Below are 57,671 nucleotides of genomic sequence, written 5' to 3'. Positions count from 1 at the left end.
GCTGCAGGGCGGCCACTGGTTCGGCACCGACGAGGTGGGCCGCGACCTGCTCGCACGCACGCTGGTGGGCGGGCGCGTCTCGCTCGAAGTCGGGCTGCTCGGCACGCTCGTGTCCACGCTCATGGGCGTGGTCTACGGCGCGAGCGCCGGCTATCTGGGCGGCCGCGTGGACGCCATCCTCATGCGCATCGTCGACATGATGTATGCGATTCCCTACATGCTGATCGCGATTCTCATGGTCACGCTGTTCGGCCGCGCATTTTCGCTCGTTGTCCTGACCATCAGCGCGTTTTCGTGGCTCGACATGGCGCGCGTCGTGCGCGGTCAAACGCTCTCGCTGCGCACGCGCGAGTTCGTCGATGCCGCGCGCGCCATCGGCGTGCGTCCCGCCGCGATCATCGCGCGCCATATCGTGCCGAACCTCGCGGGCATCGTCGCCATCTACGCGACCGTCACCGTGCCGACGATCGTGCTCACCGAGTCGGTGCTCTCGTTCCTCGGCCTCGGCGTGCAGGAGCCCATGACGAGCTGGGGCGTGCTGATCCAGGACGGCGCGCAGAAGCTCGACACCATGCCGTGGCTGCTGCTCGGCCCGGCTTCGATGCTGTGCGTGACGCTCTATTGCGTGAACTTCGTCGGCGACGGTCTGCGCGACGCGCTCGACCCCAAGGAGCGTTGACATGGCCCTGCTCGAAGTGGAAAACCTTGGCGTGCGTTTCACGCGCCGCGACGCGCCGCCCGTCACCGTGGTGCACGACGTGTCGTTCGCGCTCGATGCGGGCGGCACGCTCGGCATCGTCGGCGAATCGGGCTCTGGCAAGAGTCAAACGGTGATGGCCTTGCTCGGCCTGCTGGCGTCGAACGGCCAGGCGTTCGGCCACGCGCGCCTGCGCGGCGAAGATTTGCTCGCGATGAAGCCCGGCGCGCTCAACCGCATTCGTGGCGACCGCATCGCCATGATCTTCCAGGACCCGATGACCTCGCTCAACCCGTTCCTCACGATCGAGCGGCAAATGACCGAGGCATTGCAACAGCATCGCAACACCACGCGCCGCGAGGCGCGCCATCGCGCGATCGAAGCGCTGGAGCGTGTGCGCATTCCCGACGCCGCCCGGCGCATCGGCATGTATCCGCACGAGTTCTCGGGCGGCATGCGTCAGCGCGTGCTGATCGCCACGGCGCTGATGATGGAGCCCGACGTGCTGATCGCCGACGAGCCCACCACCGCGCTCGACGTAACCGTGCAGGCGCAGATCATGGCGCTGCTGCGCGAGATGAACCGCGAGCGTGGCACCGCGATCCTGCTGATCACGCACGACATGGGCGTGGTGGCCGAACTGTGCGACGACGTCATGGTCATGTACGCGGGGCGCGCCGTCGAAAAGGCGAGCGCCGCCGCATTGTTCGCGCAGCCTCAGCATCCCTATACCGCAGGCTTGCTGGGCGCTTTGCCGCGCCTCGACGCCCCCGTCGGCGCGCCGCTGCGCACGATCGCCGGCAATCCGCCCATGCCGGGCAGCACGGGCGCGGGTTGCGCCTTCGCGCCGCGTTGCGCGCACGCTTTCGAGCGTTGCCACGCGGAAGTCCCTGCCCTGCACACCGACGGCGCACGTTCGCGCGCCTGCCATCTGCCGGCCGACATCGCACGACAAACCGCACCCGGAGTCTTCGCATGAGCGATCTCACGATGCACACCGCACGCGATACCGCCCAGGCGCCGCAGGCCGACACGCTGCTGTCCGTGCGCAATCTCACCGTGAATTTCAGCGTTGCACGCGGCGGCTGGCCGTGGCAGAAGGCCACGCTGCACGCGGTCAACGGCATCTCGTTCGACGTGCGGCGCGGTGAAACGCTCGGGCTGGTGGGCGAATCGGGCTGCGGAAAGTCCACGCTTGCACGCGCCGTGATCGGCCTCGCGCCCGTCGCTACAGGCAGCGTAGTGTGGCGCGGTGAGGAAACCGTGGTCGGCGCGCGCCGCGAACTCGACACGCTGCGCCGCGACGTGCAGATGATCTTCCAGGACCCGCTTGCGTCGCTAGATCCCCGCATGTCGATCGGCGAGATCGTCGCGGAACCGTTGCGCACACACGCATCGCAACTGGGCCGCAAGGAAATCGAATGCCGCGTGCTCACGATGCTCGAACGCGTCGGCCTGAACGCACAGCATGCAGCGCGGCGCGCGCATGAATTCTCGGGCGGGCAATGCCAGCGCATCGGCATTGCGCGCGCGCTGATCGGCGAGCCGGGCTTCGTGATCTGCGACGAGCCGGTATCGGCGCTCGACGTCTCGATCCAGGCGCAGATCGTCAATCTGCTGCGCGATCTGCAACGCGAGCTGTCGCTCTCGCTGCTGTTCGTGGCGCACGACCTCGCCGTCGTGAAGACCATCAGCCATCGCGTGATGGTGATGTATCTGGGCCGCGTGATGGAGATCGGCGATTGCGAGGCGGTCTACGGCGGTGCGCGTCACCCCTACACGCGCGCACTGCTCGACGCGGTACCCGTGCCCGATCCATCACTCGCGCGCACGCGCCGGGATGCGCCGTTGAGCGGCGAAATCCCCTCGCCGCTCAAGCCGCCTTCGGGTTGCGCCTTCCGCACACGCTGCCCAACTGCCACGGACACCTGCGCCACGCGTACACCGCCTTTGCTGCGCGCCAGTCCCGGCCAGCCGCTGGCCGCCTGCTGGCATCCGTTCGACAACAGCGCGCCACCAACTGCCTGAAGCGTGCGCGCGCCGACTCGCGCGCACGCACAGGCAAATTTGTAATCCTAAACGATTGCCAAATTTTAACGACAACATAAACAGAGACCGATGATGAAGAAAACACCGACCACCCGGAGACACGCCGTCGCGTTCGCGGCACTTGCGCTTGCCGCCTCGCTGGGCGCAGCGTCCGCGTACGCCGACGACACGAACCCTGGACCTGCCGCGGCAACGGCTGCCAGCACTGCAACCAGTGCCACGTCGCAGCCCCAAAAACAAACCCGCAAGAAGAAGCGCAAGGCATCGAGCAAACAGCAGGCGCAAGCGTCGTCCGCACAGACGACGTCGCCTGCCGTGAGCCACGTGCAAACGCGCCCGGCGGCTTCGAGCGTCGATCCGCTGGTCGAACCCAATGCGGCCGAAACGCTCGCCTCGGGCATGCCGCAGGAAAGCGCCAACGAAACCGTACGCGCCGACAATCCGAAACGCGCGGAATCGAGCCAGGCCGCTAGCAAAGGCTTCATCGGCGACAGCCATCTCGTGCTCAATCTGCGCAATTACTCCGATGTGCAGGACGTTCAAGGTGGACCGCACCGCCACGCGTGGGTGCAGGGCGCGATGCTCGACTACACCTCGGGCTTCACGCAAGGACCGGTCGGCTTTGGCGTGGATGCGTCGCTCTACGGCGCATTCAAGCTCGATGGCGGCGAAGGCGCGGGCAATATGGTGCATGTCGCGAAGGGCGGCGGCGGGTCGAACCAGTTTGCGTGGGGCTATCCGGGCATCTGGGACATCAAGGCGCGCGTGGCCGATACGGTGGTGAAGTACGGACTCCAGATGACCGATAACAACCCGTTCTTCGAGCCGCACGACAATCGCGCGCTACCGCCGACTTTTCTCGGCGTCTCGCTGGTGAGCAAGGACTTGAACAATACGGTTTTGCAGGCGGGCAGTTTCACGAAGGTGGACCCGCGCGGGCATACCAACCTCGTCGATCTCTCGACCTCGTACGGCGGCGTGAACTTCAAGCGCTTCAGCTATGTGGGCGGCAGTTGGGACTACAGCCCGAACGGCAGTCTTTCGTTGTATGCGAACCAGGCGGATAGCGTGTGGCGCCAGTACTATGGCTCGGTGCAGCAGAGCTTTGGCGACCCTTCGACGATCAAGTGGACCGGCTTCGCCAATATCTATTCGACGCACAGCGTGGGCGGCGGACTCGAAGGGCCGATCAACAACAACGCGTATAGCGTCTCGCTCGCCGCGCAGCATGGCGCGCATTCGCTGTTCATCGGCTATCAGCAGATTCTGGGCGACCAGTTCTTCGACTATGTGAACGAGACGAATGGTATCTATCTCGTGAACTCGATGGACGTGGACTACAACGCGCCGCACGAGAAGTCGTTCCAGGTGCGCTACGGCTTCGACGGCAAGTACGCGGGCCTGCCCGGCGCCAAGGCGATGCTCTGGTACGCGCTGGGCTGGGGTGCGGATGCCTCGGTTAGCGCGGCGGCGAATGCGTCGCCCGCCAGCCCGCTCAATGGGCTGTACTGGAAGGACGGCCAGCCCGTGCACGGCTCGCACCACGAGTTCGGTTTTATCCCGTCGTACACGATCCAGAGCGGGCGCTTCAAGGATACGAAGATCTCGCTTTCGGCCATGTGGCACCACGGGTCGAAGTATTACTCGGACCCGAGCAATTCGGAATATCGGCTGGTGGTGGGGATGCCGTTGAATCTGTTTTGAGGGTGGGCGGGGTGGACGCGTGCATCGCGCTCACCCCAGCCACGCGCTCGCCCGCTCCTCCAGAAACCCCACGAAACTGCGTATCTTCGGCAGCGGTTGCCGGTCCTGCCGATACAGCGCGTGCACTGCTCGCCCGGCCGGCGTCGCGTCCTCCAGCACGCTCACGAGCCGCCCTGCCGCCAGATCGTCCGCGACGAGAATCGACGGTTGCAGCAGCAACCCCGCCCCATGCAGCGCCGCCTGACGCAGCGCGAGACCGTCGTTGCAGCGGAAAGTCGCATCCTCGGGCCAGCGCTGCTCGCCTGCAAGCCGCCAGCCGTTGCGCCGGTCCCAGACCGAATGCCCAAGACAGCGGTGCTCCGCCAGATCGTCGAGCGTGTGCGGCGTGCCGTAACGCGCGAGATAGCCGGGCGAGGCGCAGATTGCCATGCGGTACTGACCGATGGGCCGCGCCACGAGATTCAGATCCGCGTCGAGATCGCCGATACGCACCGCCACGTCGAAACCCTCGTCGACGAGATCGACCACACTATTGCTCAAATCGAGGTCGATCAGCACCTGCGGATGGGCGCTCTGGTACTCCGCCGCCAGCGGTGCGATCACACACGCGCCCAGTGTGGTCGCCGCCGTGATGCGCAACCGTCCGCGCGGCTCGGCGCGCAGGCTCTCCACCGACGCCTCGGCGAGCGCCAGTTGCTCCAGCACCTTGCGGCTTTCCTCGTAGAAGCGCCGGCCCGCGTCCGTGAGGCTTTGCGCGCGCGTATTGCGCTGGAGCAGTTGCGCGCCCAGATGCGTCTCCAGTTGCCGCACGTACTTGCCGACCATCACCGGACTGAGATCGAGTTCGCGCGCGGCGGCGCTAAAACCGCCGCGCTCCACCGCCGCGACGAACACTTCCATGCTACGCAACCGATCCATGATTGCTAACCCAAAGTTTCAAGTGAACGAAATTATCGGTCATTTATTCTTTTTGGTGTCAGGTGGATAGTGAGTGCTTTCCCAATCCATTCATGGAGAAACGCAGATGAAGATCATCGTGGTGGGCGCCAGCGGCGCCGTCGGGCGCGCGGTCGTGCAGACGCTCCGCGAGGGCCATACGATCGTGACCGTGGGCCGTCATAGCGGCGATTTCCACGCAGATATCACGCGTGACGACAGCATCGAGGCGCTCTTTCGCGAAGTCGGGCCAGTGGATGCGATCGTCTCGGCCGCGGGGCAACTGCACTTCGGCCCGCTTTCGGCGATGAGCACGGCGCAATTCAATCTCGGCTTGCAGGACAAGCTGCTAGGTCAGGTGCGGCTCGCGCTGATCGGCCAGCACTATCTGAACGATGGCGGTTCGATCACGCTGACGAGCGGCATCGTCGGCGAGGAGCCCATCGCGCAGGGCGTCAACGCCACGACCGTCAACGCGGCGCTGGAAGGTTTCGTGCGCGCGGCCGCCACGGAGCTACGGCGCGATCGCCGCATCAACGTGGTGAGCCCGACCGTGCTGACCGAATCTTTGGAGTCCTACGGTCCGTTCTTCCCTGGCTTCGAGAGCGTGAGCGCGAAACGCGCCGCGCTTGCGTACAAGCGCAGCGTCGAGGGCGTGCAGACCGGGCGCGTTTATCGGGTTTATTGAAACAACGCGTATTGAGGCGAGGACAGGCGAAGCCTCAAGCCGACACGCGCAGCTCAGCCTCGGCGCGGGCGAGCAGGCCGCTACAGCGTTCGGAAAGATGCGCGAAGGCGAGATGCTTGCCCGCGCGCTCGTAACGCGCCTGCACCGCTTCGAGGGCGGCGATGGCCGAGTGATCGGCCACGTGCAGATGCGCGCAATCGAGGCGCACGCGCTCCGGGTCGCGCGCCGGATCGAACAAGGTCTGGAACTGCGCCGCCGAGGCGAAGAACAGTGTCCCGCGCAGCGCATAGACGCGCTCGCCCGAAGGTTCGTCGCGCGTCTCGCAGCGCAACTCGCGCGCGTGCTGCCACGCGAAATTCAGCGAGGCGATCACGATGCCGCACAGCACGGCCGTCGCCAGATCGGTGCAGACGGTGATGACCGTCACCGCGACGATCACGAGCGCGTCGTTGCGCGGCACCTTGTGCAGCACGCGCAGCGAACCCCACGCGAAGGTCTGCCCCGCCACCACGAACATCACGCCTACCAGCGCCGCGAGCGGAATGCGCTCGATCAGCGGCGAGAGGCACAGGATGAACAGCAGGATCATCACGCCGCTCGTCACGCCCGAGAGTCGTCCACGCCCACCCGAGCCCAGGTTGATGACGGTCTGGCCGATCATCGCGCAGCCGCCCATCGCGCCGAACAGACCCGCGGCGATATTGGCCGCGCCCAGCGCCACGCACTCGCGATTGGGCTGGCCGCGCGAGTTGGTGACGTCGTCGGTGAGGTTGAGCGTGAGCAGCGTCTCCAGCAGGCCGACGAGCGACATCAGCACCGCATAGGGCAGCACGATGCGCAGCGTCTCCAGGTTCATCGGCACGGCCGGCAGGCTGAACGCGGGCAGGCCGCCCGCGATGTGCGCCATGTCGCCGAGCGTGCGCGCGGGCAGATGCAGCAGCGTCGCCGCCACGCCCACGCCGACGATCGCCACGAGCGCGGGCGGCACGGCCTTCGTCACGCGCGGCATCACGAACACGATCGCCATCGTGAGCGCCACGAGACCCGCCATCAGCGCGAGTGCCGGGCCGTGCATCCACTCCATGCCATTCGGGCCGGGCGTCTTGAAGTGCTCGAACTGCGCGCGCGCAATGATGATCGCGAGGCCATTGACGAAACCCAGCATCACCGGATGCGGCACCATGCGGATCAGCTTGCCCAGACGCAGCGCGCCGAACAGCATCATCAGCAGGCCGCCCAGCACGACGGTGGCAAACAGGTATTGCGCGCCATGCTGCACCACGAGCGCGACGATCACCACCGCCATCGAGCCCGCCGCGCCGGAAATCATGCCGGGCCGGCCGCCGAACAGCGCGGTGATCGTGCAGATGAAGAACGCGCCATAGAGCCCCATCAGCGGATTCAGATGCGCGACGAGCGCGAAGGCGATGCATTCGGGCACGAGCGCGAACGACGACGTGATACCGGCGAGCAGTTCGCTGCGCAGCGTAGAAAGGCGGCTCAGGCCGGAAGGGGTGGAATGGGCGGATTCCATGATGCGAGTCGGTAGGCTGGAGAGGAACGATTGCGCGGCGCCTGGCGTGGGCGTTGGCCTGGCCAGAGGGCGCGAACCGGAAACAACGAGGGAAAAATCGACGGGGGCGGCGCGGGCGGCATCGGCGATGCGGGCGCAGCCTCGTCAGACGAAAGGGCGCATGCTACCAGATTCGCCGTTTACACGCCTCGCGCCACGCGTGGCCATCCGCCAAAGTGGCTACCTGAAATACGTGTAAATTGGTCATTTGGCATAGCCGCTTTGACGCCTACCATGACTTCCATCGCGCCACCCGGCGCACTCACCGTGAAGGGGAACATCATGCAACAACGTCTCGACTTCTACCGCGCCAACCCGCCCGCCATCAAGGCCTTGCTCGCGCTCGAAGAACGCATCGAAAAGAGCAGCATCGAAAAGCCGCTGGCCGAACTCGTGCGTCTGCGCGCCTCGCAGATCAACGGCTGCGCCTACTGCGTCGACATGCACACCACCGACGCACGCAAGGGCGGCGAAACCGAGCGCCGTCTCGCAACCGTGGTGGTCTGGCGCGAAACGCCCTTCTTCACGGAACGCGAACGCGCCGCGCTCGCCTGGACCGAAGCGCTCACGCTGGTCTCGCACGACCACGTGCCCGACGCGGTCTGGGAAACCGTGCAACCGCATTTCAGCGAAGCGGAAATCGTCGATCTCACGCTGCTCATCAGCGCGATCAATAGCTGGAATCGCTTTGCGATCGCGTTCCGCAAGCTGCCCGCGTAAGGAGCCCAACGTGACCCTACGCTCGACACTTGTGCGCGCAGCGGCGGCTTTCGGCATGGCCGCCCTGTGCGGCGGCATCATGTCGCAAGCCCACGCGCACGACATGAACGACGCCCAGGCCGCCAGCGAGAAAATCGCGCCCGTGCTCAAGCAGGCGATTCCGGAGGCACCCGGCAAGAACGTGCTGATCGCCACCGTGACCTTCGCGCCGGGGCAAACCTCCGAGCCGCACATGCATCCCGGTTCGATCTTCGCGTACGTGACGCAAGGCCACATCGAATCGCAGCTCGAAGGTTCGCCCGCGCGCGTCTATGGTCCTGGCGAGGGGTGGTACGAGCCGCCTGGCGCGCACCATATCGTCGCGCGCAACGCCAGCGCGACGGAGCCGGCGCAGATCGTCGTGTTTGCCATCGCGGGCGAGCACGACCCCATCAAGAAGCCGATTGAGCACTGAGCGTGGCGATGTCGCGGGTGCGCGCCTCCTGCGCGCGCGCCGCTGCGAACAGACGCTCGCACATGAAGTCGACGAAGGCCCGCAGACGCGGCGACGGATGACGGCTCGATGGCCACACGATCGAGAACTGGCCGACAGTGGTTGTGTACGCATCGAGTACGCTCGCAAGCTTCCCTTCGGCCAGCGCGTCGCGTACGAGAAAGTCGGGCATATAGCCGATGCCGAAGCCCGCCAGCACCGATTGCATCAGCGCTTCCATGTTGTTGCAGACGAACGCGCTGCGCAGCGCGGGCAATGTCTCGCCGTGCGTCGCCAGTTCCCATAGCTGCAGCTTGCCCGAATCGGGGAAGCGATAACGCACGCTGGCGTGCGCGGCAAGATCGGCCAGCGTGCGCGGCGTGCCCGCACGCGCCAGATAGCCGGGCGACGCGCACAGCACGTGACGGAACGGCCCGAGACGCCGCGCCACGAGGCTCGAATCGCCGAGCGTGCCGCTGCGAATCACCGCATCGAAGCCGCCTTCGATCACGTCCACCATGCGGTCGTTGAAGTCGAGATCCAGTTCGATCTCTGGAAAGCGCGCGGCGAAATCCGGCAGCGCGGGCAGCAGGAAGCGATAGCCGATAGCAGGCAGGCTCACGCGCAGGCGGCCACGCGGCGTCTGCGCGGCCGCCGTGAGCACGGCTTGCGCATCGCTCAACTCCGCGAGAATGTGGCTGCAACGCTCGAAGAACAGCCGCCCTTCTTCGGTAAGCGAGATCTTGCGCGTGGTGCGGTGAAAAAGCCGCACGCCGAGCGATGCTTCGAGCTTCGCGATGGCCTTGCCGACGGCCGACGCCGAAATGCCCATCTGCCGCCCCGCCGCCACGAAACTCAGCGCCTGCGCGACACGCACGAAGGCAACGATTGCGTTGAGATTGTCCATAGGCGTCATTGTCGCTGTCGATCGAGGAATTCCGTTCCGTAATGAACGGAACGCCGCCCTGTTTTTCGGGCGGCGCATCGGCATTATCGTTCGTCGCTCCAGGCGCGCGCACGCTGCGCGCCGTGTTCATCGGCGCGGCCCCTTGTTGTTGAGGCTTTGCGCCCTTCAGGAGCCGCGATGGATCGTCCCATCACCGAAGCAATCGACCTTGGCGCACGGCGCCGTCTCGCCATGCTGGCCGCAGTCTGCGTGGCGGCGCTCGCCATGCCACTCGCGTTTTCGGGCGGCGCGGTGGCCACGCCCGCCATCGGCCGCGCGCTGGGCAGCGCCGACAAACTCGCCGATCCCACCGCGCTCAACTGGATCACCAATGCCTTCATGCTGAGCTTCGGCAGCTTGCTGATGGCGGCGGGCACGCTCGCGGACCGCTACGGCCGCAAGCGCGTGTTCACGCTCGGTCTCGCGGGCTTCGTGCTGTGCTCGCTCGCACTGGCCTGCGCGCCCAACCTGCTCGTCGTCGATCTGCTGCGTGCGGCGCAAGGCGCGGCCGCCGCCGCGGCGCTCGCGGGCGGCACGGCCGCGCTCGCGCAGGAATTCGAGGGCCACGCGCGCACGCGGGCTTTCGGCGCGCTCGGCGCGACCTTCGGGCTCGGGCTCGCATTCGGCCCGCTGATCGCAGGCGTGCTGATCCAGTATGCGAGCTGGCGCGCGATCTTTCTGAGCGGCGGCCTCGCCTGCACGGTTTCGCTCGTGTTCGGCACGCGTTATCTGCGCGAATCGCGCGACCCGCACGCGCGCGGCATCGACTGGCCCGGCACGCTCACCTTTACGCTTGCGTTATCGAGTTTCACCTTCGGCGTGATCGAGGCCCCTGTGCGAGGCTGGAGCAGCGCGCTCGTGCTTGCCTTGCTCGCGGCAAGCGCCGTGCTGGCGTGTGCCTTCGTGGCGGTGGAAACGCGCAGCGCGCGACCCATGCTCGATCTCTCTCTGTTCCGTTATCCACGCTTCGTAGGCGTACAGGTGCTGCCGATCGCCACCTGCTATTGCTACATTGTGCTGCTGGTCGTGTTGCCGCTGCGCATGATCGGCGTGGACGGGCTGCGCGAGATCGATGCGGGCTGCCTGATGGTCGCCCTCTCCGCGCCGATGCTGGTGGTGCCCTTCATCGCCGCTGCGCTGACGCGCTGGTTGTCGATGGGTGTCATCTGCGCGGCGGGGCTCGTGCTGGCCGCGATCGGACTGGTGTGGCTCGCCGAGGCGCTACGCGCCGGGCCGTATGCCGCGATTGCGCCGTTGTGCCTGATCGGCATCGGCGCGGCGTTGCCCTGGGGATTGATGGACGGGCTTTCGGTGAGCGTGGTGCCCAAAGAGCGTGCGGGCATGGCCACGGGCATCTTCAGCACGACGCGCGTGGCTGGTGAAGGCGTGGCGCTCGCGACCGTGAACGCCGTGCTGGCCGCCCTGACCGGCGCGCATCTGGCGCAACGCGTGCCCACCGATCCCGCGCCACTGGCCGAAGCCGCCGCACGGCTCGCGAGTGGCGACCTGGCGCAGGCTGCGGCGTGGCTGCCTGTTGCGAGCGCAACGACCTTGCAGCATGCCTATGCGGATGCGTTCGGTAGCGTCCTCAAGGGACTCGCGGCCATTACGCTGCTTTGCGCGGTTGTCGTGCTGGTGTTTCTCGGTGCGCGCCCGCGTGCCGAAAAAGACACCGCGCGCGACGACTCGCTGGCGCAGGAGCACCAACGGGCCTGACTACCGCGCGGCTTGAGCGGGCGGCGTCTCGCCCTCTCTCGTTTCAGGCGGCAAGCGTTGCGCGCTGCGCCGCGGCATGGGGATCGCGCGGAGCGAGTTGCGGCGCAATGCGCGCGATAGTGCGCGAGATTCGCTCGCGCAAGGCCGGATTGACGATGGCGTAGTCGCGAAAATCCGCTTCGCTCGCGTAGACGGTCGGCGCGAGCGTGCGCGCCTGGAAGAAACTGAACAGCGGGCGCAGTTGATGATCGATCATGAGCGCATGGCGCTCGCTGCCGCCCGTGGCGGCGAGCAGCACGGGGACGTCCGTTAGCGATTCATGGTGAACGAGATCGAACAGATGTTTGAACAGCCCCGTATACGAGGCACGAAATACAGGACTGCCGACGATCAATACGTCGGCAGTTTCAATAGCTCGCACATGTTCTTCGAGGTCGTCAGGCAGCGCGGCACGCTGTAATACCGCGCCAAGACGCGCACCAATGCTTGAAAGCTCAATCACACGCGTCTGAACCGGCCTTGCCGACGCCAGCGCATCGGCCAGCGCACGCACCAGCACCAGCGTGCGCGACGGCTTCGCGAGCCCGCCCGACACCACCACTACTTTCAACACCTCGCTCATCGCTATGATCCAGAAATCGTGACTATCGCGTCATCTTTCTGGATTTGCGCGCCGGGCTGAACGATTTTGTTTTGCTATGGAAAGTCGCATCGCTGCTATTGGCGGTCCCACTGACCGCCGCAGCGCTTATTCGCAACCTTCGGGCTTGGCGTTCCAGCGACGGATCGCGCGGCTTTCGCGGTCGAAACCAAGGATGCTGATCGACGCCGTGTCGAGATAGAGATGCGCGCCGAGCGCCGCCGAATCGCCGATCCAGCAGCCCGCCAGCACACGCAGAAAATGCGCATGCGAGAACACGGCGATGCGCCCGCCCTCGCCCAGCATCGTCAGCAGGCTCTCGACCACGCCGCGTGCGCGCGCCTCGATTTGAGCGAGGTTCTCGCCCTCCGGAATCGCCGAATGCCACACGCTCCAGTCGGGTTCGCTCTGGCGGATATCCGGCGTCTTGCGCCCTTCGTAGATACCGTAGTCCCACTCGTGCAGATCGGCGGAGACGTTCACACGCTCGCCCAGACCGGCCAGCTTGCAGGTTTCGATGGCGCGCGACATGGGGCTCGCGAACACCGCATCGAAATGCTGCGCGGCGAGCGGCTTCGCGAGCGCGCGCGCCTGTTCACGACCGCGCTCCGTGAGACCGATATCCGTGCGGCCCGTATGCTGGCCGCTGCGGCTCCATTCGGTTTCGCCGTGGCGGATCAGCCAGATTTCGCGGGACGCGGGATGAAGATTCGGTGCTGCGGACATGAGTTCACTCCGTGATGGGCGCCGCCGTCGTCATACGAAAGGACGGCGTAAGGCCCGAATGCATCAGGGACATCAAGCGGGGAACTCATTTTAAGGCAGCCGGGCTTACGCTGCGGCCTGATCGGTCACTTTCATCCGACGAAAAAAAAGACCGGCCAGAAGGCCGGTACGGAGCGGTTCCGAGGCTTTGTCGCCCGCACACGGAACCAGAGAGAACCGTCGTTGTAGCGTGTAGTTATGAGAGCACGGTGCGAGCGATTGAAATCATCAGGCGTTGGTCACTGCAGCCATCACGCAGTGATCACGCTGCCAGCGCCTTGCGGATCGCGGCCGACAACTCCGCGGGCGCGAACTTCGTCACGTAGCCGTTCGCGCCGGCATTGCGTGCATGAGTCTCGTTCGCCGCGCCGGTAAGCGACGAGTGGATGATCACGGGAATATGCTTGAGGCGCGCGTCGGCCTTGATCTTGCGGGTGAGCATGAAGCCGTCCATCTCCGGCATTTCGAGGTCGGTGATGACGAGCGAGATTTTCTCGCGCACCGGCACGTTCTCATGCGCGGCTTCATCAGCGATCTTCAGCAGGATCTGCCACGCCATTTCGCCGTTCGACGCGATCACGTGCGGCGCTTCCAGCGCCGTGAGCGCCTGCCCCAGCAGCGCGCGGGCGAAGCCAGAATCGTCGGCGGCCAGAATGCGCCCGCCCGCCGTGCGCAGCGCATCGCCCACGGCCTCGGGCTTGACGTCCTCGTGCTGCTCGGGGAACACATCGCGCATGACCTGCTCGACGTCGAGCACCTGGGCGAGACGCGTCTGACCGTCGCCCGCGTCGATGCGCGCGATGCCCGTCACATAACCCGAGGTGCCGCTCGATTCCGCGCTCAGCACTTCCTTCCATTCGAGGCGAATGATGTCTTCGACCTCGTCCACGGCAAACGCCTGGGTGCCGCGCGAAAACTCCGTGATCAGCAGGATGGCAGGCGGCTTGTCCGAAGGGGAACCGATCAGCGACGCAATGTCGATCACAGGAATGATCTGCCCGCGAATATCGACCGCACCCACCAGATGCGCGGGCGAACCCGCGATCGGCGTGACTTCGGGCATCGTCACGATTTCGCGGATCTTGAACACGTTGATGCCGTACAAACCACGCCCGGCACCGGGGCGCGCCTCGCCAAGACGAAACAAAAGGAGTTCTAAACGGTTATTGCTGGTGAGCGTGGTGCGCTCGTCAACACCGGGTTGCATCGTCTTCATGGATTTAGTCTGATGAATTGCGTCGTCTTGCGCCGTGGGTTGAGCCTGAAAGCGGACACATGCGCGCGGCATGACTCAATCTGCCATCCGCACTGCGCGCGTTCCGTCCCCGTTCGCCAGGCTCCTGTATTGCCCGCTTTCATGCCGCCTCAATCCTGATATCGGCACGGCGCGGCGAAGCTTGAACGGGGCCAACCCTGGTGGCACACCGCCCAGGTTCAGCCGTAGCTCGGCTGGGTCGATTGAGCCGTGCGAGCCGGTTGTCCATGCGCCGTGCCCGCGAACGCCTGCCGCGCCGCCTGCGCGAAGCGGAACACCCCCACCGCGCGCTTGAGCGTGTCCGCCTGCTGCTCGAGCGACTGCGCGGCGGCGGCCGCTTCTTCGACCAGCGCGGCATTCTGCTGGGTCACCTCGTCCATCTGCGTGACGGCCTGGCTGACCTGCTCGATCCCTTTGCTCTGCTCCTCCGAGGCCGCCGAAATTTCAGCGACGATGTCCGACACGCGCCGGATCGCCTCACGCACCTGGCCCATCGCCTCGCTCACGCGCCCGGCTTGTTGCGCGCCGCCCTCGATCATCGTCACCGACGACGTGATCAGCTCCTTGATCTCGCGCGCGGCCGTGGCCGAGCGCTGCGCGAGGCTGCGCACCTCGCTTGCCACCACCGCGAAGCCGCGACCCTGCTCGCCCGCGCGCGCCGCTTCCACGGCCGCGTTCAGCGCGAGGATATTGGTCTGGAACGCGATGCCTTCGATCACGCCCGTGATCTCCGAAATCTTGTGCGAGCTGCCACTGATCTGCTGGATCGTGCCGACCATTTCGCTCACCGCCACATCGCCGCCGTTCGCGAGCGAATTCGCGTCGCCAGCCAGACCGTTGGCCGCCCGTGCGTTGTCGGCGTTCTGCTTCACGGTCTCGGTGATTTCGGTCATGCTCGCCGCCGTTTGCTCCAGCGAAGCCGCCTGCTCTTCGGTGCGCGCCGAAAGATCCAGGTTGCCAGCGGCGATTTCGCGCGCGGCCAGCGCCACCGATTCCGTCGAATGCTGGATGCCGCGCACGATGCCCGCGAGTTGCGAGTCCATCCGCTTGAGCGCACGCAGCAGTTCGCCGAACTCGCCGCCCGCGCTCGCGTCGATCTCGCTTTCAAGCGTGCCTTGCGCAATCGTGTTGGCGACCGTGATCGCGCCATTGAGCGGACGCATGATGACGCGCAGCAGGAACACCGACGCCGTGAAAGCCACCGCCAGCCCCGCGATCACGAGGGCCACGGCCACCGCCAGCGCCGTGTGCGCGTGACGCTCGGCATCGGCAGCGAATTCGCGGGCTTCGTCGTCGTTGACGGCGATGTCCTGATTCAGCTGGTCAAGCAGGCTCTGCACAAGCGCTGCATGCTCGCTTTCCATCTGCTGGCCGCCGTCGTAGTCGCCCGCGTTGAAACGTTGCAGGCTCTGGCTCGCGGAGTCGCGGAACGGCGTCACCACGGCGTCGATCTTGTCGGCGATCGCGCGTTCGGCGTCGCTGCTCACGCGGCCCGGATAGTAGTCCGACCACGCCTTGCCCAGTTGCGCGAGATCGTGATCCACGGCCTGTGCCGCCGCCTGGGTTTTCTGTGCGTCGCGGCTCGCGGCGATGCGGCCCAGTTGCAGGCGCGCGTCGATGGCCGAAGCACGCACTTCGCCCAGATCGCGAATCGGCACGACCGTGCCGGAATATTCGTCGGTCACTGTCTGGCTTAGACGCGAAATCGTCGAGGCGCTATAAGCGCCGATGAGCGCAATGATGATCACGCAGGCCGCCATCGCCGCGATGATCTTGAAACGTACCGTTTGCAGCAAAGCGTTCATATCCCTCGCCCTCAGTCTAGGCAACGATGCGCCGGTTGTCGACGCATTCCAGCGCTTTATCGACATTTCGAGCGGAACTATTAGGGTTGTTTATATTTTTTTATTGCGGCTTTCGGCTGATGATTACATCGCTTTCAAAAATATAACGCGGGATTTTGAAAGGATTGGCTGGGCTGCGGCGGGGTATGAGGCTTTGACTCATCCTGAAGGCACGGCGCCCTTTGACGAAGTCACTGACCTGATCGAAGCACTTTGCAATGGGTGCAACCAGGATGCGCACGCAATTATCTAAACATGATTTTTAATTTATTAGGATCACGTAATTAATGATAGCACGGTAATTTACTGCACTCCCTCGAACATATTGACTGGCAGCAGGCTCAACCGCCCGGTGCCGCCCCCCCAAGACGGCGATGTTTATTCGCTCACGGACCGCTTCGTGCGGGGCGCTCACGCGATTCACATATTTTCACCTGCCCTGACGATAAGACAAGTCCGATTTTCTTTCCTCTGTTGTTTCTGACGCTGTGCTGGGTTGGCTCATGAAAATACGGCGCTAGATTACGGGCCATCAGAAATTATTAAAACAAATAACAAGATGAACAGGACACGCTATCGACTGGTATTCAGTCGCACACGGGGAATGCTTGTTGCTGTCGAGGAAACGGCCGCGGCAGCGGGCAAGCAAGCCGGACAGACGCACGAGCACATGGGACACTCGACAGTGCGCGCCGCATCGTTCACGCTGCGTCAGATCGCTTTTGCCGCACTCGCGCTGCTCGGCGCGCTACCGGCCTTGTCCATCGCGCAGATCGTCGCGGGCGGCGCGCACGCACCGAACGTCATCCAGACGCCGAATGGTCTCGACCAGGTCAACATCAACCGGCCTTCCGGCGCGGGCGTTTCGGTCAACACCTACAACCGCTTCGACGTGCAGTCGAAAGGCGCGCTACTCAACAACTCACCGACCATCGTCCAGACGCAGCAAGGCGGCGTGATTAACGGCAATCCGAACTTCGCGTCGGGTCAGTCGGCGAAGATCATTGTCAACCAGGTCAACAACGCGAGCGCTTCCCAACTGAACGGCTATCTCGAAGTCGCGGGCAGTCGAGCGGAAGTTATTCTTGCGAACCCGTTGGGAATTTCCGTCAACGGCGGCGGCTTTATCAATACGAGCCGCGCCATTCTGACCGCCGGCACACCGAACTACGCGCCCGATGGCTCTATTTCGGGCTTCAACGTCACGGGCGGCAACATCACGGTCAGCGGCGCGGGCCTGAATGCGTCAAACGTCGATCAGGTTGATCTGCTTGCCCGCGCAGTACAGGCGAATGCGGCTATCTACGCCGGCAAGAACCTGAACGTCGTCACGGGCGCGAACAGCATCGACCATGACACGCTGAGTGCGACACCCATTGCAGGCGACGGCCCCGCGCCTGGCGTCTCCATCGACGTGAGCAATCTCGGCGGTATGTACGCCAACCGTATCCAGCTTATCGGGACAGAGGCCGGAATCGGTGTTTCCCTCAAGGGCGTCGTGGCAGCGAATGCCGGCGACCTCGTCCTTCAGTCCAACGGCCAGCTCGTGCTTGCGGGCACGCAGAACGCGAGCGGCAATATCAGCGCGAGCGCGCGCGATGGCATCAGCAACAGCGGCACGACCTACGCGCAGCAGAACGTCAGCATCACCACGTCTGGCGAACTGACCAACAGTGGCCTGGTTGCCGCGCAGCAGAGTACTGGCGTCAGCGCGGGCACGGTGAATTCGACCGGTACGCTCGCGTCGGGCGTGAACGGCGACGGCTCACTGGCACATTCCGGCGACCTGAACGTGAACGCGTCGGGCACGGTCACGGCGAACGGCCGCAATGTGGCGGGCGGCAATGCGACCATCGGCGGCGCAACGGTCAACCTCGCGAGGAGCATCACGTCAGCCAACGGCGCTATCGCGCTCGCGGCGAACAACGGCGACCTGAACCTGTCCGGCGCGACGACGACCGCAGGCAGCACGCTTGATGCGCGCGCGAGCGGCACGCTCACCAACGACGACGGCACGATGTCCTCGGGAGGCGCGCAGACCGTCACGGCGGGCGCACTCTCGAACCGCAGCGGGCAGATGGTTTCGGGTAGTTCGCTTGACGAGAACGTCGCGGGTGCCGTCAACAACTCGGGCGGCACGATGCAGGCGAACGGCGCGCTGTCGGCCGCGTCTGGCTCGCTCGACAATACGGGCGGTCATGTCGTATCGCTGAACGCTGACGGGCTCACGGTTTCGACAGGCGGCCTGCTCAACAACGGCACGGGCGGCAGCATCGGCGGCAATGGCAACGTCACCTTGCAGGCCGGACAGATCGCGAATGCAGGTTCCATAACGGCAGTCCAGAGCCTGATTGCGACGGCGGTACAGACCCTGTTCAACAGCGGCACGTTCGCGACCAACGCGAACATGACGCTCGCGGCCGGCTCGACGCTCACGAACGCGGGTCAGGTCACAGCGGCCGGCGCACTCGCACTCTCGTCGGCGACGTTCGACAACAGCCGCGGTACGGCCAGCGCCAACCAGTTCACGCTGCACGCGGCGAACCTCGTCAACCACGCCGGCAACATCACGCAGACCGGAACCGGCGCGACGACGCTCGGCGTGACAGGCACGCTCGACAATTCGTCCGGCGGCACACTGCAAACCAACAGCACCGACCTGACACTTGCGCCGGCCACGCTGGACAACGACGGCGGCACGATTACACACACCGGTAAAGGCACGCTCACGATCAGCGCGGGCAACGGCGCGGGTGCGGTGTCCAACGTCGGCGGCAAGATTGCCACCAATGGAACAGCGACGATCCAGACCGGCACGCTCAACAACACGGCGGGCTCGGTCGTCGGCCAGACCGGAATCGCGGCAACGGTCGGCGGCGCACTGAACAACACGAATGGCAAGCTGCTTTCGAATACGGACCTTGGCATCACGAGCGGCACGCTGAACAACAACGGCGGCCAGATCGGCGCAGCCTCGAACGCGACGATGCAGGCGTCATCACTGACGAACAACGGCGGTTCGATGGTCGCGCCTAACCTCTCGGTGACGACCGGTGGCACGCTCGATAACAGCAGCGGCGACATTGAGGCGAACCAGCTTGCCCTGAAAGCGACCGACATGTTGAATCACGGCGGCACGATCACGCAGTACGGTACGCCGACGATGGGCTTCAACGTCAGCGGCACGTTCGACAATTCGGCGGGCGGCACACTCCAGACCAACAGCACCGATTTCACACTCGCGCCGGGTGCGCTCGACAACGACGACGGCAAGATTCTCCACGGCGGGACAGGCACGCTGACCCTTGCACCGGGCAATGGCGCGGGTGCGATCTCGAACGCGGGCGGTCAGGTCATCACGGCTGGCAAGCTCGTCGCGCAGACCGCCAGCCTGAACAATGCGAATGGTGTGCTTGCCGCACAGCGCGATATCACAGCAAACGTCGCGGGCGACACCAACAACACACAGGGCGCTATCCGCTCACTCTCGTCGGAATCCCTCACGACGGGCGGCACGCTCACGAACACGAACGGACAGATACAGTCCGGCACGGGGGCCGCGGGCGGCACGAGCACGCTCAATATTCAGGCCGGGGCAATCGACAACACGAACGGTCTCGTCGGCAACCTCGGTATGGGCGACACGACCGTACACGGTGGCAGCCAGACGACCAACAGCGGCGGCGCGATGACGGGCAACGGCAACGTCGTCGTCGATACCTCGGTGCTCGCGAACACGCAGAATGGTCAGCGCGGTGGTCAGATAAGCGGCGCGAACGTCTCGGTGCAGGCCGATACCGTCGACAACAGCGGCGGCCAGATTGGCAGCCTGACCGGCTCGAACGGCGATGTCGCGATCACGACGATCGGCACGCTCACGAACACGAACGGGCAGATCGGCGCGACACATAACCTGTCCGTCAACGCGGCGGCACTCACGGGCGGCGGCGCATACAGCGCGGCGAATGATGTCGCGGTCAGCGTTCAGGGCGATTTCTCACCGACGCCGGATTTGCAGTTCGCCGCGGGTCATGACCTCACCTTTACCCTGCCGGGTACATTCAGCAACGGCGCGACGCTGGAGGCCGTGAACAACCTCGGCATCAACGCGGGCGACATCGCCAACAGCGGCGTGATGATGGCGGGCGGCACGCTCACGACGCACTCGAACACGCTGGAGAACACGGGTGCGATGGTCGGCGGCAGCGTCTCGCTCAACGCCACACAGTCGATCACCAACGTCGGCCCGACCGCGCTGATCGGCGCGACTGACAGCAACGGCACACTCGAACTGCTCGCGCCCGATATCGAGAATCGCGACGACACCACGGCCACGGACACACAGGCGACGACCGCTATTTACGGTCTCGGCAAGGTCGTGCTCGCGGGCGGCAAGGATGCCAACGGCAACACCACCAGCGCGAACCTGATCCGCAACCAGTCGGGCCTGATCGAATCGGCGGGCAACATGACGCTCGACGCGGCGCAGGTCACGAACACGCGCACGACGATGACGACGACCGGCCTGAACCAAACGGTCGATCCGGCGCTGCTCGCGCAGCTTGGCATCAGTCTCAAAGGCTGCACGGCCATTGTTACGGCGGCGTGCGATCCGGGCCATCCGTATGTTGGCTGGGTGCTCTCGGGCGACCCGACCGCCATTGGCGGCGCGTTCCCGACGCCGCCGCACGGCGGGCAATGGAATAGCGGCTATCAGTACACGACCTACACGGGTGTCGCGCTCGCGAACCTGATTGCCGGTATCAGTCCGCAGGCGCAGATCATCGCGGGCGGCAACCTCGACGCGTCGAAGGTCGCCGTGCTCCAGAACTACTGGAGTGCGGTCGCCGCGGTCGGCAACATCGCCGCGCCCGTCTCGCTCGACCAGAACAGCTGGCAGGGACAAACCGCGCCCGAAGTTCAGGTCACGTACTCAGGCTACTACCACTACACCAACTACGATCACAGCATCGCGGACTGGACGCTGCCGTTTGGCAATGTACCGTTTATCGGCTCCAATCCAGGCGGCTACCAGATCGCGTCCGCCGACGTCAAATATTTCGGACTCCCGGAATATGAGTCGAGCTTCGCCGCGGGCGGCACGCTCTCTGGCACGGGCATTAGCATCAACAACACGGCGGGTAACGCAGGCATTCCATCGCTCGGTCTCGCCCCTGGTCAGGCGCTAACCGGCGTGACCATCGGCGGGATTAGCGGCAGCGCGGACGCGAATGCCGGGGCCGCCTCGTCGGTCAGCGGCAACGCGTCCGGCACAAAGGCCGGCGCAACTTCGGTCAGTGGCGGCGCGGGCATGGTCAATCCGGTCATCGCGAACGCGACGGCGCAGACCGTTATGCAAAACCTGACGGTTCCCCAAGGTGGCCTGTTCAGTCCGGCGACCGCACCGGGCGCAACGTACCTGATCGAAACGAACCCGGCCTTCACGAACCAGAAGACCTTCATTTCGAGCGACTACTACCTGCAACAGCTCGGCTTGAATCCGCAGACCACCGAAAAGCGTCTCGGCGACGGCTTCTACGAGCAGCAACTGGTACGCAACCAGATTACGTCGCTGACCGGCAAGGCGGTACTGGGTCCGTACACCGACCTTCAGGCGATGTACCGTTCCCTGCTTGCGGCCGGCGCTTCGCTCTCGCAGTCGCTGAACCTGCCGCTCGGCATGAGCCTGTCGCCTGAACAGGTGGCGCAACTCACGAGCAACGTCATCATCATGCAGACCGAAGTGGTCAATGGTCAGTCCGTGCTCGTGCCGGTCGTCTATCTCGCGAAGGCGAGCCAGCAGAACATGAACGGTCCGCTGATCGCCGCAGCCGATATCGACATCCAGAATGCGCAGACCTTCACCAACAGCGGCACGGTGCAGGCGGCCAATACGATGTCGATCCAGGGGCAGCAGATCAACAACGCGTTCGGTGCGCTGCAAAGCGGCGGCCTGATGTCGCTGAACACCACTGGCAATATCGACCTCACTTCGGCGAAGGTGAACGCGGGCAGTCTCGCCCTGAACGCGGGGGGCGACCTGCTGCTGAACACGGCAGTGAAGACCGTTGAACAGGTCAGCGCGACGGGTGCCACGCGCACCACCGCCACACTCGGCCCTGTCGCGAGCCTGAACGTTACAGGCAATGCAGCCATCGTCACGGGCGGCAACTTCGAGCAGAACGCGGGCAACCTGAACGTCGGCGGCAACCTCGGCATGGCCGTAGGCGGCAATTACGATATCGGCTCGGTGCAGACCGGCGAACACGAGGTCGTCGCGGGCGCGAATGGCCTATCGAATACGGACCTGAAACAGACGACCGGCGGCTCTGTAAATGTCGGCGGCGTGTCGGCTATCGGCGTGGGCGGCGACCTGACGGCGACAGGCGCGAACATCAACCTTGGTGGCGGCGGAGTCGTCGCGGCAAACGGCAATGTCACGCTTCAGGCGGCAAAGGCGACTTCGACCGTCGATAGCAACAGTTCGGGCAGCGACAGTCACGGCAGCTACTCGGAGTCGATGCACCTGTCGAACGATGCGCTCACGGCGACGACCCTCAATTCCGGCGATTCGCTGACCGTTGCATCGGGCAAGGATATCAACGTCACCGGCAGCGCGATCAGTCTCGACAAGGGAACCGCGACGCTCGCGGCAACGGGCGACGTGAACATCGGCGCGGCGACGGAAACGCATGTCGACAACTCGCAGGAACAGCACCAGCACAGCAACGGCGTGAGCGGCAAGGAAGTACAGAGTTCGCGTGACACAACGACGACGCTCTCCCAGGGCAGCATGGTTTCTGCTGACGCAGTGCAGATCGCAAGTGGCAAGGACATCAACGTCGCGGGCAGCACCATTGTCGGCACGAACGATGTCGCGCTTAATGCGGTGCATGACGTCAACATCACGACGACGCAGAACACCATGCAATCGTCGGGCACGTATCAGGAGAAGAGTACGGGCCTCGGGACGAGCGGACTGACCGTCACGGTCGGCACGAACAAGCTCGCGACGACCGACCAGGAATCAAGCGTCACGAACAATGCAAGTACGGTCGGCTCGATCAACGGCGACCTCTCGATTCAGGCGGGCAACACCCTGCACGTCACGGGCAGCGATCTTGTCGCGGGCGGGAACCTCGCGGGTACAGCGGCGAACGTCATCATTGATGCAGCGACCGATACCGCTAATCAGGCGCAGACGCAAAAGCAGAGCAGCAGCGGCCTGACGATTGGATTGGCGGGCTCGGTGGGCGACGCGATCAACAACGCGTATTCGGAGTCTCAGGCTGCGAAGAACTCTTCGGGTAATGGCGACAGCCGCGCGGCGGCGCTGCATGGCATTGCGGCCGCAAGCGACGCCTTTACAGCAACGGGTGGCGCGATGGCCGCGGCCGGTGGCGGCAAGCCTGACATCGGCGTCAAGGTCAGCATCGGTTCAAGCAAGAGCGAAAGCCAGTCGTCGGAGGATCAGGCGACACAGCGCGGTTCGAGCGTCACGGCAGGCGGTACGGCAGCGTTTGCCGCAACGAATGGCGACCTGACCATCGCCGGCTCGAACGTGAACGCAAATGATGTCCTGCTTGCCGCCAAGGACAAGGTCAACGTCATCAACACGACGGATACCGATTCGACGCGCAGTTCGAACAGTTCCAGCAGCGCGAGCGTTGGCGTTCAATACACGCTTGGCGGCGGCTTTGGCGTCTCGGCGGCGATGGCGAATGCACACGGCGACGCGAACAGCGACGCGTCGATCCAGAACGCGTCACATGTCACGGGTGCGAACAGCGTCACGGTCATTTCGGGCGGCGATACGAACATCACCGGATCGCAGATCAGCGGCAAGCAGATTGCGGCTGACGTGGGCGGCAACCTGAACATCGCAAGCGTGCAGGACGTGACGAACAGCGCCGCGCATCAGAGCAGCGCGGGCGGCGGCTTCACGATCAGCCAGGGCGGCGGCAGCGCGAGCTTTAGTGCGCAGAATGGCCATGCGGATTCGAACTATGCGGGCGTGAACGAACAGGCCGGAATTTACGCGGGCGACGGCGGATTCAACGTCAACGTCAAGGGCAACACGGGCCTGACCGGCGCGGTGATTTCCAGCACGGCCAACGCGTCGAAGAACAGCCTGACGACCGGGACGCTTACCTACAGCGACATCCAGAACCAGTCGCACTACGACGCGAACAGCAACGGCATCAGCGCGGGCGTGGGTGTCGCGAATACGGGCAAGTCGGTCGGCCCTGGTTCGGTCAGCAATGGCGGCGGCATTTCGCCGATGCTTCCGCAGAACGAAAGCGGCGACCAGAGCGCAACGACGCGCACCGCGGTCAGCGCGGGCACGATTACGGTCACGGATACGACCCACCAGATACAGGACATTGCAGGTCTGATCCGTGACACGACGGACACGAACGGCAAGGTCGCGAACACGCCGGATGTTAATGCCCTCCTGAACCAGCAGGCCGACCGGATGAACGCGGCACAGGCAGCGGGCCAGGCCGTTGCGCAGCGTATCGGCGACTACGCGAATGCAAAGGAGAAGGCAACAGGCGATCCTGAGTGGGCGGAAGGCGGAAACAAGCGCGCCGCGATGCAGGCGGCGGGCGCGGCAGTCGTCGCGGGCCTTGGCGGTGGCTTGGCGAGTGCTGTCGAAGGTGCGGCCGGCGGGGCTATCGGCTCGAAGATGGCCGGCACGCTCAACGGACTGAGTAATTCGATTGCCGCGTCGAACCCGACCGGCAACGCAGACATTAACCAGGCGCTCGGAAACATCGTCGCGAACGTCATCGCGACGGGCGCGGGTGCGGCTGCCGGCGGCGCGGGTGCGTTCTCCAGTTCGGACGTGGACCGCTATAACCGGCAACTCCACCCTGACGAAAAGCAGGCGATCAAAAACCTGGCCAACGGGGACGCCGACAAGGAACATCGTCTTGAGGCGGCAGGATGCGCACTTATTCACTGTGCGGCAGAATTTGCGCCGGGTACGGCCGACTATGCGAAGTATTCCGCGCTGGAACAGGAAGGTGCAACCTATACAGCCGAACAGACACAACTGAAGAATTACAGCGGGTCTTCATTCTCGACGGCTGGCTATGGCGGCATGGTGAGACAAACACCTGGCAGCAGCTTGTTCCAATACAGCACAGATAACACACAGACTGACCGGAAATCGTCACTTGCTGCCATGGCAGCACAACGGCCGGGATCGGTCGATTATGTGACTTTGCAAGCTGGGGCAGGGTTAGGCGGGAGCGTTACGGTCAATCTGTATAACGGGAACGTCTACGCGGGTGGTTCTATCTCAGCTTCTCGTGAGAAAGGCGTTGGCATCGTGTTTGGCATGATCCCGGATAACGTTGGCATGAGTACAACGAACAAGGCTGAGGAGACGGACAAGCTACTCGTTGGACAATCAGTTGGCGGAAATGGATGCCTGTATGGTGTTTGCGGTGGACTGAATCATTCAGTTGGGGGGCGGACAGCGGTCGAGGTGGGAATCGGCATCGGTGGGGTAACGAAGCAAGCAAATCCTAGTGGTAACGGCTCAGGAGGTTACAGTCTCCCTTTGTTCACTATTCCATGGATAGGAAATTCAAATGCGAAACACTAAAGAGCGATCATGGAAAGCCATTGCCTGGGTAATCGTAATGATTTTTGGACTGAGCATCGGAGTGATTGCAATGCTGAATAATCCGTCAAAAGTGGAGTCTGAGGAACACTTGGCGACGATGACCCGAGACATGGACGCTGCTTTGAAAACGGGTGGCGTCGTCGACTCTACCTACTCCAACGCAAAGATTGGTGGCTCGTTGTTGATTAAAGATATTACCGCTCACTCATGGAATCCTGAGATGGCTAAGGCTTATCAACTTGAGCTAACGAAGCGAGGATGGGTGCAAAGATCGAATGATGGAAATGTCATCACCCTTTGCAAGAACCATATGCTTGCAAAAATCAATACTTTCCCAGAGAAGGATAGCTCTCGCGGATTACCGCGAGATGTCTATGCATTTTCAATGATCTACGATGCAAGGACGGCGAAGGAATGTCGTTAACCTATGTGCAAGATCGCTACAACCGGCAACTCCACCCTCACGAGCGCCAATGGGCCAAGGACAACACGGGCAAGTTCGCGCAGTTCTACAAGGACCAGACCAGCCAGAGCATCACGGCCGACCAGGCGCAGCAGATGCTTCTCGCCAATGGCTACCGCATTGTCGACGCGGCGGCAAGCAAGGGACCGGGGGCAACACGACAGCCGTCCAGTTCATCAGCCAGAACGCGGGCGATATGTTCCGCGCGACATCGGCCGAGTACAACAGCCCGTTCCTTTACGGGAATGCCGATCATTCGCTTTCGCCCGAACAAAAGGCTCTACCTGGTGCGATAGCGAATCCGAAGGCAGGTCTCGCGATTGCGGCCGGTCTTGCGACCGCGGGGCTCGCTCCCGAAATCGCTGCTGGTCTTGCGTCGATACCTGGCGCGCCGATCTTCGGTGCAGACGGCCTACTGGGTTCGTCTACTCTGGCATCGCGTGCGGGAATAGGCGCAATAACTGCCGGTGTGAACGCTACATCGCAGTACGTTCAGAACGGATCAATCAATCCCATCGACGTCGGATACGCGGCTGCCTCCGGGTGGGCTGGAACCTACTACCAGGCTTTCGGGAACGTCATGGTCAATCTGGTGACGGGCGCTGCGGACACATATACCAACAATAAGGTGTATGGGAAGCAGGACAGCGTAGTGACCGGTTCATTGGTCAACGGGATGGCTGCTGGAATCGGATATGGTGTAGGTCTGGCCGCACAGTCCGTAATCAGCAAAATCGGGCAGCAAGCCGCTAGTGGTTATAGCTGGGCCGGTACGGGCGTTTGGTCCGGGCAGGCCGGCACAAACCTGTTCTCACCGAATAATTTGCCTGTTATCGGATCTGGCTTTGGCGGTGCAATTGGATCGGAAACCGGCACTGCGGTAATTAACAACGTCAAGTCAAAGCTCATCAAATGACCATGCTCAAGCTTCTTGCGACGTACCTAAAGTTGTTTTTGATAGCGATAGCTGGCGTCGCCTTGATACGGGTTGTAGTCATCCTTTTCGTGACGCTGCTCTACGGTGGACACTGGCCTTGGGGAATGGCCGACGTTTGGTTCGTACTGAAGCAAGGAACTCTGCTAGCCGTTGTTTTCTGGGTCTTCGCGACGGTTTCCTACTTTAAGAACAAGTGACAGATCTGTGGCTCATGGATCAGATTCAATTGTCCTGCGGCATCTGGAAGCTGGTGGAGCACAGTATCACGCAGCACGAGCGCGAGCACGGGCGTAAGCCCGTCGCGCTAATTCTGCATCCCGCGCACATTGACGAATTCACACGCGGCTCCGAATGCGATCCGGCCGTGCTCGACGGCGTCGCTGTGTTCGTGAGTCCGCTATTTTCTGTGGCCGCGCTCTCGGACGAAGACGGCAATACACACGAGCTGTAACCCTGGAACATCATGAAAATTCGAAAGAGGCTGGCGGCGCTGCCGCTCACAGCCCTGGTCACTCTCGCGCCCAATGTACCGGCGCAAAGCCTGGGCGATATCGAAACCGAGCAAAATCAGCAGCAACGACGCGACGCGCAGCAGCGTGAGGCGGCCGTGTCGGCGCCCGTTGTGCGTTCCGACCTGCCGAAGATGGAAGCGTATCCCGCAATTCCGCATGAGTCACCGTGCTTTCGCATCGACACGTTCTCGCTCAAGGTACTTGATTCTCTGCCGGCTGCGACGCAGAAGAAAGGCGCGTCGGCCTTGCCGCAAGACCCGTTCGCATTCGCGCGTGAATGGCTCGACCACTATCAAGGCCAGTGCGTCGGCAAGGAAGGTATCGACGTACTCACGAAGGGTTTGCAACAGGCGATATTGAGCCGTGGCTATGTCACCACGCGCGTACTCGTGCAGCCGCAAGACCTGACGGGCGGAACGCTTACGCTCGCGCTCGTGCCCGGTATCGTGCGCAATATCGCCTTCGCGGACCCGTCCATGTGGGGAACATGGAAGACCGCCTACCCGACGAGTAGCGGCGACGTCCTGAACCTTCGCGACCTTGAGCAAGGGCTTGAGCAAATGAAGCGCGTCAGCAGTCAGGACGTGAACATGGAGATCCGGCCGACTGACGTACCGGGAGAAAGTGACGTTATCCTCACGGTCAAGCGCTCGAAGCCCTGGACCTTCGTCGCTTCGGTCGACAACTCGGGTACGGAATCGACGGGCAAGTGGCAAGGCAACGTCAACCTCGGCCTGAATAATCCACTCGGCCTGAACGACATCCTCTCGCTCGGGGCAAATCAGGACTTGTCGTTTGGCAACAAATCGCTCGGCTCGCACGGGTTCAACGGGTCGTATTCGGTGCCGTGGGGATACTGGACCGCGACGCTCTCGGGCAATACAAACACGTACTACCAGAACATCGCGGGCGTGAACCAGACTTTCGTTTCCAGCGACAACTCGCAAACCGCGGCTCTGCGAATCGCGCGCGTTATCTCGCGCAGCCAGAACAACGTGCTCGGTGGCTACGTGCAACTGTCGAAGCGTTTCGGCGACAGCTTCATCGACGACACGACCATTCCGACGCAGGCCCGCAACAACACCTTCCTTGAATTGGGCGCGACCGACCGTCATTACTTCGGCGCTGCGCAGTTCGATGGCACGCTCGCCTATCGCCAGGGTATCGGTGGATTCGCGGCGACTGCGGACCCGTATCCTGAAGGTCCAACGTACCGCTTTCATATGGCTGTACTCGATGCGAATCTCTCGGTTCCGTTCGCGATTGCGAATCAGCGTTTCGCGTATGTGGGAACCATCCACGGGCAGTTCACGAACGACACGCTGTTCTATATCGACGATCTGACCATCGGCAGCGGCTATACAGTGCGCGGCTTCGACGGCGAAACGATGCTTGCGGCAGAGAAAGGATTTTACTGGCGCAACGAACTGCAATGGCCGGTGTTCCAGACGGGGCAGACGTTATATGCAGGGATTGACTATGGGCGCGTGTTCGGACCGAACACGAAGCTACTGGCGGGAACCCAACTGGCGGGCGCGGTGATTGGCATTCGCGGCGGCTTGCCGGCGAAGTATATCGGCCTGTCCTATGACCTTTTCGCGGGCACGCCGATCTATAAACCAGAGGGATTCCCGACCGCGCGATGGACGGTCGGGTTCCAGCTGACGGCGGCGTTCTAGCCGTCCGGCCCATGCGAAACATAAGCGCGACGCAGAATAAGAAACGCCACCTCGAAAGGTGGCGTTTCTATCACACGACGCTCAAGCAGCCAGCGCCTTCGTCTGCCCGGCACTCACCAGCCGACGATAACGCGACAGTGCCCAAAGCGGGAAATACGCGGTATACCCGTGATACTTGAGGTAGTAAATACGCGGGAAACCCGGCGCATTATGCGAGCGGTGCCACCAGAAGCCCTCGCTGTCCTGCACCGAAAGCAGATACGCAATCCCGCGCTGCACCGACTCCGACTCGAAATCGCCAAACGCCATCTGCGCAAGCAGCGCCCACGCCGTGAAGTTCGACACACTCTCGCCGCCGTTCGTACCCGCGAGCTTCGGATCGATATAGCTATCGTTGGTCTCGCCCCAGCCGCCATCCGCATGCTGACGCGAACGCAGCCACGCCAGCGCGCGAGCGATATACGGCTGCGACGGATCTTCGCCAGCCAGCGCGAGACCGGCCAAAACGCTCCACGTACCGTAGATGTAGTTGGTGCCCCAACGCCCCCACCAGCTGCCATCGGGGCGCTGCGTCGTCTTGATGTAGTCGATGCAACGCGCGAGCGACGCCTTGTCCTCTTCGCGCCCGGTCACGCCGAAGCACAGCAGCACGCGGCCCGAGACATCTTCCGTCGGCGGATCGAGCAACGCGCCGTGATCGGCGAACGGAATCGCATTCAGATAGAGACGATCGCAATCCGCATCGAACGCAGCAAAACCGCCGTTGCGCGATTGCAGCCCGCGCATCCAGTCGAGCGCCAGCGTCACGCGCGCGGCATACGGGTCCGAGCCGGTGATCTGCTTTTGCAGGCGGCCGCGACGATGCAGCATCGCCACCACGACAGCGCTGTCGTCGATGTCCGGATAGTACGGGTTCTCATACTGGAAGGCCCAGCCGCCCGCCGGCACGTCCGGCTTGACGTTCTCGATCCAGTCGCCCCTGATGTCGTCCACCTGACGCTCTGCGAGCCAGTCGTAGGCGAGCGTGACCTGCTTTTCCAGTTCGGCGCGCGGAATATGCGCTTCGCCCGCTTCAGGCGCTTCGGCATCCGGCACGGCCAGCGCCTGCTCCAGCGCCATCAGGCTCCATGCGGTATCCCACACGGGCGAGAGGCAAGGCTGGCAATACACGCTGCCATCCGGCCGCTCGACCAGCAGCTTTTCCAGCGCGTTTTCGCAATCGCGGCGCAGCGGATGATCTTCAGGATACCCAAGCACTTCCATCATCTGGTAGCTATAGACGATGGGCGGGAAGATGCCGCCCATGCCGTCTTCCCCGTTCATGCGCTCGGCGCACCAGGCCTCTGCGTGCTTGATCGCGCGCTTGCGCAGCGCGCCGGGAATCAGCGGCTCGATATGACGCACCATACGGTCGATGCCGAGAAACAGCCGGCGCACGCCCTTGCCGCGCGGGAAATATTCGCGCTCCTGCTCGGGCGGCGTCGCGAACAGCTCGGCGATCGACACGTTATGCGGGTTGCGCGCGCGCGCCTTGAGCGAGCACAGCACGAGCAGCGGCACCATCGTCGTGCGCGCCCAGTACGCGACCTTGTACATCGAGATCGGCACCCACTTCGGGAACAGCACGAACTCGATCGGCATGAACGGCGTGGCGCGCCACGGCACCTGGCCGAAAGTCGCCAGCAGAATGCGCGTGAACACGTTGCACTTCGCGGCGCCGCCCAGCTTCAGGATGGCTTCCCGTGCGCGCACCATGTGCGGTGCGTTTTCCTTGTCGCCCGCGGCCTTGAGCGCGAAATAGGCCTTCACGCTCGCCGAGACGTCGGCGGCGCCATCCACGTACAAGTCCCACGCACCATGCGTTTGCAGGCGCTGTATCGCACGCAGGTAGCGCGCCATTTTCTCCTGGCGCACGGTGTCGATCTTCCCCATGAAATGCATCATGAGGATGTACTCGGCCGTAATCGTCGCGTCGGATTCCAGCTCGAAACACCAGCTCCCTTCGGGCTCTTGCCGGCGCGCGAGCGCGTCGCGTCCCCGGACGATGGCGGCGTCGAGCAGCGCCGCGAAAGGTAGGTCGGATTTTTTCATGGCGCGAATAATACCATCCGTACGGAATGTTTAGCGCCGAGGCCCGCAATGGTAAGATCCGGTCATGAAGAACACTCCCGCCAAAGCCCCAGCCGACGCGGCTGACCACGCCGAGGCTACGCCGCAACTGCGCGCGACGAGCACCGTGCACGCACCGGATGCGGTCCAACGACCGGCCGCGCGCACCCGCGCCAGCGCGCCGGAAATCGGGGCGGCATCCCCTGCTCCCGCATCGGGTACGCGCCGCAAAAAGGCGCCCGTGCAGGTGCGCGCGCAACTGTTGCAAGCGGCGTCCGAGATCGCCACCGACCACGGCGTACCCGCCGTCACGCTCGACGCGGTGGCCGAGCGCGCGGGAGTGACCAAGGGCGCGTTGCAGTATCACTTCGCCAACAAGCAAGGACTCCTTGACGCTCTGTTTGGGCAGACGCTCGAACGCTTCGAGCACCAGATGGAAGCACGCCTCGCGGCGGACCACGACAACGCCCAGGGCGCGCGGGCGCGCGCCTATCTGCATTCGAGCATCGACGAGATGAGCCCGGCCGCGAGCACCAACGTGCTGCGCGTGCTGGTGGCGGCGATGATGACCGACCCGGAGATTCGCGAGCGCTACGCCGCGCCCATGCGCAAGTGGACGCGCCCCGACCCGCTGCCGCTCGACCAGGCCGCGCGCCTCATGATCTGCCGCCTCGCGGCGGATGGCCTGTGGATTTCCGATCTGCTCGGCTATCAGGACATGTCGCCTGAGATGCGCGAGGAAGTCGTGCGGCAGATCGAGCAGATGACGCTCAACGCAGCCTGAAACGTCACTGCCGTATCAACCGCCAACCCGTGCGGTCGATGCGCGCACAACCAGATGCGGCGCAGTGGTGACGCACACTTTCGCCTCGCGCGCGCCTTGAGCCCCGTCCCGCCCCGCTGCTTTCGCCGCATCGGCGATCAATTCCCGCAGCAATGCCACGCCCAGTTCCGCCGCTTCGACCGTCGGCACCGCCACTGTGGTCAATGCGGGCCGCGATTCGCTCGCCAGTTGAATATCCGTGATACCGACCACCGAGAGCCTGCGCGGCACCTCGAAGCCGAGGTCGGCGGCGGCCTGCATCGCGCCCAGCGCCGGCAGATCGTTGGTCGTGAAAAGCGCCGTGAGATCGGGGTGACGCGTGAGCAGTTCGCGCGCCGCCGCGTAGCCGCCTTGCGTCGTATCGAGCGCATGAATCACGGGCGCGGCTTGCGCATCCAGCCCCGCCGCCTCCATCGCCGCCACGAAGCCCTCATAACGCGCCGCGTGAATGCCGTAGGCCTTGCTGCCCACGATCGCGCCAATGCGTCGATGTCCCAGTTCGATCAGATGCCGCGCGGCCAACTCGCCCGCCAGCCGAAAATCCACCGCCACGCACGGCAAGCCAGGCGGTTCCAGCGGCCTCTCCCACATGCAAAGCACGACAGGCGCGCCACGTAGTTCGGTGAGCATAAGATCGTCGAAGTCCAGATTCGCGTTCATCACGAGCACGCCTGCGGAGAGCGTGCCCGCGATCTGTTCGAGGTACGCGCGGCCCGTTTGCGGATCGCCGTCGGTATTGCAGATGATAAGGAACTGACCGCTGCTGCGCAGCGCGTTTTCCACCGCGAGCGCGAACTCGGGATAGAACGGATTGGCGATGCTCGACACCATCAGCGCGATGGTGGGCGCGCGACCTTCGGCCAGCGCGCGCGCCGGCAAATGCGGGCGATAGCCGAGAGCCGCGATCGCGTCCAGCACGCGCTGGCGCGTCGCCGCGCCCACACGGCCGCGATTGCGCAGCACGTTCGAGACGGTCGCGGGCGTGACCCCGGCATGGCGGGCAACTTCGGCAAGGGTGGGCGTGGGCATCGTGTCTCGTCATCTCATTATTTGGGAATGCGTTTCAACATTTGCCTGATTGACCCAGGCGGCGGCACCATTGGCCTCGCATTCCAGCGTTGCGCTCGACACCCACGAGGCGACGCCATCAATCGAACGACATCGGAGACAACGCTTCTGGCAGCCCGCGATCGCGCCCACGATCGTATTTTTTCGGCCACCTGATTAAGCGCTTAATCTCCGTTTCGAGCCGATTAGAACACGGAGACGGGACGAATGGCGAGCATTTCCTTGCGAGGTGTCCAGAAGGCCTACGGCGACAATGCGCCGGTGATACGCAATGTCGATCTGGAGATCGGCAAGAACGAGTTCTGCGTATTTCTCGGGCCGTCGGGCTGCGGCAAATCCACGCTTTTGCGCATGATTGCGGGCCTCGAAGATGTGAGCGACGGCGACGTATCGATCGGCGGCAAGCTGGTGAACGACGTGCCCGCCGCGCAGCGCGGCGTGGCGATGGTGTTCCAGAGTTACGCGCTGTTTCCGCACATGACGGTGTACGAGAACATGGCCTTCGGCCTGAAGCTCGCCAAAACGCCAAAGGCCGAAATCGACCGCAAGGTGCGCGAAGCCGCCCGTATTCTTCAACTCGAAGCGCTGCTTGAACGCCATCCCAAGGCGCTCTCGGGCGGCCAGCGTCAGCGCGTGGCGATTGGCCGCGCGATCGTGCGCGAGCCTGGCGTGTTCCTGTTCGACGAACCGCTCTCCAATCTCGATGCCACGCTGCGCGGCCAGACGCGCATCGAGATCGCGCGTCTGCACAAGCAGTTCGCCGACGCGAGCGTGGTCTACGTGACGCACGACCAGATCGAGGCGATGACGCTGGCCGACAAAATCGTCCTGCTGCACAGCGGTCAGGATACCGAACGATATGGCAGCATCGCGCAAGTGGGCGCGCCGCTCGAACTCTACCACCGGCCCGCGAGCCGCTTCGTGGCGGGTTTTATCGGCTCGCCACGCATGAATTTCCTGCCCGCGACCGTGACTGCCGCCGATGCGCAAGGCGTGAGCGTCACGCTCGACGGCAGCGGCGAAACCTTGCGCCTGCCCTTGCTGGCAGGTGTGCTCACGGCGGGCACACCCGTGACGTTTGGCGTGCGGCCCGAGCATCTGGAACTAGTCGCGCCTGACAGCACGTCGTCCCGCCCCGGCGAAACGCTCACGCTCTCGCGCAAGGTCACGCTCGTGGAAGCGCTCGGCGAGCACAGCTATGTGCATCTCGACCAGCCCGGCGGCACGACGCTGATCGCCAAGGCGCCCGGCGACGCGTTGCTCGCACCCGGCGACACGGCACAGTTCCGCGCGAACGCCGCCGTGTGCCATCTGTTCGCGCAGGATGGTTTCGCACTCGCGCCGCTCTCGGTGCAACCCCTTGAATCCGCCGCGCAACGCGCGTAACCCCATGAACGAGGACACAGGCATGCGCCTTGGAGTTTGCTACTACCCCGAGCACTGGCAGGAGTCGATGTGGAAAGACGACGCCGCGCGCATGAAGGCGCTCGGCATCGAACAGGTGCGGATTGGCGAATTCGCCTGGAGCCGCATCGAGCCCTCGCCCGGCGAATACGATTGGAGTTGGCTCGATCGCGCCATCGACACGCTCGGCGAAGCCGGTCTCAAGGTGGTGATGTGCACGCCCACGGCGACGCCGCCCAAGTGGCTCATCGATCGTCATCCCGAGATTCTGCCCGTGGGCGCCGATGGCCGTGCGCGCGCATTCGGCTCGCGGCGTCACTACGACTTCTCCTCGCCCGCCTGGTACGAGGCATCGCAACGCATCTGCGAAGCGGTCGCGAGCCGTTACGGCCAGCACCCCGCCGTTGCGTACTGGCAGACCGATAACGAATACGGCTGTCACAACACGGTCGTGAGTTATTCGGAAGCCGCCGTGCAACGCTTTCGCGCCTGGCTCGCCGCACGCTATGGCAGCATCGGCGCGCTGAACGCCGCCTGGGGCACAGTGTTCTGGAGCATGGAATATCGCAGCTTCGACGAAATCGACGCCCCCATCGGCACGGTCACGGAAGCGCATCCTTCGCATCGTCTCGATTACCGCCGCTTCGCCTCGGACGAAGTGCGGCGCTACAACCTCATGCAGGTCGAGATCATCCGCGCGCATTCGCCGGGTCGTCCCATCGCGCACAACTTCATGCAGTTGTTCACGGAGTTCGACCACTATAAGGTGGCCGCCGATCTCGACGTGGCGACGTGGGACAGCTACCCGCTCGGCGCGCTCGAAGAACAGTGGTACGCGCCGGACGTCAAGGCACGCTATCTGCGCACGGGCCATCCGGACTTCGCCTCGTTCAATCACGATGTTTATCGCGGGATGTCGAAGCTGCCGTTCTGGGTGATGGAGCAGCAGCCCGGGCCCGTGAACTGGGCGCAATGGAATCCCGCGCCGCTGCCCGGCATGGTGCGGCTCTGGAGTTGGGAAGCGTTCGCGCACGGCGCGGGCTGTGTCTCGTACTTCCGCTGGCGTCAGGCGCCGTTCGCGCAGGAGCAGATGCACGCGGGCCTCAATACGCCCGACAACCGACTCGATATTGGCGGTACGGAAGCCGCGCGTGTGGCGGAGGAAATTCGCACGGTGCTGGGCGACAGTCAAACCGATGCTACCGCGCGCGTCGAAACACGCGTTGCGCTGGTGTTCGACTACGAAGCGAAGTGGCTCTTCGAAGTGCATCCGCAAGGCGCGGACTTCCACTATCCGCGCTTTGCCGTCGAATATTATTCGGCGCTGCGCTCGCTGGGTTTCGATGTCGATATCGTGCCGGTGAACGCACCGCTCGATGGCTATCAGCTGATCGTAGTGCCGCCGCTGCCCGTCGTGCCCGACGATTTCGCGCAACGTCTCGCGCAATCGGGCGCGCAAGTCATTCTCGGGCCGCGCACCGGCTCCAAGACCGTCGACCTGCAGATTCCCGCGAATCTCCCGCCGGGCCCGCTCGCGGCGCTATTGCCCTTGCGCGTGTGGCGCGTGGAGTCGCTGCGGCCCAACGTGACCGAACCGGTGGCGTTCGCCGCTGATGCACAACCCGAAGGCCATGCTCGCCACTGGCGCGACCTGGTCGAGATCGATGCGGGCGCAACCGATGTACGCGCCCGCTTTGGTGACGGCCATCCCGCCTGGCTCACGCATGGCAACGTCCATTACCTCGCGAGCCTGTTCGACGATGCCACGACTGCCGCATTGTTCGCGCAGGTCGCGCGCGCCGCGGGGCTCGAGCCCACGCCGCTTGGCGACGCGCTGCGCGTGAGCCGCCGCGGCGGCCTGACCTGGGTGTTCAATTACGGCCCCGGTAGCCATCGCATCGCCGCCAGCGTTCCCGACTCGGCTTTTGTGATCGGCCAGCGCGAGATCGAAGCGCAAGGCGTCGCCGCTTACCGCACGCAGCACGGATAACGACGTAAAAACGACGTAAAACACAGGAGACAGGCATGACAACGAAACCCCGCACCGTCCTCGCCGCCATCGCGCTCGCGGCCGCCACGCTCACCGGCACGCTCGCAACATCGGCGCAGGCCGGTACGCTCGAAATCAACATCGCGTTCAAGGGTGCGAGCCAGCGCGCCGTATGGACGCAGGTGATCGACGAGTTCAAGAAGACCCATCCGGGCACGGACGTGAAAGTCTCGTTCGTCGATGAAGAGGCCTACAAGGTGCAGTTGCCGAACTGGCTCACGACCGCGCCGCCCGATATCGTGAACTGGCACAACGGCGAGCGCATGGCCTATTACGCGCAGCGCGGCCTGTTCGAAGACCTGTCCGGCGACTGGCAGAAGAACAACTGGGACAACATGTATGCCTCGACGAAGGAAGCTTCGTCGTACAAGGGCAAGCAGTACGCTGCGCCCACGGTCTATTACTCGTGGGGCATGTTCTATCGCAAGGACCTGTTCCAGAAAGTGGGTATCGCCAGCGAACCGAAAACCTGGAACGAGTTTCTCGACGACTGCAAGAAGCTCAAGGCCGCCGGTATCGCGCCGATCGCCGTGGGCGGTCGCGACGCGTGGACGCTCGCAGGCTGGTTCGACTATCTCGACCTGCGCCTGAACGGCAACAAGTTCCACCAGCAGTTGATGGCCGGCGACGTACCCTATACGGACCCGCGCGTGAAGAAGGTGTACACCACCTGGAAGCAGTTGATCGACGCGGGCTACTTCATCGACAATTCGCTGTCCTACGATCTGGACGCCGCGCAGCCCTTCCTGTTCCAGGGCAAGGCCGCGATGATGCTGATGGGCACCTTCATCACGGGCGGCTTCAGCCCGACGGTGAAGCAGCAGATGGGCTACTTCCAGTTCCCGATCATCGACTCGAACGTGCCGACCGCCGAGGATGGACCGGTCGAATCGCTGCATATTCCGTCGAAGGCGAAGAACAAGGCCGACGCGCACGCGTTCCTTGCCTTCGCGGAAACGCCGGACGTGGGCGCGCAACTCGCCAAGGGTCTGGGCTCGCTGTCCGCCAACAGCAAGTCGCCGGAACCGGAAGATGCGATTTCGAAGATCGGCTTCCAGATTCTCGCCAATACCAAGGGCGGCATCGCGCAGTTCTATGATCGCGACATGACCAAGGAAATGGCCGACGAAGGCATGAAGGGCATGCAGCAGTTCATCGCCGACCCGACCAAGATCGATTCGATCCTCGCGCAGCTCGAAGAAACGCGTAAGCGCATCTACAAGAAGTAAGGGCTGGAAGTCACCACGCACAGGCGGCGCGGCACGCAACAATCACGCATCACCCACGCAACACCGCGCGCCGCCGTGCGGATCGTTCTGGAGGCAGGCAGTGTCAACGACTCATCCCTCGACCGATCGCGGCGCAACGCTCGCGGCCCACGCCGTGGCACATCGTGCGGACAACGCAGCCGGTCACGGCCCCGCCAACGCGGGCGATGGCCGCACCAATGCCCCGCGCGCCACGCGTCCGCATGGCAAGCCGCGCCGCGTCTCGCCCACGGCGCGTCGCCAGCGTCGCGCGGCAGCGCTCTTTCTCGCGCCCGCCTGCATCATGGTGGCGATCTACGTGGTCTGGCCGATTCTCTCGACGATCCGCATCTCGTTCTATAACTGGGACGGCATGAGCGACGCGAGCTTTGTCGGCCTCGCCAACTACGTCGAGCTGTTTCACGCGGCCACCTTCTATACCGCGCTCAAGAACAACGTCATCTGGCTCGCGCTATTCCTGCTCGCGCCGCCGATGGGACTGGCCATCGCGCTGTACCTGAATCAGGCCGTGGCCGGCATCCGTATCGTGAAGTCGCTGTTTTTCGCGCCCTTCGTGCTCTCGGGCGTGGTGGTCGGGCTGATCTATTCGTGGTTTTACGATCCGACCTTCGGCCTGCTCGCGGTGCTGCTCGGGCACGGCATTCCGGTGCTGGGCGATCCGCATTACGCCACCCCCGGCATTATCTTCGCGGCGCTGTGGCCGCAGACCGCCTACTGCATGATCCTCTACCTCACCGGCCTCACGACGCTCAACAGCGAACAGATCGAGGCCGCGCGCATGGAAGGCGCAAAGGGCTGGACGCTGCTCTGGCACGTCATCCTGCCGCAATTGCGGCCCGTGACCTTCATGGCCATCGTGGTGACGGTGATTGGCGCGCTGCGCAGCTTCGATCTGATTTCGGTGATGACGGGCGGCGGCCCGTTCGAAAGCTCGACCGTGCTGGCCTACTACATGTACGACCAGGCGATCAAATACTACCGGCTGGGCTATTCCGCCGCGATTGCCGTGGTGCTGTTTGCGATCATGCTGCTCTATATCGTCTATCACCTGCGCCGCCTGCTCAAGAACGAGCAGTGACCGCCCGGACAAATCGCGAAGGATAACTGAGGAATCGACGATGTTTCCCATTCCCATCGACAAATGGAAGCCCGCGCCTCGCCGGCTCTACAAACTCTCGCTGCCGATTGCGCTGCTCATCTGGCTACTGCCGATGATCGCCGTGCTGGTGACCTCCGTGCGCTCCACCGACGAACTCAGCGAAGGCAACTACTGGGGCTGGCCCAAGCACTTCGCGCTGATCGACAACTACCGCGAAGCGCTGACCACCTCGCCGATGCTCCATTACTTCTGGAACAGTGTGCTGATTACGGTGCCTTCGGTGGTCTGCGCGATCGCGCTCGCGGCGATGGCAGGCTTCGCACTGGCGATCTATCGCTTTCCGGGCAACTCGGCGCTGTTTGCCGCCTTCGTCGCGGGCAATTTCGTGCCGATTCAGGTGCTGATGATTCCGGTGCGCGACCTCACGCTCAAGCTCGGGCTCTATAACTCGGTGGGCGGGCTGATCCTGTTTCACCTCTCGTTTCAGACCGGCTTTTGCGCGCTCTTTCTGCGTAACTTCATCAAGCAGTTGCCGTTCGAACTCGTGGAGGCGGCGCGCATCGAGGGCGCGAACGAGTGGACGGTGTTCGTGCGCATCATCCTGCCGCTGATCCGCCCCGCGCTCGCGGCGCTGGGGATTCTGGTGTTCACGTTCGTGTGGAACGATTATTTCTGGGCGCTGTGCCTCACCCAGGGCGACGACGCCGCGCCAATCACCGTGGGCGTGGCCGCGCTCAAGGGCCAGTGGACGACGGCGTGGAATCTGGTGTCGGCGGGGTCGATTCTCGCCGCGCTGCCCTCGGTCGCGATGTTCTTCGCGATGCAGAAGCATTTCGTGGCGGGGCTGACGTTTGGGGCGACGAAGGGGTGAGGGGCGGCGCCCCATGCCATAAGCGCCCCTTTGTGTTCCTGTCTCGCGCCCGCGCACCCCGTTCGGGGCCTGCGCGGGCGGAATCATTTCATGCGTTCCGCTTCGCTTAACCACGGCTCCAGATCGCCCACCCCACCCCCGCCCCACATAAAATCCCCCGCCTCCCGACGCAAAACCGCGACCCACGCCGCCGCGCCGTGTAAACTGCTGCCTTTTTTATCTCTTGTGGTGGTATGGTCCCTCCCCCGCAGCGGACGGTCCTGAGCGGTCCGGCCCTCGTTCGATTGCTTGCGCGCCTTGGCGAAACCGACGTGCAGGCCTCGTCGCAGCCGCTCGCCGACCGGCTGAGCCAGTGGCTCGGCTGGACCGACGCGATCGCGCTCTCGACCGTGCTGAGCGCCCCTGCGCCCGCCATGGGCCGTGGAGGACGCAGCAACGGCGAGGACGAGGCGCAGCATTGCCTGAGCCTGCGCTCGGCGCTGTCGAAGGCCATCGTCACCGACGGCGTGCTCGCGCCGCCGCGTCCGCCCGTGCGCCATGGGCGCGCGCAGCAGGCCGCGCCGGTGCAGGAAGCGCCCGAGATGCCCGCCGACTACGCCGTGTACCGCCAGTGCTATCTCGCGCTCCAGCAGAAGATGGAAACGGATATCGGCGATATGCGCTCGCGGCTGCGCAACCGGCTGGCGTCGCAGTCGTCGGCGATGGCGAAGCTCGCGGCGCTGGACGCCGTGATGGAGCGCTCGATGGCCGTGCGCGAGCGCAACCTGCTCGGTACGCTGCCCGGCCTGCTGGGCAAGTATTACGAGCGTCAGCGCAAGGCCGCGCAACTCGCTCAGGCACAAGCCGATACCGCGGCGCAAGCCAAAGCCGAGGATCAAGCCGAGCCGCGCGCCCAGGTTCCACCCGGCACGTGGCTCAGCGCGTTCCGTAAAGATATGCAGAGCATCTTGCTCGCCGAACTGGATGTTCGGTTTCAACCGGTCGAAGGGCTAATCGCAGCGCTTCGCACCCGCTAACCCAAACGCTATGTCCAGACTTCGCATTGATCTCGTCGTTTTCATCGCTGGCCTGCTCGCGGTTTGCTGGATCGGCGCCGCCTATGTCGGCTCCAATCCGCTCGCGCTCGCGGTCACGCTCCTGATCGGCGCCTGCTACGTGGGCGGCGCGCTCGAACTGCGCCGCTATCGCCAGTCCACCGCCAGCCTCGCGCAGGCCGTGGAAGCCCTGGCCGCGCCCTCGGCCACCGCGCCGGCAACGCTGAGCGCCTGGCTCGATCGCCTGCATCCGAGCCTGCGCAGCGCCGTACGCGTGCGCATCGAAGGCGAGCGCGCGGCCCTGCCCGGCCCCGCGCTCACGCCCTATCTGGTCGGCCTGCTCGTGTTGCTCGGCATGCTGGGCACGCTGCTCGGCATGGTGACGACGCTGCGCGGCACCGGCATTGCGCTCGACGGCGCCACCGATCTCGACGGCATCCGCACCGCGCTCGCGGGTCCGATCCGCGGCCTCGGCTTCGCGTTCGGCACCTCGATCGCGGGCGTGGCCAGCTCGGCCATGCTCGGCCTGCTTTCGGCGCTGTGCCGCCGCGAGCGCATCGAAGCCGCCCAGCATCTCGACGCGCAGATCGCCACCACGCTGCGTCCGTTCTCGCACGCGCATCAGCGCGAGGCGAGCTTCGCGCTGATGCAGCGCCAGGCCGACGCGCTGCCGCTGCTGGCCGAACGCCTCCAGTCGATGATGACGGCCATCGAGCGCCAGAGCGCCACGCTCGGCGAGCGCCAGATCGCCAGCCAGGAAACCTTTCTTGGCAACGCCGAGGCGACCTATGCGCGTCTCGCGTCGTCGGTGGGCGATTCGCTGAAGGCGAGCGCCGCCGAGAGCGCGCGCGCCGCCGGTCAGGCCTTCGCGCCGGTCGTCGAAGCGACGATGGCGGGTCTCGCGCGCGAAAGCGCCGCGCTGCACGGCACGCTCACCCAGGCCGTGGAGCGTCAGCTCGATGGCCTCACGTCGGGCTTCGAGGCCAACGCCTCGCGCGTCGCGGGCATCTGGAACGCCGCGCTCGACGAACAGCGCCGCGCCGGCGAAGCGCTCGCGCACGATCTGCAAGGCGCGCTCGAGCGCTTCAGCACGACCTTCGAAACGCGTTCGGCCCATCTGGTGCAGGACGTCGATGCGCGCCTCGCGGCTTCGGCGGCGGGGGTCTCGCAGTCGTGGCAGGAGGCGCTGGCGCGTCAGGAACGCGCGGGCGAAAAGCTCGCGGGCGACAATCAGCAGGCGCTCGCCGCGGCGGCCGCGACCTTCGAGCAACACGCGGCCGCGCTCGTGCGCGCCGTGGGCGACGCGCAGGCCGAGTTGCAGACGCAACTCGCCGCGCGCGACGAGGTGCGCCTTGCGACCTGGCGCGGCACGCTCGATACGATGAGCACGTCGCTGCGCGACGAATGGCGCGCGGCGGGCACCCAGGCGTCCGAACAACAGCAGGCGATCTGCACGACGCTCGCGCAGACCGCCGACACGATCGTCGCTCGCACCGAGGCGCACGCGAACAGCACGATCGCCGAAATCACCCGCGCCGCCGAAACGGCGAGCGCAGCGTGGGAGACGGCCAGCACGCAGGCGGCCGAGCGTCAGCAAGCGGTGTGCGAGACACTCGCGAGCACCGCCAGCGCGGTCGCCTCGCACGCCGAAGCGCATACCAACACCACGATTGCCGAAATCACCCGCGTGGCCGAGGCCTCGTCGAGCGCATGGCAGGCGGCGAGCACCCATGCAGCGGAGCGTCAGCAGGCGATCTGCGACACGCTTGCGCAAACGGCTAGTGCAATCACGGCGCAAAGCGAAGCTCAGGCCAGCGGCACGATCGCCGAAATTGCGCGTGCGGCTGAAGCGAATGCGAGCGCATGGCAGGCGGCGAGCACGCATGCGGCAGAACGCCAGCAAGTGATTTGCGACGCGCTTGCGCAAACGGCTGGCGCAATTTCGGCGCAGACCGAAGCGCATGCCAACGGCACCATCGCTGAAATCGCGCGCGCCGCACAAGCGAACGCATCCGAATGGCAGGCTGCCAGCGCGCAGGCAGCAGAACGTCAGCAAGCGATCTGCGATGCGCTTGCGCAAACGGCCAACGCTATCTCTGCTCAAACCGAAGCCCACGCCAACAGCACCATCGCCGAAATCGCGCGTGCAGCTGAGGCAAATGCAAGCGCATGGCAGGCCGCGAGCGCGCATGCAGCAGAACGTCAGCAGGTTATTTGCGACGCGCTCACGCAAACCGCGAACGCAATCTCCGCTCAAACGGAAGCGCACGCCAACGGCACCATCGCCGAAATCGCGCGTGCAGCTGAGGCAAATGCAAGCGCATGGCAGGCCGCGAGCGCGCATGCAGCAGAACGTCAGCAAGCGATCTGCGACGCGCTTGCGCAAACGGCGAACGCTATCGCCCAGCAAACCGAAGCGCACGCAAACGGCACCATTGCGGAAATCGCGCGTGCCTCACAAGCGAATGCAGCCGAATGGCAAGCGGCGAGCACGCAGGCAGCAGAACGCCAGCAAGCGATCTGCGACGCGCTTACGCAAACCGCCAGCGCCATCTCCACGCAAACCGAAGCGCACGCCAACGGCACTATCACCGAAATCGCGCGTGCAGCAGAAGCGAACGCAAGCGCATGGCAGGCAGCCAGCGCCCACGCCGCAGAACGCCAGCAAGCCATCTGCGACGCGCTCACGCAAACCGCCAACGCCATCTCCGCGCAAACCGAAGCCCACGCCAACGGCACCATCGCCGAAATCGCGCGCCTCGTCGAAGCGGCCTCGGAAGCACCGCGCGTGGCTGCCGAAGTCGTCGCGGAACTGCGCCAGAAGCTGCACGAAAGCATGGTGCAGGACACCGCCATGCTCGAAGAGCGTGGTCGCCTGCTCGCCACCGTCACCACGCTGCTCGACGCCGTGAATCACGCGAGCACCGAACAACGCGCGGCCATCGGCGCGCTCGTCGATACCTCGGCGGGCCTGCTGGAGCGCGTGGGCGCGCGCTTCGACCAGCAGGTCGAAGCCGGTGCGCAGACGCTCGAAGGCGTCGCGGCCCAGGTCACGGGCAGCGCCGTCGAAATGTCGAGCCTCGGCGACGCCTTCAGCGCGGCCGTGCAGCACTTCGGCGCCTCGAACGACAAGCTCATGACGCAGCTCGAACGTATCGAGGGCGCGCTCGACAAGTCGCTTGCGCGCAGCGACGACCAGCTCGCCTACTACGTCGCCCAGGCGCGCGAGGTGGTCGATCTGAGCCTGCTGTCGCAGAAGCAGATCGTCGATAGCCTGCAACGCCTGGCCGGGACGGAAGCCGCATGAACGACGAGATCGACGGCGGCGTAGAGCCGACCGCGCCGGTCTGGGCCGCGTTCGGCGACCTGATGGCGGCGCTGCTGGGTGCCTTCGTGCTGATTCTCGTCGGCGTGATCGGCATGCAGATGGAAGCCTCCTCGCGCCTCGCGCACGAGGTCAAGGCGCGCCAGCAGGAGGCGCAGCGTCGCCAGACGCTCGAACAGGCGCTCGCCGGCCCGCTCGCGGCGGGCCGCGTGACGCTCGTGAACGGGCGCATCGGCATCAGCGGCAGCGTGTTGTTCGCGCTGAACTCCGACCAGTTGCAGCCTCAGGGGCGCGACCTGCTCAAGAGCCTCGCAGGCCCGCTCACGGCCTATCTGCACGATCGCGACGAAATCCTCATGGTGAGCGGTTTCGCCGACGACCAGCAGGTCCACGCCGGGAACCGCCGCTTTGCCGACAACTGGGAACTGTCCGCCGAGCGCGCACTGACCGTCACGCGCGCGTTTATTGATGCGGGCGTGCCCGCGGCCTCGGTATTCGCGGCGGCGTTCGGCTCGGAACAGCCGGTGAGTTCGAACGCCGACGAAACCGGCCGCGCGAAGAATCGCCGCGTGGAAATCGCGCCCGTGCCGCGCTCGTCGAGCATGAGCAACGCGGCGGCACATCCCGCCAGCCAGGTCGCAGCGACCCGGGATACACATGAGTGACGGCGTGCAGAACGTTGCGGATGCATCGGATACGCCAGCGGCCAGCGCGAGCAGCGCAGCGCGCGTGACGCTCGATGCGTGGCGCGCGCAAGGCGCCGATCGTGTCGATGTCGTGCGCTTCGCGACGCTCGACGCGCTGGAGCGGCGCGCCTGCGCATTGACGGGCGCTGCGCGCGACGTGCTGGACGCCCGCATCGACACGCTGATCGCAGCCTATGCAAAGCGGCTCGAAGCGGCATCGCCTGAAAGCAACGCACACGCCTCGCCGCAAGCTGCATCGACCAACGATGCACTCGCCGCGCTGATCGAAACGATGTCGCGCGAAGTGCGTGCGGGCGCACCCACCACGCTGCTCGATTATTTCCGCGACGTGTGGTCGAAGGTAAGCGCCGACCAGCAGGTGCAACAATCGCTCGATCAGGTGCCGAAAAACGCGGGACCGCTCAATTCGAGCAGTCTCGTGCACCGTGCGCTGCTGCTCATGCGCGAGCTTTCACCCGGCTATCTGCGCCAGTTCCTCGCTTATGCGGACGGACTCGCGTGGCTCGAAGACCTGCATGCGAGTGCGGCTCCGCCCGCTGCGGCCGCGGCACAAACCCCGCGCGCAAGCGCCGCGAAAAAGCCCCGGCGCACGCGTACCCGCGCATAGCGCACGCCAGTCGCGGCCATCTGCGCGACGTAGTCTCCACCTTCCGTGGCATGATCGCAGCGTCCTGCTGCATCCCGATCGCATCCCTCTCGACGTCGGCTCGTCCGCTTAAACGGAGCGCGCATCATGTCACGATCCCTGTCCCGCCTGGCCGGTGTTTGCGCTGGCGTCCTCGCATCGGCCGCGCTGCTCACGGCCTCCGTTGCCTTCTCCTGCACGCGCGCTCTCTATGTGGGCGACAGCGGACTCGTCATCACAGGCCGCACGATGGACTGGTCCGAAGACATGCGCTCGAACCTCTGGGTGTTCCCCGCCGGGATCGAGCGCGACGGCAACGCCGGGCCGAAATCGCCGCACTGGCGCGCGAAATACGGCAGCGTAGTGGTGTCGGGCTACGACATCGGCAGCGTGGACGGCATGAACGAACGCGGCCTCGTCGCCAATGCGCTCTATCTCGCGGAGACCGATTACGGCAAGCCCAACTCGGGCCGTGAGCCGCTCGCGATCAGCCTGTGGGCGCAATACGCGCTCGACAACTTCGCAACCGTGAGCGAGGCCGTGGAGGCGCTCGGCAAGGAACCGTTCCAGATCATCGCCCCACCGCTGCCCAACGGCAAACCCATCACGATCCACCTCTCGCTGTCCGACGCAAGCGGCGACTCCGCGATCCTCGAATATCTCGACGGCAAGCTCGTGATCCATCACGGCAAGCCGTATCGCATCATGACGAATTCGCCGATCTACAGCGAACAGCTCGCGCTCGATACCTACTGGAAAGGCGTCGGCGGCCTGAGCTTCCTGCCGGGCACGAACCGCGCCGCCGACCGCTTCGTGCGCGCCTCCTTCCTGCTCGACGCGATTCCGAAAAGCCCCGACCCCAACTACATGGCCGGCGTGCCGAAGCAGAACGGCGCCTACCAGCAGGTCGCCAGCGTGATGAGCGTGATGCGATCGGTGAGCGTGCCGCTTGGCATCCGCACGCCCGAGACGCCCAATCTGTCCTCGACGATCTGGCGCACCGTGGCCGATCAGACCGACCTCGTTTATTACTTCGACTCGGCCACGCGGCCCGATACGTTCTGGGTGTCGCTGCGCAAGCTCGATCTGAAGCCCGGCGCGCCGGTGCTGAAGCTCACGATCGAGGACGGGCAAATGTTCACGGGCGAGACCGCCGACAAGTTCGTGCCCACTCCCTCGTTCAAGTTCATGCCCGCGCCCGCCCCGTGATGTCGCATAGCCGGATTCACAAATAGTTCGGCGTCCAGATCATTCGAATATAGCCGCATCGCAAGCGACGCCCGCGCCACCATCGCGAGCGTCGTTGCCTGTCACGCCTGAAATCTGCGCTGACGCAGATAACCCGCCACGGCAAGCGCCGCACAGCATCCGAGCGTCGCGATCACTTCGCGCCGATGATCTTCGCTGGCGACCATCACGGCGAACGCCCCGCCGATCATCAGCACGACCAGGATGCCGAGAAACGGATGCAGCCACATCCGCACCTTCAGCGGTCCAGCTGCCAGCAAGCGCTTGCGCAGACGCAACTGGCTCACGGCGATCACGAGATACACGAGCAACGCGATCGCGCCCGTCGTGGACAGCAAGGCATCGAATACGTACTTCGGCGCGAGGTAGTTCGCCCCACATGCCAGAAAGGCGACGAGACTGGACGCCAGCACGGCGCGCGCGGGCACGCCGCTCGCGGTCGTGTGCGTGACGAATGCGGGCGCCTGACTTCTGCGGCCAAGCGAGTACATCATGCGCGAAGCCGTATAGAGCGCCGAATTCAGGCAACTGCCCACCGCGACCAGGATGAGCGTATCGGTAATCAAGCGTGCATAGGGCACATGAAACGCCTGCAGCACGGCCTGATACGCGCCCAGCCGCGTGAGGTCCGGATTGTTCCAGGGCACCACGCAGATGATGACGAGGATCGAGCCGATATAGAACAGCGAAATACGCCAGACGACGGACGTGATCGCCCGGCCAATTTCGCGCGCGGGGTTTTCGGATTCGGCGGCGGCGATGGTGACGACCTCGGTGCCGAGGAACGTGAACATCGTCGTCAGCAGCGCGCCCACGATCGGCGCCATGCCGCGCGGCGCGAAACCGTCGTGCCCCGTGATCGTCTGCCAAGGTGTCAGATGCACCGACGGCACGAAGCCCGCAATCGCCGCAACACCGCAGCCGATGAAAAGCAGGATCGCCGTCACCTTGATGATGGAGAACCAGAACTCCATCTCGCCGTAGTTCTTCACACTGGCGAGATTCACCGCCGTGAGCGCGGCGGTCACGAGTACGGAAAACTGCCAGACCGGCACCTCGGGCAGCCAGCCGTTGAGGATATGGGCCGCGGCCGTCGCCTCCAGCGGCACGACGAGCACCCAGAACCACCAGTACATCCAGCCGATCGTAAAGCCGGCCCACGAGCCGATCGCCTTGTCCGCGTAGGTCGAGAAGGAGCCCGAATCGGGCATCGCGCAGGCCATTTCGCCGAGCATGCGCATCACCGTCACGACCAGCAGACTGCCGAACACATAGGCCAGCACGGCGGCCGGCCCCGCTTCCGCGATCGCGTGGCCGGAGCCGACGAAAAGGCCCGCGCCGATGCTGCCGCCAATCGACAGCATCACAACGTGCCGCTGTTTAAGTCCATCGCCGAGGTGTTGCGAGCCGATGCTCGGGCTTCGTTCCGTCGTGGCACCCATGCCGGCCGTGTCGCTAAAACCCACGGCGCCATCGATCAATCCGGTTGGTCGATCAAGCTGTCGCATGTGTCTTCCTCCGTTGCTTTTTGTCGGGGACTGGGGGACTGCCCGGTCAGGCATCGTTCTCAGACGGTCACGCTGGCGTTGCGCGACGACCTTGCTGCGCCATTTGCGCGTCGACGCTCACCTGGCTCATACGCCGCGTTCGCATCTGATGACATTCATGATCCCGAGCCAATATCACGCGATATAGAAGCCTTGCGACCGCTTGCATAACGGATGCGACAGCGGATACGACCACTTCACGCGCCGCCGCGAGCCTGCGCGTCGCATGCGTTCACCGCCCCGCCTTATCCCACGGGCATTTCAGCCCGTTTCCCAGGGTAATCACCTAGCCTCATTTTCAAAGCGTTCCGGCGCTACTTCGCTCGTAAACCCTTATTTTTTCTCGGTCTATCTAAAACCTATACTGCGTCTACAATTTGTATACAACGAGAAACGGGACAAAAAAGCGGCCGATGGTGGTCTGGGCGTAAGGCCCGGAACGCAGGGAGGAAGCCGGCACGATCCACCGTTCGCAGGGCGCAAACGCGCAAGCGAAAGCCCCCGCAGCGGTCCGATCGACACCGTCTGGTTGTATTGGCCGCGCGGGTCGGCGCATCGCTCAGGTGCGTCGTCCCCTGGAAAGCGCGAACGAGTTTCAAGCGAAATTGGAAATCAGGAATGCAAACGGTTACATCGCTTCCCGCGGACGACAAGATGTGTGGCTGGTATCACACGAGTCGGCCGAGAACGCCCAGGGCGGCACACACGGGCGAGACGAAGACGCGCTGGGCAATCATCGGCGCGGGCTTCACGGGTCTGGCCGCCGCCCGGCAGCTCGCACTGAATTTCCCCGACGATGAAGTCGTGCTGGTCGACGCGCAGGAAGTCGGCTTCGGCACCTCGGGGCGCAATGCGGGCTTCGCCATCGATCTGCCGCACGACATTGGCGCCGACGATTACATCGGCGACATCGCCACGGCAAAAACGACGATGAAGCTCAACCTGCTCGGGCAGACGATCCTGCGCGAGCTGGTCGACAAACACGGCATCGACTGCCACATGACCGCGTCCGGCAAATACCAGGCGGCGGTGGAAGAGCGTGGCGTGGCCGTGCTCGACGCCTACCGTCGCGGGCTCGACAAGCTGGGCCAGCCGTATGAAATGATCGAAGGCAGTGCGTTGCCCGACCATATCGGCACCTCGTTTTATCGCAAGGCGCTGTTTACGCCCGGCACGGTGCTAGTGCAGCCCTCGGCGCTCGTCAAGGGTCTCGCCGATTGCCTGCCGCCCAACGTGACGCTCTACGAACACACGCCGATCACCGAGGTGGAGTACGGCGAGAAGATCGTGCTGGCGCATCGCAACGGCCGCATCACGGCCGACAAGCTGCTGCTGGCGAATAACGCGTTCGGCATGCGTTTCGGCTTTCTCCAGCGCACCATGCTGCCGGTGTTTCTCTATGCGAGCCTGACGCGCCCGCTGACCACCGCCGAACAAGCGGCGCTGGGCGGCAAGCCGTTCTGGGGCGTGATTCCCGCCGACCCGTTCGGCAGCACGCTGCGCCGCACGCACGACAACCGCATCCTCGTGCGCAACAGCTTCTCGTTCAATCCGGACGGCCGCCCGAAGGAAGAGTGTCTGTCGCGCTTCACCGAACGCCACCGTCTGTCGTTCGAGCGGCGCTTCCCGATGCTGCCGCAAGTCGATTTCGAATACACGTGGAGCGGCTCGCTCGCGCTCTCGCAGAACCACAAGGGCTTCTTCGGCCAGCTCGCGCCCAATGTGTATGGCGCGCTGTGCTGCAACGGCCTGGGCATCACACGCGGCACCGTGACCGGCACGCTGCTCGCCGACTGGCTCGCGGGCAAGCCTCATGAACTGACCGATTTTCTGCTGGCGACGTCGGGCCCGAACAAGGCCCCGCCCGAGCCTTTCCTCTCGATGGGCGTCAACGCGACGCTCTGGTGGGGACAACGCAAAGCGGGGCTCGAAAGCTGAGCAATCCTGATCGATAGCGATAACGGAGGCGCGCAAACCGGCGCATCGACCGGTCGCGCCTTGAACGACTAGCTCTACACGCAGCGCGTTTTGACGTGTTGCACCCAATTTCATGGAAGGAGACTGGCAATGTCGAACCAACACGTATCCATTGAGGACGTTCCGCTCAATGGTTTTCATCAGTTGCTCACGATTCGCTCCAGCGGCGGCTGGCTCATGGACGGCTACGTTCTGAGCATCATCGGCGTGGCGATGGTGCAGTTTTCCAAGGCACTCGGCCTGACCAGCTTCTGGGAAGGCATGGTGGCCGCTTCGGCGCTCATCGGCATCTTCGCGGGCGGCTTTCTCGGCGGCTGGCTGTCCGACCGGCTCGGGCGTCAGAAGCCCTACTTCTTCGGCCCCGTCATCTTCTTCGTGTGCTCGCTCGCGCAACTGTGGGTGCATTCCGGCGAGGCGCTGTTCGTGCTGCGCTTTCTGATCGGCATTGGCGTGGGCATTGAATATCCCGTCGCCGGCTCGCTGCTCGTCGAATTCATGCCGCGCAAGTATCGCGGCCCGCGCCTCGCCCTGCTGACCATCATCTGGTTCCTTGGCGCCGCGCTCGCGTATATCGTCGGCAACCTGATCCTGAGCAGCGGCGCGCCCGAAGCCTGGCGCTGGGTGCTGGCCAGCCCCGCTGTGATCGGTCTCGCGCTGTTCATCGTGCGCATCGGCACGCCCGAATCGCCGCGCTGGCTGCTCAGCAAAGGCCGTCGCGCCGAAGCCGAAGCGATCATCAAGAAGGTCTATGGCCCGACCTTCTCGCTGAAGAATCTGCCCGAAGAACGGGCCGAAAAGAAGACCTCGCTGCTGGCGCTGCTGCATTCCGGTTATGGCCGCCGCATGCTGTTCGTCACGGTGTTCTGGAGCTGCTCGGTGATTCCCGTGTTCGCGGTCTACTCGTTCGCACCGCGCGTGCTCGAAGCGCTGAACCTGACCGGCCAGTGGGAATCGTTCGGCTCGGTCGCGATCACCCTGCTGTTCGTGGTGGGCTGCATCATCGCCACGCGCATCATCAACGTGATCGGCCGCCGCGCGATGGTGATTCACAGCTTCCTGTGGTCGGCGCTTGCCCTGCTCGCGCTCGGCGCCTGCTCGAACGGCTCAGCCATTCTCATCCTCGTGCTGTTCGGCGCCTATGCGGTGTTGATCGGCGGCGCGCAGGTGCTGCAACTGGTCTACCCCAACGAAATTTTCCCGACCGATATCCGCGCCTTCGCGGTTGGCATGGGTGCTTCGCTCTCGCGTATCGGCGCCGCCATCGGCACGTGGATGGTGCCCATCGCGCTGAACACCATCGGCATCGGCAACACCATGTATGCGGCTGCGGCGGTCTCGTTCATCGGCCTCGTCGCCTCGATGGCGCTGGCGCCCGAGACCCGCTCGCTCAGCTTGCAAGAGGCCGCTTCGCTCAATCATTGAAGCGCCCCAAAAGATCGACCTGCGCGCCGCCAGCCATCGCTACGCGGCGCCCTTTTTCAACACACCTGTTTCCCTTTCAGCGGAAGGATCATCATGAACTTTGAAGGCATCTACACCCCGGCCATCACGCCCCTCGACGCAACCGGCCAGATCGACAAAAAGGCCTTTGCCGAGGTGCTCGAATCGCTGATCGCAGCGGGTGTGCACGGCATCATCATCGGCGGCTCGACCGGCGAATACTATGCGCACACCGCGCAGGAGCGCTTCGATCTGGGCAACCTCGCGAAGGAAGTGATCGGCTCGCGCACGGCGCTGATTATCGGCACGGGCGCGGTGCGCACCGAAGATTCGGTGGAATACGCGAAGGCCGCGAAGTCGATCAAGGCGGACGCGATCCTCGTGGGCTCGCCGCCCTACGCGCTGCCGACCGAGCAGGAAAACGCCCTGCATGCGCTCACGATCGACCGCGCCGCCGATCTGCCGATCATGCTCTACAACTACCCCGGCCGCATGAGCGTGTCGATGGGCCGCGAATTTTTCAACACCGTGCTGGCCGCGTCGAAGAACTTCGTCGCCATCAAGGAAAGCTCGGGCCAGACGGGCCAACTGCACATGCTCGCGCGCGAATTCCCGCAACTCGGTCTGTCGTGCGGCTGGGACGATCAGGCGCTGGAGTTCTTCGCATGGGGCGCGCGTAGCTGGGTCTGCGCAGGCTCGAACTTCCTGCCGGCCGAACACATCGCCCTCTATCAGGCCTGCGCGGTGGAAAAGGACTTCGACAAGGGCCGCCGCATCATGTCGGCGATGCTGCCGCTGATGGATTTCCTCGAAGAAGGCAAGTTCGTGCAGTCGATCAAGCACGGCTGCGAGATCGTCGGCCTGCGTAGCGGCGGCGTGCGCGCACCGCTTCAGGCGCTCAACGACGAGGAAAAACAGCGCCTGGCGAGCGTCGTCGCCGAACTCAAGCGTGAAGTCGCAGCCGCGGTTGCCGGAGGAAAAGCCTGATGGCCGATCTACTCACCGCTGCGCAATACGCCGAGATCGCCGCGAATCTGCGCCTGCCGACCCAGGCCTTTATCGACGGCGCGTTCGTGCCGTCGATTTCTGGCGAGACGTTCCAGACCCTCAATCCGGCCACCGACGCGCCGCTTGCGGACATCGCGTCCTGTAACGCCGACGACGTCGATCTCGCCGTCGCGAAGGCCCGCGCCGCGTTCAAGGATGGCCGCTGGCGCAATCTGCCGCCGTCGCGCCGCAAGAGCGTCCTGCTGAAGTTCGCCGATCTGCTCGAAGAACACGCGCACGAACTCGCGACGATGGAAAGCCTCGACAGCGGCAAGCCGATTCGCGAGTGCCAGAACACCGACATGCCGGAAACGATCCACACGATCCGCTGGCACGCCGAGTTGATCGACAAGATCTACGACGCCACGGCGCCGGTTGGATCGAATGCGCTCTCGCTGGTCGTGCGCGAGCCGATCGGCGTGGTTGGCCTTGTTTTGCCGTGGAATTTCCCGCTGCTGATGCTGGCGTGGAAGATCGGCCCGTCGCTCGCGGCCGGTTGCTCCATCGTCGTGAAGCCCGCGAAGGAAACCACCCTGACGGCCCTGCGCGTGGCCGAACTCGCGCACGAAGCGGGCGTGCCCGCAGGCGTCTTCAACGTGCTGCCCGGCGGCGGCAAGGAAGTGGGCGAGCCGCTGGGCCGCCATGCCGATGTCGATATGGTCAGCTTCACCGGTTCGACCGTCACGGGCCGCCGCTTCCTGAACTATGCGGCGGACTCCAATCTCAAGCGCATCGTGCTCGAATGCGGCGGCAAGAATCCGGCCGTCGTCTTGCGCGATGCGGACGATCTCGATACAGTCGCGCAGCACGTCGTAAACGGCGCGTTCTGGAACATGGGCGAAAATTGTTCCGCATCGTCGCGCCTGATCGTGCATGCCGATATCAAGGACGCCCTCCTTGAGCGCATCGGCGTGCAGATGCGCGAATGGAAGATGGGCGATCCGCTCGATCCGGAACACCGTATCGGCGCGATGGTCAGCAAAGCCCACTTCGAAAAGGTCCGCTCGTATCTGGAGCAGGCGCATACGGAGCAGTTGCCCATCGCCTTTGGCGGCGACACCGAACACGGGATCTTCGTCGAGCCGACGGTCGTGGACGGCGTGAGCCGGGACAGCCGCCTCTTCCAGGAAGAGATCTTCGGCCCGGTCCTGTCGGTCACGACCTTCAACGAGATCGGCGAAGCGATCGAACTGGCCAACGACTCGGTCTATGGTCTCGCGGCCTCGGTCTATACCAGCAACCTGAACCACGCGATCCGTCTCTCGCGCGAGATTCGCGCGGGCGTCGTGACCGTCAACTGCTTCGGCGAAGGCGACATTACGACGCCGTTCGGCGGCTACAAGGAGTCGGGTTTCGGCGGCCGGGACAAATCGGTCTGGGCGCACGACCAGTACACCGAGATCAAGACGATCTGGATCGACGTGCCCGCGGTGAGCGGCTGAGCGGCTGAAGCAGCCGGGCGCAGCGGCCCACCCAGACGGGAATACACCATGAAAAGCAGGTTGGAAGGATGAAAAGCAAGGACACCGCCACGCTGATCGGGCTTATCGCGATCATGTTGTGGGCTTCGATCGTCGCGCTGATTCGCGGCGTGAGCGAGAGCTTCGGCGCCACCGGCGGCGCCGCGCTGATGTACACGGTCGCCTCGGTATTCCTCATGGTGACGGTGGGCTTGCCCGACCTGCGGACCTTCCCGCGCCGCTATCTCGTCTGGGGCAGCGTGCTGTTCGTCGCCTACGAACTGTGCCTGTCGCTATCCATCGGCTATGCCAACGACGGCAGGCAGGCCATCGAAGTCGGTATGGTCAACTATCTGTGGCCGACCTTCACACTGGTCTCGGCCATCGTGTTCAACAAGGTCAAGGCGAATCTGCTGGTCGTGCCCGGCTTCGTGCTGTCGATGCTGGGCATCGGCTGGGTGCTGGGCGGCGATCGGGGCATCGACCTGCCCGGCATGCTGGCGCACGTGAAGGACAATCCGCTGAGCTACGGGCTGGCGTTTTCCGGCGCGCTGATCTGGGCGGCCTACTGCACCGTGACCGCGCGCCTCGCCCAGGGCAAGAACGGCGTCACACCGTTCTTCATGCTCGTCTCGGTCGTGCTGTGGGCCAAGTATGCGATCGAAGGCGGCGGCGCGATGACGTTCGATGTTCACGGCGTCGTCTATCTGCTGCTGGCCGCGGGCGCAATGGGCTTTGGCTACGCGGCCTGGAACATCGGCATCCTGCATGGCAACGCCACGGTGCTGGCCGGCGCGTCGTATTTCATCCCCGTGATTTCCGCGGCGCTCGCCGCGACCCTGCTGCACGCGCCCCTCGCCCAGGCGTTCTGGCACGGCGCGATGATGGTCTGCGGCGGCTCGATCCTGTGCTGGCTGGCGACGCGCTCGAAGCGCGCAAAGACCGTGGCGGAAGCGGAAGAAACCGAAAAATGTTCGTGAGCCGTCGCGATGCGCGCTTGCAGAATCAGGTGCGGATCGCGATGCCCCCCCGGACGGCGGGTTGCCGGGTCAAGTGGTGAATTCTCGTGCGGAGATTTATAGTACACAGAGAGTAGACAGAAAATCTGATCAGACAACCCCATGAAACAACGCCCCGACGAAGCCCCTACCGAATCGAACGTGCCCGTGGATCGCAAGATCGTGCTGGCGGAGACGCTGCGGCGCCGGATCGTCAGCATGGAATTGCAGCCGGGCGCCGTGGTGGATGAACTGGCCCTGTGCGACGAATTCGGTCTGTCGCGCCCGCCCGTGCGCGAACTGATGCGCCAGATGGCCGCCGAGGGCTATATCGAGCTGGAAGCCAATCGCGCCGCGCGCGTTTCGTCGATGAGCTACCACTCGCTGCGCAGTTTCTTTCTGGCCGCGCCGCTGATTTACGTCGCGACCACGCAACTCGCAGCGGCCAACGCCACCGCGGCGGACGTCGCGAGGCTCAAGGAGATCCAGCGGCGCTTCCGGCTGGCGATCGACGAACACGACGTGGACAATCGCGTGCTCTACAACGACCAGTTCCACCTGGAAATCGGCAAGATGGCCCAGAACGACTATCTGATGCCCAGTCTGCGCCGTCTCCTGATCGACCATGCGCGCCTGGGCAAGACGTTTTACCGCTATCCGGCCAGCGAAAACATGCAGCACGAGATGCATCAGGCGGCCGACCAGCACGACGAGATCATCGACGCCATCGCCCAGCACAATGCCGAGCGCGCCGGTGAACTCGTGAAGGCGCATTGGGAGTTGTCCCGTCGCCATATGACGGACTATGCGATTCCGGAAGGGCTGGAAATACCGCTGAGTTTTGCGTGATCCTCGCGTTCGCGGCGCGTGGCACGCCGCATACCGCTGCCTCATTCGCCGCCTCGTGAACGCCCCGGCATCGGCCACGAGGCCGTAAGCGCAGCCGGCCCTTTCCATGATCATGCGCGTCATGATCCTGATTAGATCATTTCGGCATCCTATCGATTTTTTTGCAGTCAACATCTGTGTTCGTCATGCCGCATTTGATCGCCCCGCCCCACCCGGAACAGACACGGCCGCTTCGATTCGGCATTGTCCTGCTGCCTAATTTCACGTTGACGGCCTTTTCGGGTTTCGTCGATCTGCTACGCCTCGCCAGCGACGACGCCGATATGAGCCGCCCCGTGCGCTGCTCATGGACGATCCTCGCGGAATCGCTCGCTCCCATACGCGCGAGTTGCGGCATTCAGGTGACGCCTTGGGTGACGTTCGACGACGCCGGAGAGTTCGACTATCTCGTGGTCGTGGGCGGACTGCTGCATTCCGGGCCCACGGCAAGCGACGCGACACTGCGTTTCATTCGCGCCGCCGCGGCCACCTCCGCCACCCTCATCGGCATCTGCACGGGTGCGTTCGCGCTGGCCCGCGCGGGCGTGATGGAGGAGCACCGCATCTGCGTGAGCTGGTTTCACTACTGGGACTTCGTCGAGCGCTTCCCTGCGATCCCTGAATCGAACCTGATTGCCGATCGTCTCTTCGTGATCGACCGGCGGCGTATCACCTGCTCGGGCGGACGCGCGTCGATCGATGTGGCCGCCGCCATCCTGCTACGGCATTTCGACGCGAGCATCGTGCAGAAGGCGCAGCGCATCCTGATCGTCGACGATGCGCAGCGAGGCAATGCTCCGCAGCCCTATCCGCCGGGACTCGATCCCGCGGCGCATCCCAAGGTGCGCCGCGCCATTCTCATCATGGAGCAGCACATCGGCAATCCACTCTCGCTCACCGAGCTGGCCAGGCGGGTGGACACCTCCGTGCGCCAGCTCGAACGACTGTTCTTCAGCGAGACGGGCACCTCGCCCAATGTGTACGGACGCCAGATACGCCTGCGCACCGCCGCATGGATGCTGTCGGCTTCCGACCGCACCGTCTCCGATATCGCGATGTCCTGCGGTTTCTCCGATTCGTCGCATCTCGGGCGGGAGTTTCGCAAGGCCTTCGACCAGACGCCCGGCGCCTACCGCAGCGCGCGCTCGCATGCTCATGCCGATGCTCACGAGGCGGTCGCCGCCGTCGCATGAGGTGCGCACCCGGCACGATGTAGCGGCGCATCCCGCAGGCTTGTCGCAAACGTTCTAGCGTGGCGGCGCGGCGTGCTTTCAAATAGCGTCAACGCCGCCGTCGAGCGGGAACCTGAGAGCAAGCCCCCCTGGAAGCCGACACCGCGGTTGTCTCGCGCCGTGGTCACGTCAATCTGGTCACGTCAATCTGGAATGGAATAGACATGTTCAAACGCGCCGCCTCAACCGTCGAGAATATCGATCCCGAACTTTTCAAA

At 64.3% G+C, this 57,671-nt stretch carries 41 protein-coding genes and 1 pseudogene (1 of these 42 running past the window's edge); 32 read left to right on the top strand and 10 right to left on the bottom strand.

The genetic code is table 11. From position 1 onward, the window contains the following. The 4 genes from U5782_RS34915 to U5782_RS34900 all read left to right on the top strand — a co-directional run. Nucleotides 1-679, top strand: partial view of an ABC transporter permease gene (locus U5782_RS34915; protein WP_322048406.1) — the 3' portion only. 203 nt of this gene lie to the left of the window's left edge; only the last 679 of its 882 coding nucleotides appear in the window; its start codon lies off the left edge, out of view; it ends in the stop codon at nt 677-679. Between the two features lies 1 nt (nt 680). Continuing rightward, nucleotides 681-1,676 carry an ABC transporter ATP-binding protein gene (locus tag U5782_RS34910; protein WP_322048405.1) on the top strand — a complete coding sequence of 332 codons (996 nt, stop codon included), beginning with the start codon at nt 681-683 and terminating at the stop codon, nt 1,674-1,676. Beyond that, nucleotides 1,673-2,725 (top strand): oligopeptide/dipeptide ABC transporter ATP-binding protein, encoded by a 1,053-nt coding sequence (locus U5782_RS34905; RefSeq protein WP_322048404.1) that lies wholly within the window; start codon nt 1,673-1,675, stop codon nt 2,723-2,725. Before U5782_RS34910 ends, U5782_RS34905 begins: the two co-directional genes overlap by 4 nt. 90 nt (nt 2,726-2,815) lie before the next feature. Continuing rightward, entirely contained in the window at nt 2,816-4,450 is a 1,635-nt protein-coding gene (locus U5782_RS34900) for an OprD family outer membrane porin (RefSeq protein ID WP_322048403.1), read from the top strand. A 30-nt stretch (nt 4,451-4,480) separates the two neighbouring features. Here U5782_RS34900 and U5782_RS34895 read toward each other — a convergent pair whose 3' ends face one another. After that, nucleotides 4,481-5,368, bottom strand: coding sequence for a LysR family transcriptional regulator (locus U5782_RS34895; RefSeq protein ID WP_322048402.1), 888 nt, complete (start codon nt 5,366-5,368; stop codon nt 4,481-4,483). A 106-nt stretch (nt 5,369-5,474) separates the two neighbouring features. Here U5782_RS34895 and U5782_RS34890 point away from each other — a divergent pair, with 106 nt between their 5' ends. Beyond that, complete coding sequence (locus U5782_RS34890) at nt 5,475-6,074, top strand: short chain dehydrogenase (RefSeq protein WP_322048401.1); 600 nt, start codon at nt 5,475-5,477, stop codon at nt 6,072-6,074. 34 nt (nt 6,075-6,108) lie between these two features. Here U5782_RS34890 and U5782_RS34885 read toward each other — a convergent pair whose 3' ends face one another. Then, nucleotides 6,109-7,608, bottom strand: coding sequence for a SulP family inorganic anion transporter (locus tag U5782_RS34885; protein WP_322048400.1), 1,500 nt, complete (start codon nt 7,606-7,608; stop codon nt 6,109-6,111). Between the two features lie 321 nt (nt 7,609-7,929). Between U5782_RS34885 and U5782_RS34880 the strand changes: the two genes are divergently transcribed. Both U5782_RS34880 and U5782_RS34875 read left to right on the top strand, forming a co-directional pair. Further along, complete coding sequence (locus U5782_RS34880) at nt 7,930-8,367, top strand: carboxymuconolactone decarboxylase family protein (RefSeq protein ID WP_322048399.1); 438 nt, start codon at nt 7,930-7,932, stop codon at nt 8,365-8,367. A 55-nt stretch (nt 8,368-8,422) separates the two neighbouring features. Beyond that, nucleotides 8,423-8,821: a cupin domain-containing protein gene (locus U5782_RS34875; protein ID WP_415914460.1), complete on the top strand. Its 399-nt coding sequence runs from the start codon at nt 8,423-8,425 to the stop codon at nt 8,819-8,821. Between the two features lie 46 nt (nt 8,822-8,867). Here U5782_RS34875 and U5782_RS34870 read toward each other — a convergent pair. Then, nucleotides 8,868-9,746: pseudogene (locus U5782_RS34870) on the bottom strand (LysR family transcriptional regulator); the annotation flags it as partial. A gap of 177 nt (nt 9,747-9,923) precedes the next feature. Here U5782_RS34870 and U5782_RS34865 point away from each other — a divergent pair. Next, a complete protein-coding gene (locus U5782_RS34865) occupies nt 9,924-11,501 on the top strand; it encodes an MFS transporter (protein WP_322048398.1) in 1,578 nt (525 codons plus the stop codon). A gap of 43 nt (nt 11,502-11,544) precedes the next feature. Here the strand turns inward: U5782_RS34865 and msuE are convergent, their stop codons facing one another. From msuE to U5782_RS34845, 4 genes are all read right to left on the bottom strand, one after another. Then, nucleotides 11,545-12,123, bottom strand: a complete 579-nt coding sequence (gene msuE, locus U5782_RS34860) for an FMN reductase (RefSeq protein ID WP_322048397.1) — start codon at nt 12,121-12,123, stop codon at nt 11,545-11,547. Between the two features lie 126 nt (nt 12,124-12,249). Next, the gene (locus tag U5782_RS34855) at nt 12,250-12,867 is read right to left on the bottom strand and encodes a histidine phosphatase family protein (RefSeq protein WP_322048396.1); all 618 of its coding nucleotides are present in this window, start codon (nt 12,865-12,867) and stop codon (nt 12,250-12,252) included. Between the two features lie 301 nt (nt 12,868-13,168). Beyond that, on the bottom strand, nt 13,169-14,122 hold the full coding sequence (locus U5782_RS34850) for a chemotaxis protein (RefSeq protein ID WP_322048395.1): 954 nt from the start codon (nt 14,120-14,122) through the stop codon (nt 13,169-13,171). A 218-nt stretch (nt 14,123-14,340) separates the two neighbouring features. Continuing rightward, nucleotides 14,341-15,966 (bottom strand): methyl-accepting chemotaxis protein, encoded by a 1,626-nt coding sequence (locus tag U5782_RS34845; protein ID WP_415914458.1) that lies wholly within the window; start codon nt 15,964-15,966, stop codon nt 14,341-14,343. Between U5782_RS34845 and U5782_RS34840 the strand changes: the two genes are divergently transcribed. The 6 genes from U5782_RS34840 to U5782_RS34815 all read left to right on the top strand — a co-directional run bounded on the left by U5782_RS34840 (nt 15,899) and on the right by U5782_RS34815 (nt 29,233). Beyond that, nucleotides 15,899-16,258, top strand: a complete 360-nt coding sequence (locus U5782_RS34840) for a hypothetical protein (protein WP_322048393.1) — start codon at nt 15,899-15,901, stop codon at nt 16,256-16,258. The two genes, U5782_RS34845 and U5782_RS34840, sit on opposite strands and share 68 nt — an antisense overlap. A gap of 306 nt (nt 16,259-16,564) precedes the next feature. After that, nucleotides 16,565-25,621 (top strand): hemagglutinin repeat-containing protein, encoded by a 9,057-nt coding sequence (locus tag U5782_RS34835; RefSeq protein ID WP_322048392.1) that lies wholly within the window; start codon nt 16,565-16,567, stop codon nt 25,619-25,621. Then, nucleotides 25,608-26,066, top strand: coding sequence for a hypothetical protein (locus U5782_RS34830; RefSeq protein ID WP_322048391.1), 459 nt, complete (start codon nt 25,608-25,610; stop codon nt 26,064-26,066). Before U5782_RS34835 ends, U5782_RS34830 begins: the two co-directional genes overlap by 14 nt. A gap of 235 nt (nt 26,067-26,301) precedes the next feature. Further along, complete coding sequence (locus U5782_RS34825) at nt 26,302-27,021, top strand: hypothetical protein (protein WP_322048390.1); 720 nt, start codon at nt 26,302-26,304, stop codon at nt 27,019-27,021. A gap of 232 nt (nt 27,022-27,253) precedes the next feature. Further along, nucleotides 27,254-27,493 carry a hypothetical protein gene (locus U5782_RS34820; RefSeq protein ID WP_322048389.1) on the top strand — a complete coding sequence of 80 codons (240 nt, stop codon included), beginning with the start codon at nt 27,254-27,256 and terminating at the stop codon, nt 27,491-27,493. A 12-nt stretch (nt 27,494-27,505) separates the two neighbouring features. Further along, nucleotides 27,506-29,233, top strand: a complete 1,728-nt coding sequence (locus U5782_RS34815; RefSeq protein WP_322048388.1) for a ShlB/FhaC/HecB family hemolysin secretion/activation protein — start codon at nt 27,506-27,508, stop codon at nt 29,231-29,233. Nucleotides 29,234-29,314: 81 nt separating this feature from the next. Here the strand turns inward: U5782_RS34815 and shc are convergent, their stop codons facing one another. Beyond that, complete coding sequence (gene shc, locus U5782_RS34810) at nt 29,315-31,324, bottom strand: squalene--hopene cyclase (RefSeq protein WP_322048387.1); 2,010 nt, start codon at nt 31,322-31,324, stop codon at nt 29,315-29,317. Nucleotides 31,325-31,388: 64 nt separating this feature from the next. Here shc and U5782_RS34805 point away from each other — a divergent pair, with 64 nt between their 5' ends. Then, on the top strand, nt 31,389-32,126 hold the full coding sequence (locus U5782_RS34805; RefSeq protein ID WP_322048386.1) for a TetR/AcrR family transcriptional regulator: 738 nt from the start codon (nt 31,389-31,391) through the stop codon (nt 32,124-32,126). A gap of 15 nt (nt 32,127-32,141) precedes the next feature. Here U5782_RS34805 and U5782_RS34800 read toward each other — a convergent pair whose 3' ends face one another. Continuing rightward, nucleotides 32,142-33,194: a LacI family DNA-binding transcriptional regulator gene (locus U5782_RS34800; protein ID WP_322048385.1), complete on the bottom strand. Its 1,053-nt coding sequence runs from the start codon at nt 33,192-33,194 to the stop codon at nt 32,142-32,144. Nucleotides 33,195-33,440: 246 nt separating this feature from the next. On the opposite strand from U5782_RS34800, the gene U5782_RS34795 reads away from it, so the two are divergent. The 10 genes from U5782_RS34795 (at nt 33,441) to U5782_RS34750 (ending at nt 46,825) form a co-directional block, all read left to right on the top strand. Beyond that, nucleotides 33,441-34,619, top strand: a complete 1,179-nt coding sequence (locus U5782_RS34795; RefSeq protein WP_322048384.1) for a sn-glycerol-3-phosphate ABC transporter ATP-binding protein UgpC — start codon at nt 33,441-33,443, stop codon at nt 34,617-34,619. 22 nt (nt 34,620-34,641) lie between these two features. After that, nucleotides 34,642-36,627, top strand: coding sequence for a beta-galactosidase (locus U5782_RS34790; protein WP_322048446.1), 1,986 nt, complete (start codon nt 34,642-34,644; stop codon nt 36,625-36,627). Nucleotides 36,628-36,662: 35 nt separating this feature from the next. Next, complete coding sequence (locus U5782_RS34785; RefSeq protein ID WP_322048383.1) at nt 36,663-37,916, top strand: ABC transporter substrate-binding protein; 1,254 nt, start codon at nt 36,663-36,665, stop codon at nt 37,914-37,916. Between the two features lie 100 nt (nt 37,917-38,016). Beyond that, nucleotides 38,017-39,033 carry a sugar ABC transporter permease gene (locus U5782_RS34780; RefSeq protein WP_322048382.1) on the top strand — a complete coding sequence of 339 codons (1,017 nt, stop codon included), beginning with the start codon at nt 38,017-38,019 and terminating at the stop codon, nt 39,031-39,033. Nucleotides 39,034-39,073: 40 nt separating this feature from the next. After that, the gene (locus tag U5782_RS34775; protein ID WP_322048381.1) at nt 39,074-39,925 is read left to right on the top strand and encodes a carbohydrate ABC transporter permease; all 852 of its coding nucleotides are present in this window, start codon (nt 39,074-39,076) and stop codon (nt 39,923-39,925) included. A 233-nt stretch (nt 39,926-40,158) separates the two neighbouring features. Beyond that, nucleotides 40,159-40,941 (top strand): DUF3348 domain-containing protein, encoded by a 783-nt coding sequence (locus tag U5782_RS34770; protein WP_322048380.1) that lies wholly within the window; start codon nt 40,159-40,161, stop codon nt 40,939-40,941. Nucleotides 40,942-40,951: 10 nt separating this feature from the next. Beyond that, nucleotides 40,952-44,266 carry a DUF802 domain-containing protein gene (locus U5782_RS34765; protein WP_322048379.1) on the top strand — a complete coding sequence of 1,105 codons (3,315 nt, stop codon included), beginning with the start codon at nt 40,952-40,954 and terminating at the stop codon, nt 44,264-44,266. Continuing rightward, the gene (locus U5782_RS34760; RefSeq protein WP_322048378.1) at nt 44,263-44,949 is read left to right on the top strand and encodes an OmpA family protein; all 687 of its coding nucleotides are present in this window, start codon (nt 44,263-44,265) and stop codon (nt 44,947-44,949) included. Before U5782_RS34765 ends, U5782_RS34760 begins: the two co-directional genes overlap by 4 nt. Beyond that, complete coding sequence (locus U5782_RS34755; RefSeq protein ID WP_322048377.1) at nt 44,942-45,598, top strand: DUF2894 domain-containing protein; 657 nt, start codon at nt 44,942-44,944, stop codon at nt 45,596-45,598. The genes U5782_RS34760 and U5782_RS34755 overlap by 8 nt, the downstream gene beginning before the upstream one ends. 126 nt (nt 45,599-45,724) lie before the next feature. Then, nucleotides 45,725-46,825 (top strand): linear amide C-N hydrolase, encoded by a 1,101-nt coding sequence (locus U5782_RS34750; protein ID WP_322048376.1) that lies wholly within the window; start codon nt 45,725-45,727, stop codon nt 46,823-46,825. Nucleotides 46,826-46,926: 101 nt separating this feature from the next. Here the strand turns inward: U5782_RS34750 and U5782_RS34745 are convergent, their stop codons facing one another. Beyond that, nucleotides 46,927-48,306: an amino acid permease gene (locus U5782_RS34745; RefSeq protein WP_322048445.1), complete on the bottom strand. Its 1,380-nt coding sequence runs from the start codon at nt 48,304-48,306 to the stop codon at nt 46,927-46,929. 723 nt (nt 48,307-49,029) lie between these two features. Between U5782_RS34745 and U5782_RS34740 the strand changes: the two genes are divergently transcribed. The 7 genes from U5782_RS34740 to U5782_RS34710 all read left to right on the top strand — a co-directional run bounded on the left by U5782_RS34740 (nt 49,030) and on the right by U5782_RS34710 (nt 57,414). After that, complete coding sequence (locus U5782_RS34740; RefSeq protein ID WP_322048375.1) at nt 49,030-50,349, top strand: FAD-binding oxidoreductase; 1,320 nt, start codon at nt 49,030-49,032, stop codon at nt 50,347-50,349. A 129-nt stretch (nt 50,350-50,478) separates the two neighbouring features. Beyond that, nucleotides 50,479-51,810 (top strand): MFS transporter, encoded by a 1,332-nt coding sequence (locus U5782_RS34735; protein ID WP_322048374.1) that lies wholly within the window; start codon nt 50,479-50,481, stop codon nt 51,808-51,810. Between the two features lie 93 nt (nt 51,811-51,903). Then, on the top strand, nt 51,904-52,815 hold the full coding sequence (locus U5782_RS34730; protein WP_322048373.1) for a dihydrodipicolinate synthase family protein: 912 nt from the start codon (nt 51,904-51,906) through the stop codon (nt 52,813-52,815). Beyond that, a complete protein-coding gene (locus U5782_RS34725; RefSeq protein ID WP_322048372.1) occupies nt 52,815-54,317 on the top strand; it encodes an aldehyde dehydrogenase in 1,503 nt (500 codons plus the stop codon). The genes U5782_RS34730 and U5782_RS34725 overlap by 1 nt, the downstream gene beginning before the upstream one ends. A gap of 68 nt (nt 54,318-54,385) precedes the next feature. Continuing rightward, a complete protein-coding gene (yddG, locus tag U5782_RS34720) occupies nt 54,386-55,315 on the top strand; it encodes an aromatic amino acid DMT transporter YddG (RefSeq protein ID WP_322048371.1) in 930 nt (309 codons plus the stop codon). A gap of 141 nt (nt 55,316-55,456) precedes the next feature. Next, complete coding sequence (locus U5782_RS34715) at nt 55,457-56,182, top strand: GntR family transcriptional regulator (RefSeq protein WP_322048370.1); 726 nt, start codon at nt 55,457-55,459, stop codon at nt 56,180-56,182. Between the two features lie 185 nt (nt 56,183-56,367). Further along, a complete protein-coding gene (locus tag U5782_RS34710) occupies nt 56,368-57,414 on the top strand; it encodes a GlxA family transcriptional regulator (protein ID WP_322048369.1) in 1,047 nt (348 codons plus the stop codon). The last annotated feature ends 257 nt before the right edge of the window (nt 57,415-57,671 follow it).

The sequence above is a fragment of the Paraburkholderia sp. J67 genome, from assembly GCF_905220265.1.
GTDB lineage: Bacteria > Pseudomonadota > Gammaproteobacteria > Burkholderiales > Burkholderiaceae > Paraburkholderia.
Note: the sequence above shows the minus strand (reverse complement) of the source record. Positions and strands in the feature narration are given on the sequence as shown.

Bases quoted from the DNA above. Each gene is read 5' to 3' on its own strand.
- U5782_RS34910 (WP_322048405.1), top strand. From the start codon at position 681: ATGGCCCTGCTCGAAGTGGAAAACCTTGGCGTGCGTTTCACGCGCCGC.
- U5782_RS34905 (WP_322048404.1), top strand. From the start codon at position 1,673: ATGAGCGATCTCACGATGCACACCGCACGCGATACCGCCCAGGCGCCG.
- U5782_RS34900 (WP_322048403.1), top strand. From the start codon at position 2,816: ATGATGAAGAAAACACCGACCACCCGGAGACACGCCGTCGCGTTCGCG.
- U5782_RS34895 (WP_322048402.1), bottom strand. From the start codon at position 5,368: ATGGATCGGTTGCGTAGCATGGAAGTGTTCGTCGCGGCGGTGGAGCGC.
- U5782_RS34890 (WP_322048401.1), top strand. From the start codon at position 5,475: ATGAAGATCATCGTGGTGGGCGCCAGCGGCGCCGTCGGGCGCGCGGTC.
- U5782_RS34885 (WP_322048400.1), bottom strand. From the start codon at position 7,608: ATGGAATCCGCCCATTCCACCCCTTCCGGCCTGAGCCGCCTTTCTACG.
- U5782_RS34880 (WP_322048399.1), top strand. From the start codon at position 7,930: ATGCAACAACGTCTCGACTTCTACCGCGCCAACCCGCCCGCCATCAAG.
- U5782_RS34875 (WP_415914460.1), top strand. From the start codon at position 8,423: ATGGCCGCCCTGTGCGGCGGCATCATGTCGCAAGCCCACGCGCACGAC.
- U5782_RS34865 (WP_322048398.1), top strand. From the start codon at position 9,924: ATGGATCGTCCCATCACCGAAGCAATCGACCTTGGCGCACGGCGCCGT.
- msuE (WP_322048397.1), bottom strand. From the start codon at position 12,123: ATGAGCGAGGTGTTGAAAGTAGTGGTGGTGTCGGGCGGGCTCGCGAAG.
- U5782_RS34855 (WP_322048396.1), bottom strand. From the start codon at position 12,867: ATGTCCGCAGCACCGAATCTTCATCCCGCGTCCCGCGAAATCTGGCTG.
- U5782_RS34850 (WP_322048395.1), bottom strand. From the start codon at position 14,122: ATGAAGACGATGCAACCCGGTGTTGACGAGCGCACCACGCTCACCAGC.
- U5782_RS34840 (WP_322048393.1), top strand. From the start codon at position 15,899: ATGATGATCACGCAGGCCGCCATCGCCGCGATGATCTTGAAACGTACC.
- U5782_RS34845 (WP_415914458.1), bottom strand. From the start codon at position 15,966: ATGAACGCTTTGCTGCAAACGGTACGTTTCAAGATCATCGCGGCGATG.
- U5782_RS34835 (WP_322048392.1), top strand. From the start codon at position 16,565: ATGAACAGGACACGCTATCGACTGGTATTCAGTCGCACACGGGGAATG.
- U5782_RS34830 (WP_322048391.1), top strand. From the start codon at position 25,608: ATGCGAAACACTAAAGAGCGATCATGGAAAGCCATTGCCTGGGTAATC.
- U5782_RS34825 (WP_322048390.1), top strand. From the start codon at position 26,302: ATGTTCCGCGCGACATCGGCCGAGTACAACAGCCCGTTCCTTTACGGG.
- U5782_RS34820 (WP_322048389.1), top strand. From the start codon at position 27,254: ATGGATCAGATTCAATTGTCCTGCGGCATCTGGAAGCTGGTGGAGCAC.
- U5782_RS34815 (WP_322048388.1), top strand. From the start codon at position 27,506: ATGAAAATTCGAAAGAGGCTGGCGGCGCTGCCGCTCACAGCCCTGGTC.
- shc (WP_322048387.1), bottom strand. From the start codon at position 31,324: ATGAAAAAATCCGACCTACCTTTCGCGGCGCTGCTCGACGCCGCCATC.
- U5782_RS34805 (WP_322048386.1), top strand. From the start codon at position 31,389: ATGAAGAACACTCCCGCCAAAGCCCCAGCCGACGCGGCTGACCACGCC.
- U5782_RS34800 (WP_322048385.1), bottom strand. From the start codon at position 33,194: ATGCCCACGCCCACCCTTGCCGAAGTTGCCCGCCATGCCGGGGTCACG.
- U5782_RS34795 (WP_322048384.1), top strand. From the start codon at position 33,441: ATGGCGAGCATTTCCTTGCGAGGTGTCCAGAAGGCCTACGGCGACAAT.
- U5782_RS34790 (WP_322048446.1), top strand. From the start codon at position 34,642: ATGCGCCTTGGAGTTTGCTACTACCCCGAGCACTGGCAGGAGTCGATG.
- U5782_RS34785 (WP_322048383.1), top strand. From the start codon at position 36,663: ATGACAACGAAACCCCGCACCGTCCTCGCCGCCATCGCGCTCGCGGCC.
- U5782_RS34775 (WP_322048381.1), top strand. From the start codon at position 39,074: ATGTTTCCCATTCCCATCGACAAATGGAAGCCCGCGCCTCGCCGGCTC.
- U5782_RS34770 (WP_322048380.1), top strand. From the start codon at position 40,159: ATGGTCCCTCCCCCGCAGCGGACGGTCCTGAGCGGTCCGGCCCTCGTT.
- U5782_RS34765 (WP_322048379.1), top strand. From the start codon at position 40,952: ATGTCCAGACTTCGCATTGATCTCGTCGTTTTCATCGCTGGCCTGCTC.
- U5782_RS34760 (WP_322048378.1), top strand. From the start codon at position 44,263: ATGAACGACGAGATCGACGGCGGCGTAGAGCCGACCGCGCCGGTCTGG.
- U5782_RS34755 (WP_322048377.1), top strand. From the start codon at position 44,942: ATGAGTGACGGCGTGCAGAACGTTGCGGATGCATCGGATACGCCAGCG.
- U5782_RS34750 (WP_322048376.1), top strand. From the start codon at position 45,725: ATGTCACGATCCCTGTCCCGCCTGGCCGGTGTTTGCGCTGGCGTCCTC.
- U5782_RS34745 (WP_322048445.1), bottom strand. From the start codon at position 48,306: ATGGGTGCCACGACGGAACGAAGCCCGAGCATCGGCTCGCAACACCTC.
- U5782_RS34740 (WP_322048375.1), top strand. From the start codon at position 49,030: ATGCAAACGGTTACATCGCTTCCCGCGGACGACAAGATGTGTGGCTGG.
- U5782_RS34735 (WP_322048374.1), top strand. From the start codon at position 50,479: ATGTCGAACCAACACGTATCCATTGAGGACGTTCCGCTCAATGGTTTT.
- U5782_RS34730 (WP_322048373.1), top strand. From the start codon at position 51,904: ATGAACTTTGAAGGCATCTACACCCCGGCCATCACGCCCCTCGACGCA.
- U5782_RS34725 (WP_322048372.1), top strand. From the start codon at position 52,815: ATGGCCGATCTACTCACCGCTGCGCAATACGCCGAGATCGCCGCGAAT.
- yddG (WP_322048371.1), top strand. From the start codon at position 54,386: ATGAAAAGCAAGGACACCGCCACGCTGATCGGGCTTATCGCGATCATG.
- U5782_RS34715 (WP_322048370.1), top strand. From the start codon at position 55,457: ATGAAACAACGCCCCGACGAAGCCCCTACCGAATCGAACGTGCCCGTG.
- U5782_RS34710 (WP_322048369.1), top strand. From the start codon at position 56,368: ATGCCGCATTTGATCGCCCCGCCCCACCCGGAACAGACACGGCCGCTT.